This window comes from Agreia sp. Leaf244, assembly GCF_001422695.1.
Classification (GTDB): domain Bacteria; phylum Actinomycetota; class Actinomycetes; order Actinomycetales; family Microbacteriaceae; genus Agreia.
In genome coordinates this window covers 1-55,950 of record NZ_LMLX01000004.1, presented here as the reverse complement: position 1 = coordinate 55,950, position 55,950 = coordinate 1, and the positions used below count along the sequence as shown (strand labels likewise).

Genomic DNA, 55,950 nt, shown 5'->3' with positions numbered 1-55,950 from the left:
CCCTCGCGCAGATGTGGGACCTGACGGCGACCGAGCTGGCACGCAACGTGCACACGCACCCCACCCTGAGCGAGGCCCTGCAGGAGGCATTCCACGGGCTCAAGGGGCACATGATCAACCTGTAGGGCGCGAGAGCGGGATGGGCTAGATGCCCGTTCCGCTCTCCCACAGGTGCTCCGACGTGCCGCTGATCAGAGCGGCCACCCCCATTGCCTGGCTGTCGGTGAGCGAGGCGATGTAGTCGACGATGCCGCGCCCGCGGCCGCGGGCGATGAGGCTCTCGTCGTCGGTGCGACCGCGCAGCAGCTCGGGGGAGTCGGACCGCAGACGGAAGTATCCGGCCGTGGCGACCTGCACCAGTTCGACCAGGCGACGGGGCGCGCGAGCCGCGTCGTCGTCGTCGGACAGCCAGGCCCGGAAGCCCTCGACGAGAGTCTCGAGCACGCGACCCTGGCCGCGCTGATAGGTCGCGAGGTCGGGTCGCTCGAGCACGAAACGCGTGTGAACGAACTTGAGAACGACCACGTCGTGCCAGGCCTGCTGGCCGAGCCTCACATGCGCGCTCCTGACATGAGGGTCGCGGTCGACGACGATGGAGCGCTGCAGCCTGTTGATCCAGCTGCGCGTGAACGACGAGATCGCGCGCTCGGCTCCCATCGAGCCGTCGAACGGAACCGAGAGCAGCCCGTCTCCGAGGTCTTCGCTGACCTTCTGCACGGCGGCTCTGAAGGCGTCGTCGGACGCGTTCCACGCATCGCGTGCATGGATGCGCCGGCGCACCAGTTCGAGGGCATGGCCCGGTGTGCGGGCGCTCGCCTCGAGCGACTGCTCATCGAGTCGTGACAGCCGTGCCTGGTCGCGGAGCCAGCTGCGCAGCTCGGCGGAGACGGAGGCCTGCTGCAGGACGCCGGCCCGGTAGAAGTCGTCAAGATCGTGGATCGAGTAGGCGATGTCGTCGGCGATGTCCATGACCGAGCATTCGACGGTCTGACGCCACTCGCCGATGCGGGGGAAGGCGGAGCGGGCCTCGCGCAGCTCGTCGGCGTCGAGCGTGTAGGCCGAGAACTTGTCGGCCCCGCCGTTGCGCTGCGATCCGACGCCCCGGGGCATACCGTCGGGCATGTCGGTTCGCACCCGCGACTGCCATTCGGCCCGCAGCCAGGGGTACTTGAGGACGCCCGCGCGCACCGCGGCGGTGAGGTTGAGGCCCTGCTCGGTGGCATCGCACGCGTCGAGTTCTGTGAGGATACGGAAGGTCTGGGCGTTGCCTTCGAATCCCTCGGAGAGGTTCAGGCGCTCGCGCGCGAGCCGGTCGAGAACCTGTTCTCCGAGGTGGCCGAATGGCGGGTGCCCCAGATCGTGCGCGCTGGCCGCCGCCTGCACGACGACGGGATCGCATCCTCCGAGTTCGCGCACCAGGCGACCGGTGTCGCCCTGGTCTTGTTCGAGCATTACCGCGATAGACCGGGCGACGGCGGTGACCTTGACCGAATGGGTGAGTCGGTTGTGGATGACGGGACCGGCCCCGGCCTGCGAGATGACCTGGGTGACCGCCGACAGCCGAGAGAAATAGGGCGAGAATCTGATGCGCTCGAGATCGACGCGGAAGTCGGGCTGGGGCTCGATTCGCTCGATAGGGTCGAGCTGCTCGGGGATGCGCCGACGGATGCGCGCCTCGGAGGTGTTCTGCCCTGCGTCTGCGGTGCTCATCTGACCGAGATTACATCTGCAGGGCGAGAGCGAAGGGCAGCACGCTGCCGGCGCCGTGTCGACGCAGTTCGCGGCCCGCGACCGTGATGGTCCATCGGCTGTCGACGAGATCGTCGACGAGCAGCACCGGTCGGCCGTGGAAGGCGTGGAGCCGCTCGGACAGCTGCTCTCCCACGGCGAAACGCTGCCAGACCGACGAGAGGCGGTACACGCTGTTGCCGCCGGGCGCGCCGTCGGGGCCCCCGCCTGCCAGATCGAGTGATCCGAGGTGGGGGAGCCTGCCCAGCTGGGACAGTCCATCGGCGATCGAGCGCACGAGAACGGGCCGTCGCCTCGACGGTATGCTGACGATCGCCGCGGGGCGCTCGCTCCACGGCCACTCGCCCAGCACGCGAGCGCAGGCGTGAACGAGCGCGGGACTCGCCGCCTCGTCGGGCGAGCCCGCCGCGAAGAGCTGCCGCAGCGTTCCGCCCCAGCCGAGGTCGGTGAGCCGGGCCAGCGCTCGACCCGGTTCGACGCGCTCGTCGACGGCGATGCGCCCCTTCACGGAGACGCCACGCTCCGACGCGCCGGTGGGCCACTGCGTGCGTGGCTCGATGACCGCGCCGACCCGCTGCAGAGCGGCTTCGGCCGTGACCTGGTCGCCCGACGCGATCGAGCTGTCGTACCAGGCGCTCGTGCAGTTGTCGCAGCGTCCGCACGGCGCCGCGGTCGGGTCGTCGAGGGCGCGCTGCAGGAATTCCATTCGGCACCCGGTGGTCGTCTCGTAGTCGAGCATCGACTGCTGCTCGGCCACCCGTTCGGCGGCGATGCGCTGGTACCGTTCGGCGTCGTAGACCCAGGGCAGGCCCGTCGAGCGCCAGCCGCCCTGCACCTTCGACACCGCGCCATCGACGTCGAGCACTTTGAGCAGCAGCTCGAGAGGGGTTCTGCGCAGGTCGACGAGCGCCTCGAGCGCGGGGGTCGACAGTGGCCCGGACTCCGCGTCGAGCGCGTCGAGCACGGCGCGGGCGCGCCTGTCGTCGGGCATGGATGCCGTGGCGAAGTAGTGCCAGATCTCCGGGTCTTCTCTGCCGGGCAGCAGGAGCACGTCGGCATTCGCCGTGGCGCGGCCGGCGCGGCCGACCTGCTGGTAGTACGCCACGGGTGACGACGGAGCGCCGAGGTGGATGACGAAACCGAGGTCGGGCTTGTCGAACCCCATTCCGAGCGCGCTCGTCGCCACGAGCGCTTTGACCTCGTTGTTCTTCAACTTCGCCTCGGCGGCCTCGCGATCGGCAGGATCGGTGCGACCGGTGTAGGCCAGCACCTCATGGCCCGCCTCCCGGAGAAGCCGCGCCGTGTCTTCGGCGGCCGACACCGTGAGCGAGTAGATGATGCCACTGCCCTGCATCTGATCGAGATGCGTCAGCAGCCAGCCGAGCCTGGCCTTCGCGTCGGGCAGCCTCAGGGCGCCCAGCCGCAGCGACGCGCGGGCGAGCGGCCCCCGGATAGTGACGACCGCATTGGCGTCGGCTCCCTGCGCGTCGACGCTCAGCTGCTCGGCCACGTCGGCGACGACCCGGGAGTTCGCCGTCGCCGTCGTGGCGAGCACCGGCACGCCCGGGGGCAGCTCGGCGATCAGCGTGCGAAGCCTGCGGTAGTCGGGGCGGAAGTCGTGGCCCCAGTCGGAGATGCAGTGCGCCTCGTCGACGACGAGCAGGCCGGTGCGCCGCACGAGCTCGGGCAGCTGTTCGTCTCGGAAGCGGGGGTTGTTGAGCCGTTCGGGCGACACCAGCAGCACATCGATCTCGTTGCGGGCGAGCCGCTCCTTGATCGACTCCCACTCGTGGGTGTTCGCGGAGTTGAGGCTCGCGGCCGTGACTCCCGCCCGGGCGGCGGCGGCCACCTGGTCGCGCATGAGTGCGAGCAGGGGAGACACGAGGATGGTGGGACCGGCACCGCGCTGCCGCAGCAGCAGCGTGGCGATGAAGTAGACGGCCGACTTGCCCCACCCGGTGCGCTGCACGACGAGCGCTCGGCTGCGGTCGGTGACGAGGGCGTCGATCGCCTCGGCCTGACCCTCGTGGAACTCGGCATCGGGCCGACCGACCAGGGAGCGCAGGATGTCGGTCGCGGTCTGGGCGGGTTCGGATGTCGTCATGACTCGAGCCTGCCATCGACCGCCGACGCCCAGGAACCGTGCACGCATTCCGGGGTGAAAAGGGGTAACCTCCCCGTGTGCAGAACCGACCGCTGACCCACCTCGTCGCGGTATTCCTCGGGGGTGTGCTGGGCAGCGGTCTGCGACTCGGCCTCGATACGGCAGTCCCGCACTCCGACGCGCAGTTCCCCCTCAGCACGCTGCTCATCAACGTGGTCGGCTCCTTCGTTCTGGGCTGGCTCACGGGCGGCCTCTTCGCTCGGGGCGCGTCGTCGGTTCTGAAGGCGGCCCTCGGCCCTGGCCTGCTCGGGTCGTTCACGACGTTCTCGGCCGTGATTCTGGCGCTGGTGCTCCTGACGGTCTCCACACCGCCCCAGGTGGTTCTCGCCGTCGTGTATCTGGTGGTCACCCTGGTTCTGGGCCTCGGCGCCTCGGTCCTCGGCATTCGACTGGGAGAACGGTCACGCAAGCGGGTCGCCGGATGACGCCCTTCCTCGCCCTGATCGTGGTGCTCTCCGGCGGTCTCGCGGCGGTCGTGCGCTATGCCGTGAGCACCTGGGTCGCCTCGCGCCCGTCCTCGTCGCGCCTCCGTCGCTTTCCGTGGGCTGTGCTCGTCGTCAACGGCGTGGGGTCTGCGCTCGCGGGCTGTGCAGCCGGCCTCGCCTCGACCCTGGCGCTGTCGACTGATGTGCGCCTGGTGCTCATCACCGGGGTTGCCGGCGGCCTCACCACCTTCAGCACCTTCAGCGTCGAGACGGTGGCTCTGATTCGAGACGGGCGCAGCGGCGTGGCCGCCCTGTCGTGCCTGCTCAATCTCTCGGTCGGCGTGGCGCTCGCGGTCGGAGGCTACGCGCTGGGAGTGCTGCTCTCGTCGTGAGCGGGAGAACGCACGAATCTCACCCACAGCCAGACGGCGACGCAGACCGCGGCGAAGACCAGTGACAGCAGTGCGATCAGGATGATGCCCGCACCGCCGCCGAGTCCGCCGAGCGCCGAAGAGAGCACGCCCGCGAGCAACGTGAATCCGGCCAGCGCGAGGACGAGCCACACGAGCCGCCGCCAGCGCAGGATCTGCCGCCCGGGAAGGTTGGCGATCGGAAGAAGCAGGAAGGCGGCGCCGCCCAGGGAGGCGAGCGCAACAGTGTTCACGAACTCCGCGACGAAGGCGCCGACCGTTCCGGCACTCACAGAGAAGGAACCGGAGATGAGCAGGGCGGTGACGCCGATCACCAGGAGAGACCCGATCTGGAGAGCCGCCAGGCGCCCCTGTGCGCGTCGCGAGGCAGGCGCTGTCAGGGCGAGGCCGAAGACGATGCCGAATACCAGCGCGGGATCGAGGTCGAGGGTGCGCGAGAGCACGGTCGCACCCACCGAGACCAGAAGGTAGATCGGGCGAAGCCGGATGTCGACGGATACGTCGAAGACCCAGCGTGCGAGCAGCCGGGGAACCAGGACGGCGACCGCGTTCACCGCGACGATGCCGAGGGCGACGGCCACCAGCAGGCGCAGATAGGCCGGCTCGTCGGCCACCGGCGCGCTGAGAACGGTGATGGTCGCGGTCGCGACCAGGGCGAAGGCGCCCGTGACACGCGTGTTCCACGACAGCGCCGGGGCGGACTCGAACTCCTGGTGACGGGAGCGGTTGCGACCCGTGAGTCGCGCACCCTTCGAGGCGGCCGCGGACGGCGCCGAACGCAGCCCGCGCAGGGTTCCGGCGAGAAGCCGCGCGGGCACGGCGAGGAGCGCGACCATCGCCAGCCCGATGCCGAAGGCCAGGGTCCAGTCGATGGCCCCGGCGCTTCCGAATGCCGGCTTCATACCCGCGCTGAACCGTGTCGCGGCCGACCACCCGCCCGGCGTGACGGCTGTCGGAGCCTGGGCCGACGCATCCGGCTGGGCCTGCGGCTGCTCGGGGGTCGCCGCCGGAAGATCGCCGTCGGCGGGGGTCGGCGGTACCGTGGATGTCGGCGCGGGCTCGGGCGTGGACGAGTTCGGCTGAGGCGTCGGCGCGGGCGTCGCGGTCGCGGCGGTGCCGAAGGCCACCGAGACCCGGGCGCTCTCCGTGCTGATGTTGCCGGCCGCGTCCTGTTGGATGGCCGACACCTCATAGTTGCCGATGTCGATCGCGGCTGAGGTGCATGACCAGCGACCGGCCGTCACGACGGCCTGGCACAGGGAATGCGGGCCGGCGAACAGGGTCACCGTCGCCCCGTCCTCGCCGGTTCCGGAGAAGGTCGCGCCGGTCGCCGGCACGGGGCTCGCGGGAATGGTCACTGCCGGCGGGGCGGGTGCGTCGACATCGATGGTGAGCTCGGTCGGTGCGCTGGATGCCGACGAGCGGCCGCCGCTCCAGGGCGCGACCTGGCTGGCGGTCAGCTGATAGCTTCCGCTGGTGGTGCCGGCGGGCAGGGCGCAGAACCACGAGCCGGTGGAATCGACCGTCGCGGTGCACGACACTCCGCCGACCGCCGCTGTCACCGTCGCGCCCGGAAGGCCGGAGCCCATGACGGTTCCGCTCGACACCGTTCCGCCGCCGCCGGGCCCGGCCGTGGGCGCGTTCAGCACGGAGATCTGCACGCTCGTCTCCGACGTCTGACCGTCGACGGTCTGCACGGCGCGCACGGTGACCGACGAGGTGGACTCGAGGGTCACCTCGCACGTCCACACCCCCGAGGGGTTCGCGACGACGCTGCAGAGGGGCTGGCCACCCGCCTCCGAATACAGGTCGATGCCCGCCGACGGCTCGGCGGTGCCTCTGAACGTGATGGCGTCGCCCACGAGCTCGGATGCCGCGGGCCGCTCGATCACGGGCGTGGCGATCGCGACGGTGGAGTCGGGTGACGGGGTGGGCGTCGGGTCGGTCTCGGTCGCCGATGCGGAGAGACCCGGTGCGACGAGCACGCTCAGAACGATGCCCAGGATGGCGCCGGCGGTCGCCACGACGGCAGCACGGCGGCGCGTTGCTGCGGCGTGTGGTGTTGCCGGCACGAAGAGAGTCACGTACCTCCCATTTAGGGGCCTTTGCGACTCGAAGTCAAACATTTCACACGCCCGAAACAGTCTGCGGGCCATACTGGGCGGGAGTGGGACGATCGACCCACTCGGGAGGGCGAACCGCGATGACCAGGATGTCCGCACAGGACCGTCGAGTCGAGCTCGTCGCCGCAGCCTTCCGGGTCGTCGCCGCCCGGGGCGTGGCGTCGGCCAGCGTTCGAGCGATCTGCCAGGAGGCGGGAATGGCCCTCGCGAGCTTCCATTACGCGTTCGAGTCTCGAGACGCACTCATGGCCGAGCTGGTGAACGTGGTCGTCGAGGCCGAGCGAGGGGCCATGCTGCCGCCGTTCGCTCCGGGGGAGTCCTTTCGCGACACCGTCAGACTCGGGCTCGAGCGGTACCTCCAGTATCTGCGCTCCGACCCGCACAGAGAGAAGGCCATGCTCGAACTGACCCAGTACGCCTTGCGCACGCCCGCACTCGAAGCGGTCGCCTCCCGGCAGTACGAGCGCTACCACTCCCTGGCAGAAGACGCCCTCGCCACCGCGGCAGAGCTCTGGAATGTGACCTGGACGATGCCGATCGTCGATGTCGCCCGCATCCTCGTGGTGGTCTTGGACGGCGTCACCCTCTCGTGGCTCGTCACTCGGGACGACGAAGCGGCCGCACGGGCGCTCGACTTCGCGGCCGATTCCGTCGCGGGTCTGGCGGTCGCCGCATGAGCGTGTTCGCCGAACCCGTCCGTCGTGTCGGGGGCGGCTGGATCGCCCTCTTCGCGGCCGCCTGGCTCGGCGTCTGGATGGCCCAGCTCACGCCGGTGCAGCTGCTGCTGCCCGTGCAGATCGAGCAGCGCCTGGGGGCTGCGTCGTGGGTGGACAACGTGGTCGCATTCGGGGTGATCTCGGGAATCGCCGGAGTCGCGGCCTTCATCACCTTCCCCGTCACGGGACTCCTCTCCGACCGCACGACCTCGCGCTTCGGCAGGCGGCGCCCGTGGATCGCCGGCGGCGCACTGCTGTTCGCGGTCTCGCTGCTGCTTCTGGGCCTGCAGGAGGGCTTCGTCGGCATGGGCGTCTTCTGGACCCTCTCGATCATCGGCTTCTGCGTCCTCACCGCGGCGCTCACGGCCACGATCTCCGACCGGGTTCCCGTGGGCCAGCGCGGCTTCGTGTCGGGGTGGATCTCCGCTCCGCAGGCGATCGGCACGATCCTCGGCCTTGTCCTCGTGCTCACCCTGTTCACCGGTCAGTTCGGAGGATACGCCGCGATGGCGGTGCTGCTCGTCCTCCTGGTCGCGCCCTTCCTGATCTTCGGCGACGACGAGGTGCTGACCCGCGAGGCCGCACGCAGCGTACCGCGCGGGCGGTTGATCGACGAACTGTGGATCAGTCCCCGCCTGTACCCGGACTTCGGCTGGACCCTGCTCGGCCGCATCCTCGTCAACACGGGCAACGCGCTCGGCACGACGCTGCTGCTGTATTTCCTCATGTACGGCCTGAATGACGAGAACGCCGAAGACGACCTGATCGTGCTCACCCTGATCTACATGGTCTTCGTGGTGCTCTCCTCGCTCGGCGCCGGCGCCCTGAGCGACCGACTGGGCCGTCGGCGCATCTTCGTGTTCGTGTCGTCGACGCTGCAGGCGGTGGCCGCGCTGCTGCTCGCCTTCGTGCCGGAGCTGTCGGTCGCCATGATCGCCGCCGGGCTGCTGGGCGCCGGCTACGGATGCTTCCTCAGCGTCGACCAGGCGCTCGCGACGCAGGTGCTGCCCGACCCCGCGACCCGGGGAAAGGACCTCGGCATCATGAACATCGCGACGGCCGTGCCGCAGGCCATGGCGCCCCTGCTCGGAGCCGCCGTGGTCGCCTGGCTCGGCGGCTTCCAGGGACTCTTCATCCTGTCCGCGCTCTTCGCCTTCGGCGGCGCCCTCGCCGTCGCCCGAATCAGATCCGTGAGGTAAGTACCGTGATCCCTCCTCTCCTCCGCCCCGACACCGAGCCATGGCGCACGCCGTCGACCTGGTGGCCGCGCCTGGCCGCGGCCACGGCGCACCTCGAGACCCCGCTCGCCGCCGTCAGCCTCGAGGCGTTCTCGCACAATGCCTACGACATGCTCGACAGGGCCGCCGGAACGACCATCCGTGTCGCATCCAAATCGGTGCGCATCCGGTCTCTGGTCGATGCCGTGCTCGCGCTCGACGGATACGCGGGGGTGCTGGCGTACACGCTTCCCGAGGCGCTCTGGCTGGCCGAGACGATCGACGACGTCGTCGTGGGCTACCCGAGCGTCGACGTCACGGCGATCCGCGAGCTCGCCTCGAGCCCGGAGCTCGCCTCGCGGGTGACGCTGATGATCGACTCGCTCGACCACCTCGACTTCATCGACGAGGTCGCGCCACCCGGCACGCGCGAGGATCTTCGGCTCTGCCTCGAGATCGACATGTCATTCGTCACGCGGCCGCTCGGCCACGTCGGCGTGTGGAGATCCCCGGTGCGCGAGGTCGCCCAGGCCCGGCGCCTGGCAGAGGCCATCGAGCGACGCCCCGGCTTCACGCTCGTGGGCATCATGGGCTACGAGGCGCAGATCGCCGGCGTCGGCAACAGGCCGAGGGGCAATCCTGCGCGCGCCGTCGTGCTCGATTGGATGCAGACGCATTCTGTGGCGGAACTCACCGACAGGCGCGGCGCGATCGTCGAGGCGGTGGGGCGCATCTCGCCGCTGGAGTTCGTCAACGGCGGAGGCACAGGCTCGCTCGAGAGCACGTCGGCGGATGCGTCGGTGACGGAGATCGCGGCCGGCTCCGGCCTGCTGGGCGGTCACCTCTTCGACACGTACTCCCGATTCAAGCCCGCCCCCGCAGCGGCGTTCGCGCTGTCGGTGGTGCGCAAGCCGACGCCGAGAATGGCGACGCTCCTCGGGGGCGGCTGGATCGCATCCGGACCGCCGCAGAAGGACAGGACCCCCGAGATCGTCTGGCCGGAGGGGCTCGAGCTGCAGGCCCGCGAGATGGCCGGCGAGGTACAGTCGCCCCTGTCGGGCGCGGCCGCCGCCGAGCTGCGGATCGGCGACCGGGCGTGGCTGCGGCACACGAAGTCGGGTGAACTCGCGGAGCACGTGTCGGAGGTGGCGATCGTGTCGGGCGACGAGGTCGTCGCGATGGTTCCGAGCTACCGAGGAGAAGGGAAGGCGTTCCTATGAGTGCAAGCGGCGCCGTGTGGCGCAACTGGGGTCGCACCGAGGCTGTGCGCCCGAAGCGTGTCGAGCGGCCGACGAGCGCGGGCGCCGTGCAGCGGGCCGTCATCGCCGCGGCTCGCTCGGGGCTCACCATCAAGGCGGTCGGAGCGGGGCACAGCTTCACCGGCATCGCTGTCGCACCCGGGGTGCAGCTCGACCTGGATGCCCTCACCGGGCTGGTCGGCGTCGACACCGATCGCAAGCGGGTCACCCTGGCCGCCGGCACGCGTCTCTTCGACATCCCCCGCCTCCTCGAACCCCTCGGCCTCGCGATGCCCAACCTCGGCGACATAGACCGGCAGAGCATCAGCGGGGCGATCTCGACCGGAACGCACGGAACGGGCTCCGAGTTCACCGGCATCGCCGGCCAGGTTCGCGGCGCCGTGATCGTCACGGGCGACGGGGAGCTCCTTCGCGTCTCCGACACCGAGAACGCCGAGCTGCTGCCGGCCGTGGCGCTCGGACTCGGCGCCCTGGGCATCCTCGTCGAGGTCACCCTCCAGTGCGTCGACGCGTTCGCCCTGCACGCCCGCGAGGTGCCGCTGGCCCTCGGCGGTCTGCTCGACGTCGCACCGATGTCGCTCGGATCACTCGCCGAGCGGGTCGAGGCGAGCGATCACTTCGAGTTCTACTGGTTTCCGCACACCCGCACGGCGGTCACGAAGACGAACACGCGCCTTCCCGCCACGGGGGAGCTGAGGCCCCTGACACCCCTGGCCCGCTTCACCGAGGACGTGGCGCTGACGAATGGCGTCTACCGGGCTACCTGCGCTGCAGCCGTCGCCCTGCCCGGAATCATTCCCCGGGTCAACGGCATGGCGGAACGCCTGATGGGCAACCGCGAGTTCTCCGATCGCTCGCATCGCGTCTTCGCCACGCGGCGCACCGTGCGCTTCCGCGAGATGGAGTACGCGATCCCGGCCGAATCGGTTCCGGATGCGCTGCGCGACGTGATGCGGCTCATCGACGACCGCGGCTGGCGGATCTCGTTCCCCGTCGAGGTGCGCTTCGCCCGCTCCGACGAACTGTGGATGTCCACCGCCTACGGCAGGGAGAGCGGCTACATCGCCGTGCACCGCTACTACCGCGAGGATCCGACCGAGTACTTCTCAGCGGTCGAGGAGATCATGCTCGGCTACGGCGGACGCCCGCACTGGGGCAAGATGCATACGAGGGATTCGACAGCGCTCCGCGACATGTATCCGCGCTACGACGACTTCCTCGCCGTGCGCGATCGCCTCGATCCCCAGCGCGTCTTCGCGAACCCCTACCTGAATCGAGTACTCGGAGAATGACGTCGAAGGCCACACGCTTCCCGAGCGCGGAGACGCTCGCCGCCGAACTCCGTCGTGACTTCGTGCTGGGTGTGGCCACGAGCGCATTCCAGATCGAGGGGGCGACGAGGGAGGGCGGGCGCGGTGCGTCGACGTGGGATGCGTTCATGCACCAGCCCGGCCGTATCCGGGGCGGAGCGACCGCGGATGTCGCGACCGATCACATCCATCGCCTCGACGAGGACGTCGACCTCGTGCGCGACCTCGGTGTCGACTCCTATCGGTTCTCGATCTCGTGGCCCCGGGTGCAGCCCGGCGGCTCGGGCCGGTTGAACGACCAGGGCGTGGCCTTCTACGACCGTCTCATCGATCGGCTGCTGGCCGACGGGATCAGCCCGATGGCCACCCTCTTCCACTGGGACACGCCGATCGAGCTCGCCGGGGGCTGGCTGTCCCGAGACACCGCGCAGCGGTTCGGCGAGCTCGCCTTCCTGCTGGGAGAGCGCTTCGGTGACAGGGCCGACCACTGGGTCACCGTGAACGAGCCCGCGACCGTGATGCTCAACGGCTACGCCCTGGGCATCCACGCGCCGGGGGAGACGCTTCTGTTCGACGCGCTACCCGTGGCGCACACCCTGCTGCTCGGTCATGGCTACGCCGTCGAAGGCCTCCGAGGCGCGGATGTGAAGGGTCTCGTGGGTATCACCAACGTGCACACGCCCACCTCCGGCGCGACCGCGTCAGACGAGGACACCGCGTTCGCGGGGCTGTTCGACCTGCTGCACAACCGCATCTTCGCCGACCCCGTGCTCCTGGGTCGGTACCCGCAACCCCTCGACGAATTCGCGTCTCTCGTCAAGCCGCTCCTCGAGGTCGACTCCCGCGATCTCGACATCATCTCGCAGCCCCTCGATTTCTACGGGCTCAACTACTACTTCCCCACGCGCATCGCCGCGGGGGCGGGCCGCGCCGTGTCGCCCGACGGGGACGCGGCCGCGATGACCTCGCTGCCGTTCCACCTCGCACCCTGGCCGGAGTTCGCGACCACCGGATTCGGCTGGCCGATCGCTCCAGAGTTCCTCGAGACCACGCTCACGGAGATGGCAGAGAGGTACGGGTCGGCCCTGCCGCCGGTGTTCATCACCGAGGGGGGAGCCAGCTTCTCCGAGTCCGTCGTGTTCGACGAGCGCACGGGGGAACGCGTCGTCGCCGACCCGAGACGGATCGACTATCTGGCTCAACACCTGGAGTCCGCCCTGCGGGCCACCGCGCCCGGCGGACCGGCGGCATCCGTCGATCTGCGGGGCTACTTCGTCTGGAGCCTTCTCGACAACTTCGAGTGGGCGGCGGGCTACAGCCAGCGCTTCGGCCTGGTGCACGTCGACTTCGCCACCCAGGAGCGCACGCCGAAGGACTCGTACCGCTGGCTGCAGGCGCTGGCCGGAAACCGCAGACGGTAGACGCCTAGGCTTACGGGCATGTCGCCCCGCCTCCGCGCCCCCCGCCGCCTGCGCGACCGCGCCGGAGTCTGGATCGGCGACTACGCCTACGCGCTCGCGGCCGAACGCCGCAACGCGCAGGCGCGGCCCGACCCGGTGCCGTTCGAGACGGGATCGGGCAGACCCGTCCTCCTCGTGCCCGGCGTCTACGAGAAATGGGAGTACCTGCTCCCCGTCGCGGAGGCACTGCACGGGCAGGGGCATCCGTGCTTCGTCGTGCACGGACTGCAGCGCAACAGCATCCCGATTCCCCAGGCCGCCAGGATGGCCGGTTCCGTGCTGCGCGAGCGCGACCTCACCGACGTGGTGATCGTGGCGCACAGCAAGGGCGGGCTCATCGGCAAGCACGTGCTCGCCTTCGACGATCCGGATGGGCGGGTCGCGGGGGTGGTCGCGATCGCGTCGCCCTTCCAGGGCTCGACCCTCTCGCGGCTGCCGCTCACGAGGCCGCTGCGCGAGTTCGCGCCGGGGCAGGGGAGCATCGCCGCGCTCGCGGCGGAGAAGGCGATCAACGAGCACATCATCTCGATCTACCCGTACTACGACACCCACATCCCGAGCGGCAGCGAGCTCGCCGGTGCGACGAACATCGCCCTGCCTCTCAGCGGTCATTTCCGTGTGCTCGCCGAGCCCTCGGTCATAGCGGAGGTGCTGCGCGCCGTCGAATACCTGCCGCAGGCGGAGCGACGCCCCTGAAGAGGGATGATCTCTGGGAGCTTGCTCCACAGCGAACCGGGTCTGCTGGGGGTTGGCTTATAGTGATCGCATGGAATGGCTCATCCCGGTAATCGTCGTCGTCGTGCTCGTGGCCATCATCGGAATCTATCTGTGGGCCACCTACAACTCTCTCGTCACCCTGAAAGTGCGCGTCGACGAGGCGTGGAGCGACATCACGGTGCAGCTCAAGCGCCGCGCCGACCTCATCCCGAACCTCATCGAGAGCGTGAAGGGGTACGCGGCGCACGAGAAGGGCGTCTTCGAGTCGGTCACCGCGGCGCGCGCCGAGACCCTGCAGGCGCAGGGCCCGGTCGACGCGTCCGTCGCCGAGACCCACATGCAGTCTGCCCTCAAGAGCATCTTCGCCGTGGCCGAGGCCTACCCCCAGTTGCAGGCCAGCCAGAACTTCCTTCAGCTGCAGGCCGAACTCGTCGACACCGAAGACAAGGTGCAGGCGTCACGGCGCTTCTACAACGGTGGAGTCCGCGAGCTGAACACCAAGATCCGCGTGTTCCCGAACAACGTCTTCGCCAAGAGACTCGGCTTCACCGAGCGCGAGTTCTTCGAGGTGGCCGACCTGGCCGCCATCGCAGAGCCGCCGCGCGTGCAGTTCTAGCCTCCGAGCGGGGGCCGAATGTACCGGGCGATCGCCAGGAACAAACGCAACACCGTCTTCATCATCCTGGTTTTTTTGCTGATCATCGGCGGGCTGGGATGGCTGGCGAGCGCGATCTACCAGAACACCACGATCGTGATCATCACCGTCGCGGTGTCCATCGCGTACGCCGCGTTCCAGTACTTCTTCGCCAGTCGGCAGGCCATCATGTCGAGCGGCGCTGTGCAGATCCAGAAGGCAGACAATCCGCGGCTCTGGCGCATCGTCGAGAACCTGTCGATAACGACGGGCACGCCGATGCCCGCCGTCTACATCGTGAACGACCCCGCCCCCAACGCCTTCGCCACCGGCCGTGATCCGCAGCACGCCAGCGTCGCGGCTACCACGGGCCTGCTCGACATCATGACGGATGCCGAACTCGAGGGGGTCATGGCCCACGAACTCGGTCACGTGCGCAACTACGACATCCGCGTCTCGATGATCGTGTTCGGCCTCGTCGTGGCTGTCGGCTTCATCGCCGACATGTTCCTGCGCTTCGCCTTCTTCGGGGGCGGACGCAGCAACAACAACGGGGGCGGAGGCGGAGGCAACCCGGTCGTGCTCATCCTGGGGCTCGTCGCCATGCTGGTCGCTCCGCTGGTCGCCGGCCTCGTGCAGGCGGCGGTGTCGCGCCAGCGCGAGTACCTCGCCGATGCCACAGGGGCGCTCACCACACGGCATCCGGATGCCCTCGCCAGCGCCCTCGAGAAATTGCAGGCCTACGGGCGGCCGATGCAGAAGCAGTCGTCGTCGATGTCGCACATGTGGATCGCAGACCCGCTGAAGCCCGGCATGCTCACCCGCCTCTTCAGCACGCACCCGCCCATCGTCGACCGGGTCGCGCGCCTCGAGAAGATCGGCGGCGAGTTCTAGCTCGACAGCTCCGCGGCGAGTGACGCAGCCAGGTTGCCCTTCTGCGACACCTCGATGTCGGTGAGCCCCTGCCACTGCATGGTCTGGCGCAGCACCGGTGCGAGCCTGGCCGCCGTCTCGTCGGGCGCACCCGGCTCCGACCACGACGCCCGCACCCGCAGCACAGCCGCCTGCCGGTCGTTCTTGAGGTCGAGCCGGCCGACGACGCGGTCGTCGACGAGCACGGGCAGCACGTAGTAGCCGAACACTCGCTTGGGTTCGGGCGTGTAGATCTCGATGCGGTAGTGGAAGTCGAACAGCCGCAGCGCCCGGGCGCGGGCCCAGACGACGGGATCGAACGGCGAGAGCAGCGCCGTCGCATCCATTCGCCTCGGGAGCCGGGCGTCGCGATGCAGCCACGCGGCCTTGCCCCAGCCGTCGATGGTGACGGGAAGCAGCTCGCCGGACTCCTCGAGTTCGCGGATGGCCGGCACCGCGTCGACGGCCTTGAGCCTGAAGTAGTCGGCGAAGTCGTCTGCGGTGCCCACGCCGTGCGCGCGGGCGGAAATGGAGATCAGCCTGCGCATGGCCTCGTCGCGCGGAACCTGCAGCTCTCGCACCGATGCGGGCAGCACCTGTTCGGGAAGGGCGTAGACCCTCTCGAACCGGGTGCGGCCGGCGCTCACCACGTCGCCCCAGCGGAAGAGGGTCTCGAGCCCGCGCTTCACGTCTGACCAGCCCCACCACGAGCCGCTGCGCGTGTTCGACTCGTGCTCGATCTCACTCGCACGCATCGGCCCCTTCTCCGCCAGTTCTGCGAGAAGCCACTCGGTCATGGGCCTGTTCGCGTTGAACCACGACTCCGAGTCGGCCGCCCACTTCTCGCGATACTCCTGCTGTCGCCAGCGCAGAAGGGGAAGCGTGTCGACGGGAATGAACGACGCCTCGTGGGCCCAGTACTCGGTGATGCGTGGCGAGTAGGTGAGCCGGTCGAGCTGCGCCTTGTCATAACCGCCGAGGCGGGCGAAGACCGGCAGGTAGTGGCTTCGTTCGAAGACGTTGACCGAATCGATCTGCAGCAGGCCGAGCCTGTCGATCAGCGACGCGAACTGGCGGATGCCGGGAGGGGCGCCGGTGGACGGGCGGCCGAACCCTTGGGCGGCGAGGGCGACGCGGCGGGCCAGGGCGGGAGACAGCGATGAGGCCATGCCATGAGGGTACCCATGTGCCACCGACAGCGAGACACGCGCCGTTCACCTCGGCGATACCGGGCGGTCGCATCCAGGTCGTGCGGCACTCATAGCGTCGGCACGTCGGAACCACAGCCGAATCCGACACCCGCCCGATCCACCTGGAGGACTCTTGCTTTCCACCCGCACAGCCATCGCCGGCATCGCCGCTGCGATCGCCCTCACCCTCACGCTCAGCTCGTGCGCGAGCACCTCGGCCGACGCCTCCGCAGACGGCGGAGTCGACGCCGCGACCGCCACCAGCGTCTCGGCATTCGGCGACCTCGCCGGCCTCGAAGAGGCCGCCAAGGCCGAGGGCGCCCTCAACGTGATCGCGCTTCCTCGCGACTGGGCCAACTACGGCGCCGTGCTCGACGCGTTCTCTGCGAAGTACCCCGAGATCACCATCACCGAGGCCTCGCCCGATGCGTCCAGCGCCGAGGAGATCCAGGCGGCCGACAACCTGGCCGGACAGGACACCGCCCCCGACGTCTTCGACGTCGGCGCCGCGGTGGCCCTCGCCAACACCGACAAGTTCGCCCCGTACCAGGTCGAGACCTGGGCTGACATCCCGGATGCGCTCAAGGAGCAGAGCGGCCTGTGGGTCGGCGACTACGGCGGATACATGGCGATCGGCTACGACCCCGACGCCGTTCCGGCTCCGACGAGCCTCGACGACCTGCTCGGCGACGAGTACAAGGGCAAGGTCGCGATCAACGGCGACCCCACGCAGGCCGGGGCCGCCTTCGCGGCCGTGGGCATGGCATCCGTTCAGAACGGCGGATCGACCGCCGACTTCCAGCCGGGCATCGACTTCTTCTCCGAGCTGAACAAGGCCGGCAACTTCGTGAAGATCGACCCGACTCCTGCAACGATCGCCTCCGGTGAGACGCCCGTCGTCTTCGACTGGGACTACCTGAATGTCGGCTACGGCAAGGACCTCGACGGCCAGCGCAAGTGGGAGGTCGTCGTGCTCCCGGGCACCGGCTACGCCGGCTACTACAACCAGGCCATCAACGCCGACGCTCCGCACCCGGCCGCCGCGCGCCTGTGGCAGGAGTTCCTCTACAGCGACGAGGCCCAGAACCTGTGGCTCGCCGGTGGTGCACGTCCCGTTCGTGCCGACGCCATGGCCGAGGCCGGCACGATCGACGAGAAGCTCTTCGACGCACTGCCCGAGACGCCCGACGAGACCGTCGTGCCCTCGGCGAAGGAGTCCGAGGACGCCGCCGCGCTGCTCGGCAGCAACTGGGCCGCAGCGGTTCAGTAGCCAAGAAAGAGACAACACCTGATGGCTGACACCCTCGTGTCGGTCGTCGCTCCCCTCGAGGGCGTCGAGCCTGCAGCAGTGCAGGCTCGACGCCCCGAGTCGTCGCGACGGGCGGCCTTCACCGTGCCGAGTTTCCTCGGCCTCGTTCCGTTCGCGGCGTACATCCTCCTTTTCCTCGGTCTGCCCACCGCGATCGCCCTCTTCACCGGCTTCCTCGACGGCACCGGCTCGTTCTCGCTGACCAACATCGAGGCACTTGCCGACCCGCTGATCCTCACTACTTTCGGCAACTCGATCGGGCTCTCGGCCCTCACCGCGGTCATCGGTTCGGTTGTGGGTGCGGCCTGCTGCTACGCGCTGATCGGAACCAATCCCACGGGCCTGCTGCGTTCCGTCGTGGACTCCGCCAGCGGGGTTCTCGCCCAATTCGGTGGTGTGATGCTGGCGTTCGCGTTCGTGGCGACCATCGGCATCCAGGGCATGGTCACCGTGTACCTGAAAGACTCGTTCGGAATCGATATCTTCGCCGACGGCGTCTGGCTCTACGAACTGCCGGGTCTGATCCTCCCGTACATCTACTTTCAGGTTCCCCTGATGATCATCACGTTCCTTCCCGCTCTCGAGGGCCTCAAGCCCCAGTGGGCCGAAGCGAACGCCAGTCTCGGGGGCTCGCGCGCAACCTACTGGTGGCGCATCGGCATCCCGGTGCTCACGCCGTCGTTCCTCGGCTGCCTGCTGCTGCTCTTCGCCAACGCGTTCTCGTCGTTCGCCACGGCCGCCGCGCTCACCAGTCAGGGATCGCAGATCGTGCCGCTCCAGATCCGCGCGGCCCTCACGAGCGAGACCGTGCTCGGCCGAGAGAACCTCGCCGGTGCGCTCGCCCTCGGAATGATCGTCGTGATGGTTATCGTCATGACGCTCTACTCGCTGCTGATGAAACGGTCTGCGAAGTGGCAGCGATGAGTGGCCAGGCGAAGGCATTCCGGCCCGAGCCCAGCGCGCTCACGCGCTGGCTGATCCTCGGCATCGTTGGGCTCGTGTTCCTCGTGCCCATCATTGCGATGGTCGAGTTCACCCTGCGTCGCGGGCTCGAGGGCGGCTACGACTTCAGCCGCTGGATCGCCGTCTTCTCCGGAGGACTGACGGGGGAGTACAAGGGCATTCTGACCGCCCTCGGCAACTCGGTCGTGCTCGCCATCGTCACCGTCATCGTGATGCTCGTCATCCTCGTTCCGACCATGATCCTCGTGCAATTGCGCTTCCCCTATTTGCGCCGGGCGATGGAATTCCTCTGCCTGCTGCCCATCACCATCCCCGCGATCGTGCTCGTCGTCGGACTCGCCCCCGTGTACTCCGTCGTGGCGAAGATGTTCGGCAGCGGAGTATGGACCCTGTCGTTCGCCTACGGCATCATCGTGCTGCCCTTCGCCTATCGCGCCATCCAGGCCAACCTCCAGGCCATCGACGTGATCACCCTCAGCGAGGCCGCCCGCTCGCTCGGTGCCGGATGGCTGACGGTGCTGCTTCGAGTACTCCTGCCCAACCTGCGCCGCGGCATCCTCTCGGCCTCGTTCATCTCGGTCGCCGTGGTGCTCGGCGAGTACACCATCGCCGCGCTGCTGAATCGGGTCAACCTGCAGACCGCACTGGTCATCGTGTCGAAGTCCGATCCCTTCGTCGCCGTGATCTTCGCCCTGCTGGCTCTCGTCTTCGCCTTCCTGCTGCTGCTCGCCATAGGCAGGGTCGGCGCCCCCCGTAGAAAACGATCCTCGACCGGAGCATCCTCATGAGTCTCTCCACCCGATCCGCTCCACGCCACGACCGCGCTGCTCGCGGAGCCGGCGCCACCGTCGAATTCCGCTCCGTCGTCAAGGAGTTCCCGGGGCATCGGGCCCTCGACGGCGTCGACCTCACCCTGCAGCCCGGCGAGTTCGTCGCGCTCCTCGGCCCCAGCGGCTGCGGCAAGACCACGGCTCTGCGCGTGCTCGCCGGCCTCGAGGACGCGACAAGCGGCAGCATCACGATCGACGGCACCGACGTCTCTGACCTGCCCGCGAACAGGCGCGACATCGGCATGGTCTTCCAGTCGTACTCGCTCTTTCCGCACCTCACGGTGTTGTCGAACGTCGAATTCGGGCTCCGGATGCGCAAGGTTCCGAAAGACGAGCGTCGAACGCGTGCGCTGGCCGCTCTCGACATGGTCGGCCTCGGCGTGCACGCCGAGCGCTACGCTCACCAGCTCTCCGGCGGACAGCAGCAGCGCGTGGCGCTGGCCAGGGCGCTCGTGACGGAGCCGCGCGTGCTGCTGCTCGACGAGCCGCTGTCGGCGCTCGATGCCCGCGTGCGGGTGCAGCTCCGAGACGAGATCCGGCGCATCCAGATCGATCTGGGAATCACCACCCTGTTCGTGACGCACGACCAGGAGGAGGCCCTCGCGGTCGCCGACCGGGTCGCGGTGATGCGGGCGGGCACGATCGAGCAGATCGGTGCTCCCGAGGAGTTGTACACCCGGGCGAGAACGTCGTTCGTGGCCGAGTTCGTCGGGCTCAGCAACCGTCTCGACGGCGTGGTCGACGAGTCGGGAACCGTCGTGGTCGAGGGCGTGCGGCTGCCCCTCATCGACACGACAACGCCGCTCGGCCCGGTCTCCGCCTATGTGCGCCCGGAAGATGTCGTCTTCAGCCCCGAGGGAATCCCCGCGGAGGTCGTGTCGAGCAGCTTCCTCGGCAGCTTCCGCCGCACCACGGTGCGTCTCTCCTCGGGCGCGCTGGTGCGCATCCAGCATGGCGCGACGGCACCGGCGGCGGTCGGCGACAGCGTCTTCCTGGCACTGACCGGGGCGGCCGTGGCGGTGCAGCAGCGCGCCTAGAATAAGGACATGTCCGAGCCTGACGTGAATGATGCCGCGGTGCCTCCCGGGCTCCGCATCGCGGGGGCCTGGTCGTGGCGACTGCTTGCAATAGCCGGCGCACTGGCCGTGCTGTTCTTCCTGGTCTCGTACCTCAGGCTCCTCGTCATCCCGCTTCTCGTGGCGACCCTGCTCTCGGCACTCCTCGTTCCCCTGAAGAACTGGCTCGTCGCACATCGGTGGCCCAAGTGGCTCGCGATCGCTGTGGCGGAGCTGGGAACGCTGGTCATCGTGGCCGCCCTCATCTTCCTCGTCGTCGCCCAGGTTCGCGCCGGCTTCGGCGATCTGCGCGACCAGACCGTCGCGAGCGCCCACGACCTCAGGGACTGGCTGACGCAGCCGCCGTTCAACGTCTCGGACAGTGATCTCTCCGCCTACCTCTCCCAGGCGCTCTCGTTCCTCCAGGCCGACTCGTCGGCGCTGCTCTCCGGAGCCGTGTCGGTGGGATCGACGGTGACCGAGCTCTTCGCCGGCGTGCTCCTGACTCTCTTCTCGACGCTCTTCATCCTGATCGACGGCAAGGGAATCTGGGCGTGGATCGTGCGCGTCTTCCCGCGCCGCGCACGCGCGGCACTCGATGGCGCCGGCAAGGCCGGATGGCTGACGCTGCAGAACTTCATCAAGGTGCAGATCCTCGTGGCCACCATCGACGCCATCGGCATCGGCGCGGGAGCCGCGATCCTCCAACTGCCCCTGGCCATCCCCATCGCCGTCCTGGTCTTCCTGGGATCGTTCATTCCCGTGATCGGCGCCGTCGCCACCGGGGCACTCGCGGTCTTCATCGCGCTGGTCTACAACGGCTGGGTCGTCGCGCTCATCATGCTCGGCATCGTTCTGCTCGTTCAGCAGATCGAGGGCCACGTACTGCAGCCCCTCGTCATGGGCACCGCGGTGAAGGTGCACCCCCTCGCCGTTGTTCTCGCCGTGGCCGGAGGCTCGGTCGTCGCGGGAATCCCCGGAGCCCTGTTCGCCGTTCCGATCGTCGCCGTGCTCAACGTGATGATCGGCTACATCGCCCGGGGCGACTGGCGACCTCCCCTCTCGAAACCGAAAGACATCGTTCTCGAATGACTGACTCACTCACGCAGCCCGTGGTCACCGCGGTTCCGACGCTCGACGACATGATGGATGCCCGCGAGCGGGTCTCCCGCATCGTCGACCCCACTCCGATGGAGACGTCGCGCTTCCTCAGCACAGAGCTGGGTGCGCCCGTCTACCTCAAGTGCGAGCATCTGCAGCGCACGGGGTCGTACAAGATCCGCGGGGCCTACAACAGGCTCTCCCGTCTCTCGCCCGACGAGCAGGTGCGCGGAGTCGTTGCGGCGTCGGCCGGCAACCACGCCCAGGGTGTTGCCTTCGCGGCGCGCGAACTGGGCATCTCGGCGACCATCTTCATGCCGCTCGGCGTTCCGCTGCCCAAGCTGCAGGCCACCAAGCAGTACGGCGCCGATGTCGTGCTGCGCGGCCACAGCGTCGAGGAGGCCCTGCGGGCCGCGGCCGAGTTCGCCGAGAGCACGGGCGCCGTCTTCATCCCGCCGTTCGATCATCCCGACATCGTGCTCGGGCAGTCGACGCTCGGGCTCGAGATCCTCGATCAGGTTCCCGACGTCGAGACCGTGATCGTTCCCATCGGCGGGGGCGGTCTCATCTCGGGCGTCGCCTCGGCGCTCAAGCGACGAGCCGAGCTCGAGGGACGCACGATCCGGGTCATCGGCGTGCAGGCCGCCAACGCCGCGGCCTACCCGCCCTCCCTCGCCGCGGGCGAGCCCACGCAGATCACGACGTCGCCCACCATGGCCGACGGAATCCACGTCGCCAAGCCGGGCATCCTCAATTTCGCCATCGTGAAGGAGCTGGTCGACGAGGTCGTCACGGTTTCCGAGGCAGACATGGCGAAGGCGCTGCTGGTGCTCCTCGAGCGGGCCAAGCAGGTCGTCGAGCCCGCGGGCGCCGTCGGCGTTGCCGCAATCCTGTCGGGCCAGGTCACGGCGACGGGGCCGACCGTCGTCATCCTCTCGGGCGGCAACATCGACCCGCTGCTCATGCTGAGGCTCATCAACTACGGTCTCGCCGCATCAGACAGATACCTCAAGATGCGCATCATGCTTCCCGACCGCCCCGGCCAGCTGGCGCGCACCTCCGAGCTGCTCGCCGAGGCGAACGCCAACGTGCTCGAGGTGTTGCACACCCGGCACGGCAAGGGGCTGCAGATCAGCGAGGTGGAGCTCGAGCTGAGCGTCGAGACGCGCGGGCCCGAGCACCGGCAGCAGGTTCTCGACATGCTGCGCGAAGCGGGCTACGACCCGCGCATCAGCGATGACTGATCAGGCGCGGTAGGTCTCGACCTTGACGATCTCGACATCGATGTTGCGACCGGTCGGGCCGACGAACGAAGTCTTGTCGCCCACCTTCAGGCCCAGGATCGCCTGGCCCAGGGGGCTGGACTCGCTCCACACGTCGAGGTCGTTGTCGCCGGCGATCTCGCGGTTGCCGAGAAGAAAGACGGTCTCGTCTCCCGCGACGAGCGCGGTGATGACGGTGCCGCCCTCGACCACGCCGTGGCTCTCGGGAATCTCGCCGACCTCGGCAGTGCGCAGCAGCAGGGTCAGCTGGCGGATGCGAGCCTCCATCTTGCCCTGCTCTTCTTTGGCGGCGTGGTAGCCGCCGTTCTCCTTCAGGTCGCCCTCTTCGCGGGCCATCTCGATCTTCTTGGCGATGTCGGTGCGGCCGAACCCACTGAGCTCCTCGAGCTCATTCGTGAGGCGGTCGTAGGCCTCCTGGGTCAGCCATGTGACCTGGGCTGCTTCGTCTGCCATGGGAACTCCCTCTGTACGGATATTTGCCCGTAAATATGGCCCGGGAAATCTCCCGGGCATAGAAGACGAGCCTAGGTGAGCCAGCAGCGGTAAATCAAACCTGTGACCGACTGCTCTGTCGTGCGGATCGTCTCCGTGATGCCTCGTGTCGCCTTGTCGGATGCAGGGATGTCGACGATCTTCCACCCCACGATCGCGAACTTCGCGCTCTGCGCCTGCAGCGCGCAGCTCGCCGTGGAGCCCCGAGGAACGGTGAGCAGGAAGTCGATCGAGACCGAGTGCTCGTCGATCACCGTGTGCCCCGTGTCCTTCGCCTCGAGCTCCGCGCTGGAGTTGTCGAGCCCAGCCCACACCACCCAGCCGACGAGCACGACGGCGAACACGGCCGCCGTCACGAGTGCGACGAGGCGAGTGCGTCGTGAATTGACGCGCGTTCGCCCGTAGCGGATGGCAAGGTCGTCACGCGTCACGGAATGGGCGCCTCTCGAAGCAGCGATTAGTCTTAGGTGTTGGCTTAGATGTCTAGGCTAATCGGCAAAGCTGTGGAGATGAGACCGATGACGCTGCGCCTGATGGCCGTGCACGCCCACCCCGATGACGAATCGAGCAAGGGCGCGGCGACCTACGCCTATTACCTCGACCGCGGTGTCGAGGTCATGGTGGTGAGCTGCACCGGGGGAGAGCGCGGCAGCATCCTGAACGAGTCGCTGGCGGAGCGTCGTCACGCCGAAAGAGACATGGCCGGCCTGCGCCGCTATGAGATGCAGGCCGCCCAGAAGGCGGTCGGCTTCGAGCACCGCTGGCTGGGCTACGCCGACTCCGGGCTGCCCGATGAGGGCGAGCCGCTTCCGGCGAACGCGTTCGCGGCCATCCCCGTCGAGATCTCGGCCGAGCCCCTCGTGCACCTCATCCGCGAGTTCAAGCCGCAGGTGCTGATCACCTACGACGAGAACGGCGGCTATCCACACCCCGACCACATCCGGTGTCACGAGATCTCGGTGCGCGCCCTCGAGGCGGCGTCCGATGCCGCCGCCTACCCCGACGCGGGCGAACCGTGGGGAGTCTCCAAGCTCTACTACGACCGCATCTTCAGCTACCAGCGCATGCGTGCCGTCTACGACGAGATCGTCGCGACAGACCCCGAGAGCCCGCTCATCGCATCCATGACCGAGATGCGCTCGTGGATGACGGAGAGCCCGTTCCTCGCTACGACCCAGGTTCCCGCCGGCCCCTTCTTCGACGTGCGCGACAACGCTCTGCGGGCTCATGCCAGCCAGGTGTCGCCCGACAGCCCGTTCTTCTTCTGGCCCAACGAACTGCAGCAGAAGGCCTGGCCGTTCGAGGACTACCAGCTGGTGAGATCGACCGTCGAGACGACCATGCCCGAAGGCGACCTGTTCGCCGGAATCGAGGACGACGATGTACGGCTTTGATCACGTCGCTGCGACGGTCACGACCGCTCTGCTGAGCGCCGGCGACCAGCCTCAGTTCGACCCCGACACCGTGACTCCGGGATTCATCGGATTCATCGCCACCTTCGGCGTGGCCGCCATCGTGATCCTGCTGGTGATCGACATGGTGCGCCGCGTACGCCGCGTGAACTACCGCGAACAGGTGCGCCGGCAGCTCGAGCAGGAGGCTCTGGATGCCGACGACACGAGTCAGTTGCCGTAGGCGGGCTTCAGCACGATCAGCAGGATCGCCGTCCAGTGGCAGAGGAACGCCACCAGGGTGAGCGCGTGGAAGATCTCGTGGAAGCCGAATCGACCGGGGAACGGGTTGGGCCGTTTCAGCGCGTAGACCACGGCGCCGACGGTATAGCAGAGGCCTCCGATGAGCACGAGGAGCATCATGACGGCATTCGTGGCCAATAGGTCGCCCAGATACATGACCGCGGCCCAGCTGAGCACGAGGTAGAGCATCACGTAGAGCCAGCGCGGTGCGTCGATCCAGAACACTCGGAATCCGATGCCGAACAGTGCGCCCGCCCACACGAGACACAGGAGCAGGATGCCCTTGTCGGGCGGCAGGGCCAGCACGGCGATCGGGGTGTAGGTTCCGGCGATCAGCAGGAAGATGTTGGCGTGGTCGATGCGCTTGAGCAGCCGCTTCATGCGCGGCTTCCAGTTGAAGCGGTGGTAGAGCGCGGAGTTTCCGAACAGCAGCAGTGACGTGGCCATGAACACGGCGCTGGCCGCCTTCGCCGCCGCGCCGTCCGCGAGCACGATGAGCACGATGCCGCCCACGATGGCGAGCGGGAACGTACCGGCGTGGATCCAGCCGCGCCACGTGGGCTTGACTTCGACGGGGTGTTCGAGGGCGTCGTCGAGAAGGGGGATCCTCGGAAGGTCGGGCTCGGGCATGGCACCAGCGTACGCGCCGGAAGACGGGTAGCGTATCCGTGTGTCCATCGAAGAGAATCCCCGGGGCAGCGGCTTTCTCTACGGCCTCTACCAGAAGAGACTGCGGCGCGAACTCGCCGTCGAGGCTCTGCCGCACCACGTCGCGATGATCATCGACGGCAACCGCCGCTGGGCCAAACAGCGCCTGCTCGGCACTGCCGCGCACGGGCATCGAGCGGGCGCCGCCAAGATGCGCGAGTTCCTCGTCTGGTGCGACGACCTCGGAATCAAGGTCGTCACGCTCTACCTGCTTTCGACAGACAACCTCACCAGCCGTAAGAAAGACGAGCTCGACGAGCTCGTCGACATCATCGCCGAGCTGGCCGGCGCACTGTCGCACTTCAGAGACTGGCGGATCAAGCACGTCGGCAGCGACCTGGGCCTTCCTCCGGCACTCGTCTCCGCGCTCGACGAGGCCGAGGAGCGCACGGCGGGCCACACCGGTCTGCACGTGAACCTCGCCGTCGGCTACGGGGGGCGCACCGAGATCGCCGATGCGGTGCGCAGCATCATCCGGGCCCACCAGGAGCAGGGCCACACGCTCGAAGACCTGGCCGAGAGCATCGACCAGGAGCTCATTGCCGAACATCTCTACACCGGTGGCCAGCGCGATCCCGACCTGGTCATCCGAACCTCCGGCGAGCAGCGGCTCAGCGATTTCATGCTCTGGCAGAGCGCGCACAGCGAGTTCTACTTCATGGAGGCGCTCGGACCCGACATCCGCGAGGTCGACTTCCTCCGTGCCTTGCGCGACTACTCACGCAGGCACCGCCGTTTCGGCGGCTGAGCCCACGGCATCCCGACCCCGCTCGTTTACATGAACGTAACCGGACTCGGGGCGTGTCGTCACCGCTGGAAACATATCGGCACGTAGCGTCAACATTTATCAGGTATGGCACCTGGTCGAGTCGGCCACATAAGTACGACTCGAGGAAAACCTGAGACTTGAGAAAGGCTTAGGGGCCGACTCGCCACAGTGATCCGAGTGCATCGCGCTCGGGGTTGGAGTAGTCGTGGCCGATCGCAATTCCCACCAGTCAGCCGACACCGGAGTCCGCACGCGGACGACGGATTCGGCGCCGGCAGCCGTGAACCAGAAGGAACGCACCTACGTTCTGGACACCTCGGTTCTGCTGTCCGATCCGAAGGCGATCTTCCGTTTCGCGGAACATCCGGTCGTGCTACCGGTCATCGTCATCACCGAGCTCGAATCCAAGAGGAACGACCCGGAGATCGGATACTTCGCCCGCCAGGCGCTGCGCAACCTCGATGAACTCCGCGTCCTGCACGAGCGGCTCGACTTTCCGATCGCCGTGGGCGACGGAGGCAGCCTCCGCGTCGAGCTGAACCACTCCAACATGTCGGTGCTCCCGTCGGGGCTCCAGCTGAACGACAACGACTCGCGCATCCTCGCCGTCGCCCTCAACCTGGCGAACGACGGACTCGCCGTGACGGTCGTGTCGAAGGACCTGCCCCTGCGCGTGAAGGCCGCCTCCATCGGCCTCGCAGCCGAGGAGTACAGGGCCGAGCTCGCCGTCGACTCGGGCTGGACGGGGCTCGCGGACATCACCCTCGGATCGGACCAGATGTCGTCGCTCTACGACGCGGAGTCCATGGAGACCGACCTCGTCGACGGCATTCCCGTGAACACGGGTCTCGTCATCCACTCGGATCGCGGTTCGGCGCTCGGACGTGTCACCGGCAAGAGGAGCTTCCGTCTCGTGCGCGGAGATCGCGACGTGTTCGGGCTCCACGGTCGTTCCGCCGAGCAGCGGGTGGCCATCGACATGCTGCTCGACCCGGAGGTCGGAATCATCTCGCTGGGAGGTCGGGCCGGAACGGGAAAGTCGGCTCTGGCCCTCTGCGCGGGACTCGAGGCCGTTCTCGAGAAGCAGCAGCACCGCAAGATCATGGTGTTCAGGCCTCTCTACGCCGTCGGCGGGCAGGAGCTCGGCTTCCTGCCGGGAGACGCGTCCGAGAAGATGAACCCGTGGGCGCAGGCGGTCTTCGACACCCTCGGCTCGATCGTGTCGCAGAACGTGATCGACGAGGTGATCGAGCGCAACATCCTCGAGGTGCTTCCGCTCACCCACATCCGCGGTCGGTCGCTGCATGACGCCTTCGTGATCGTCGACGAGGCGCAGTCGCTCGAACGCAACGTGCTGCTCACTGTTCTGAGCCGCATCGGCCAGAACTCGCGAGTCGTGCTCACCCACGATGTGGCGCAGCGCGACAACCTGCGCGTCGGGCGGCACGACGGTGTCGCGTCGGTGATCGAGACGCTGAAGGGGCATCCTCTGTTCGGGCACATGACCCTGACGCGCTCGGAGCGCTCGGCGATCGCGGCGCTCGTGACCGAGATGCTGGAGTCGAACGAACTGGCCTGACGGCCCTGACGCGGGGCGGTGCTGATGCGGAGAGGTCCCCTGTGGACAACTCCGGTCGGCCCGCCCCGCACCTCGCTACCGTGGGGCCATGACATGGACCCCCGCCCACGCGCTGGTCGTCGGCGTTCTGGGTGCCCTCGCGTGGGTGGCCCTCGGCGGTGCTCCGGGATCGATCACCGCACTGTGGCTCGCCCTTGTCTCTCCGAGCCTCGTCGTCATCGACGTGCGACTGAGACGGCTGCCGAACGCGCTCGTCGTGCCGGGCCTGGGGGCCGCACTCGTCGATGTCGTCTGGTACTCCGTGGCATCCGGGCGGTTCCCCACTGCGGCCGTTGTTGCGACGGTGATTCTCGTCGCGGCGATGCTCGCCCTGAACCTCCTCGGCGGGCTCGGCATGGGCGACGTCAAGCTCACGGCGGTGATCGCCGGATGCCTGTCGCTCGACTCACCATGGACGGCCGTCGCGGCCGTGATGCTCGCTTTCGTACTGGGTGGCGTCTACTCGGCCGCGATCCTAATTCGCCGCCGCCGAGACCGGGCGAGGCGCATCGCCTTCGGGCCCGTGCTTCTGCTCTCGTTCTGGGCGGTGATCGTCGCGCTTGCCGCGCAGGCTGCTTCGGTAGTGTCTGTGTCGTGACAGACCAATCGAAGCCGACGCGTCGCCAGACCGTTCATCGCAACCCGTGGTTCGAGGTCGAGCACAGCGAGGTCGGTCCGCAGGACTGGTTCGAGGTCAGCCGTGCAGACAGCGCGATGGCGATCGCCGTCACCGACGCCGGCTCGCTCGTGATCGTGCGAGGTCCACGGCACACGACCGGAACCGGCGAATACATGGAGCTGCCGTCGGGCGCCCTCGAGCCGTCGGAGAAGGCCGAGGCCGCCGCACGCCGGGAGCTGCTCGAGGAGACCGGCTACTCTGTCGGCGAGCTGAGGTCGCTCGGCTGGTTCTTCGAATGCCCGGGCATCACCGCGTCGAAGTGCTTCGTCTTCGCCGGCCCGGTCACGGGGTGGAGCACGGCGACCCTCGAGCCCGCAGAGCATTGGACGAGCGGCTTGGCGTCACCCGACGAACTGCGTGCCGCGATGGCCTCGGGAGCAATCCGCGACGGCGGAACGCTTGCCGCGTTGGCCCTCTACTGGAACTAGGCCGTGGGCGGCGTCGTCATCGAGAGCACGTCGAGCGCGGAATCGAGCTGGTCGAGCGTGACCTCGCCCCGCTCCACGAATCCGAGCTCGATGACGGCCTCGCGAACCGTGACCTTGTTTGCGACGGAGTGCTTGGCGATCTTCGCTGCGGCCTCGTAGCCGATGATGCGGTTGAGCGGGGTGACGATCGACGGCGACGACTCGGCGAGCGCGCGGGCATGCTCGAGGTTGGCCTCGAGGCCGGCTACGGCCTTGTCTGCCAGAAGCACGGAGGAGCTCGACAGCAGGCGGATCGACTCGAGGAGCGCGGTTCCCATGATCGGGATCGCGACGTTGAGCTCGAATGCGCCGGACGCACCCGACCACGCGATGCTGGCATCGTTGCCGATGACCCGGGAGCAGACCATCAGCACGGCTTCGGGGATGACGGGGTTGACCTTGCCGGGCATGATCGACGATCCCGGCTGCAGGTCGGGGATATGCAGCTCGCCCAGACCCGCGTTCGGGCCGGAACCCATCCAGCGCAGGTCGTTGCAGATCTTGGTGAGGCTCACGGCGAGCACGCGCAGCGCACCGGATGCCTCGACGAGCGAATCCCGCGCGCCCTGGGCCTCGAAATGGTCGCGCGCCTCGGTGATCGGCAAGCCGGTCTCTTCTGCGAGCAGGCGGATGACCAGCTGGGGGAATCCGGCCGGCGTGTTGATGCCCGTTCCGACCGCCGTGCCTCCGAGGGGAACCTCGGCGACGCGGGGGAGCGCCGACTGCACACGCTCGATGCCGAGCCGTACCTGCCGCGCGTAGCCGCCGAACTCCTGACCGAGGGTCACGGGAGTGGCGTCCATCAGGTGGGTGCGCCCGGCCTTTACCGCGGACTTCCACAGCTCGGCCTTCGCCTCGAGCGCGACGGCGAGGTGCTCGAGGGAGGGGATGAGCTGCGTGATGAGCGCACCCGTGACGGCGATGTGCACGGAGGTGGGGAAGACGTCGTTCGACGACTGCGACGCGTTGACGTGATCGTTCGGGTGCACAGGGCTTCCCAGGCGGGCCGAGGCGAGGGTGCTGAGGACCTCGTTCATGTTCATGTTCGACGAGGTGCCGCTGCCGGTCTGGTAGACATCGATCGGGAACTCGTCGTCGAGCGATCCCGTGATGACCTCGTCGGCCGCAGAGGCGATCGACTGCGCGATGGCCTGGTCGAGCACGCCGAGCTGGGCGTTCGCCAGGGCTGCGGCCTTCTTGATACGGGCGAGAGCAGAGATCTGAGCCGACTCGAGCCGGTCTCCGGAGATCGGGAAGTTCTCGACGGCACGCTGTGTTTGAGCGCCGTATTTGGCGTCGACGGGCACGCGAACCTCTCCCATCGTGTCGTGCTCGATGCGGAACTCGTCGGTTCCGTTCGTTCCGGTTGCTGTGTCCACCACTGTGTGGCCTGCCTTCCTGTGGGTTTCGCCCGGGTGGGCGGTGATTCGGAGTATGGCGCCGAGGGTCAGACAGAGCCGATGACGAGATCGGCGACAGCCCTGCCCTCAGCAAGTCGATAGTTGGCACCGACGATGGCGAGCCTGCCGTCTGCGACGGCCTCGCTGATCATCTCGGAACTCTCGAGAAGTTCTCGCACGGTGTCGCGCAGGTGCAGGCGGCCGACCTCGTACGGGTCGACATCGATCGCGCCATCGCCGTGGTGTTCGGCGGCGTGCACGGCGGGCGTGATCTTCTCGATGATGCCGCGGATGTGCACGGGCAGCGGCGGCGCATCCGGACCGACCGACTCGATGGCGGCGGCGACGGCACCGCACTCGTCATGGCCCAGGACGACGATCAGGGGGACCCCGAGCACGGCCACGGCGTATTCGAGGCTGCCGAGCACGGAGTCGGAGATGACCTGGCCTGCATTTCGCACGACGAAGAGGTCGCCGAGGCCCTTGTCGAAGATGATCTCGGCCGCGAGGCGGGAATCGCTGCAGCCGAAGAGTGCGGCTCTGGGAGCCTGCCCGGAGGCGATCTGGTGCCTGCGCTCGACATCTTGCCGAGGGTGACGCGGAGTGCCGTTGATGAATCGCTCGTTGCCGCGAACCATCTCGCCCCAGATCTTGGCCGGTGTCTTTGCTGAATCGCTCATGGTGTCGCCCCTGTGGTCTGTTGTTCGATCGCGTCGGTGATGGTCGACGCCAGTGCCTCGGCTTCTTCGGGCGTGGCCGTGCCGGCGACGATGAAGGTGCTGCGGCCCGACTCGGTGGTGAGAGCGTATTTCACATTTCCCACGTCGCGATCGGAATCGCGGTTGTCGTACACGGTCCAGTCGATGCCGTCGATCGTGGTGGTGCCCGTTGGCGACGTCTGCTTCAGTTCGGTGACGAGCCAGCTCGGATTCGCGTCGATGCCCTGCGTGATCGACAGGAACTGCCTCGACGGCGTGATGAGCCCGACGAACCACGAGGTGACCCCGTCGAGGCTCGCCGTTCGGATCTCCGCGACGTTCGAGGTCCACGTGTCGGGAAGCTCCGGCACCGCGAGGGGCACGGGGAGCGTGCGCTGCGCGCTGACCGCCACCGCACGGTAATCGACGGCCTGGAGTCGGGAGGAATCGTCTCTTGGAACGAGGAGAACGATGAGGGCGACGATGCCGACCGTGACGCCGACGGCCACCCAGAGGTTTCGGATCGTCTTGCTGTCTCGATAGTTCTTGGAGTTCTGCGCCTTTCGGGCTGCCTCCTCCTCGGGCGTCTCGGGTCGCCCGAGTTCCGCCACAATGGGGCGGGGCTTCGGGTCGCGGCGGGCCACCTCGCGTTACTCGGAGACCGACTGGCGGGCGGCGTCGAGCCGAGCCTTGGCGCCGATCAGCCAGTGCTCGCATCGCCTGGCGAGCGCCTCGCCGCGTTCCCAGAGGGCGAGGGACTGCTCGAGGGTCGACGAGCCCTGTTCGAGTTCGGTGACGACCCGCACGAGTTCGTCGCGAGCCTGCTCGTAGCTGAGAGCATCGATGTCTTCTGTCGACGGAGTTGTCGCGGTGGAGGGCATGGTTCCAATCTTATTCTGCGGTTGAGGCCGTGGCGGCGGCGAGTGGGCTTCGCGAACCCGTGGAGGTGGCGCCGATCGCTCCGTCGGAGACCGTGATCGTGAGACCGGCACCGCTCGGCGCATCGTCTCGGCCGCGCACGATCGACCCGCCGTCGCGCTGCACGATGGCGTATCCACGATCGAGGGTGCGTTGCGGCGAGAGCGCCCTCAGATGGGCGACCAGTTGCCGGGTGCGGTCGTCTGCCCGTTCGACGATGCGGGAGGCGAGCTCGCTGCCCCGCGCCACGTAGCGGGTGAGTTCTTCGCTTCGCACGTCGATCAACCAGCTCGAGTCTGCAAGCACGGGTCTGCTGCGCAGCTGACCGAGCCTGTCGATCTCGTTCTTGATCACATGGTTGATGCGCACGCCCAGTCTCGCCCTGGCTTGGAGGACGCGGGAGAGTTCTTCTGCCACGTCGGGCACGACGCGTTTGGCCGCGTCGGTGGGTGTGGAGGCACGGAGGTCGGCCACCTCGTCGAGCAGGGGGCGGTCGGCCTCGTGGCCGATGGCACTGACGATCGGGGTCGTCGCGGCAGCGGCGGCACGGACGACGCCCTCGTCGCTGAACCCGAGGAGGTTCTGGAAGTCACCGCCGCCCCGCGCGATGATGATGACGTCGACCTCGGGATCGGCGTCGAGCTGTTGGATGGCCGCCGTGATCTCGCGAGGAGTGCGGTCACCCTGAACGGCAGCGTGCACCACGCGGAATTCGACCGACGGCCACCGAAGCTGCGCGTTGCGCAGCACGTCTTTCTCGGCGTCGCTGTCTTTGCCGGTGATCAACCCCACGCAATGCGGCAGAAACGGCAGGCTCTTCTTTCGCGAGGCATCGAACAGGCCCTCGGATGCGAGTTGTCGCCGCAGCCGTTCGAGTCGCTCGAGCAGGTCGCCGAGCCCCACATGCCGCATCTCGAACACCTGCATCGTGAGCGTTCCGCCCTTGAGCCAGTAGTTCGGCTTGACGAGGGCCACGACCCGGTCGCCCTGCTTGAGGTCGTCGGGAATGCGGCCGCGCACGCTCGACCAGATGGTGAAGCCGATCGTGACATCGTCGGTGACATCGCGCAGTTTGCCGTAGATATTCGCGCCCGACACACCCCACTGCGTGATCTGCCCTTCGACCCACGCCGTGCCGAGCCTGTCGATATACCCCTTGATCTTGCTGGAGAGCAGGGCGACCGGCCACGGGTTCTCGAGAGTCGCCGGCGCACCGGCCTGCGGGGCGTCTGTCATGCGGGTGCTCCCTGCGCGTGGATCTGTCGACGGCCGACCTCCCGGTTTTCACGGTTACCATGGAGGAGTGAGCCAAGCCACTATAAGTCTGCCGATGCCGAGGATTCCCGGCGTACGAAACAGGCTAAAGGATACCCCCGTCACCGGGGAGAAGAAGGTGCTGCTCGCAGCGCCCCGAGGCTACTGTGCAGGAGTGGACCGCGCGGTCGTCGCGGTCGAGAAAGCGCTCGAGCACTACGGCGCCCCTGTGTACGTGCGCAAGCAGATCGTGCACAACATCCACGTCGTGCAGACCCTCGAGAAGCGCGGAGCGATCTTCGTCGAGGAGGTCGACGAGGTTCCACCGGGAGCTCACGTGGTGTTCAGCGCCCACGGTGTCTCGCCGGCCGTCGTGCAGGGAGCCGCCGACCGCGGCCTCCAGGCGATCGACGCCACCTGCCCCCTCGTCACCAAGGTGCACCGTGAAGCCGTGCGCTTCGCCCGCGACGACTTCGAGATCCTGCTCATCGGGCACGAGGGTCACGAAGAGGTCGAGGGCACGGCTGGAGAGGCGCCCGAGCACACGACGCTCGTCGGCAGCCCTGCCGAGGCCGACACCGTCGTGGTCCGCGACCCCGACAAGGTCGTCTGGCTGTCTCAGACCACCCTGTCGGTCGACGAGACCATGGAGACGGTGAACCGCCTGCGTGCGCGGTTCCCGAATCTTCAAGACCCGCCCAGCGACGACATCTGCTACGCGACCCAGAACCGCCAGGTGGCCATCAAGAAGGTCGCTGTGAATGCCGACCTCGTCATCGTGGTGGGCTCGGCGAATTCGTCCAACTCCGTGCGCCTCGTCGAGGTCGCACTCGAGTACGGCGCCAAGGCCGCTTACCGCGTCGACTACGCGCACGAGGTCAAGCAGGAGTGGCTCGACGGCGTCAACACCGTTGGAGTCACGAGCGGCGCGTCCGTGCCCGAGGTTCTGGTGCAGGATCTTCTCGACGAGCTGGCCGGCGCCGGATACGGCGACATCGAGACGGTCATCACGGCTGAGGAAGACCTGATCTTCTCCCTGCCGAAGGAGCTCCGCAAAGACATGACCGGCAAGAACGACGCCCGGGCCCTCGGCGGTCGGATCAGCTCGAACTGATCGACGCCAGCAGGCCGGGGTCGGCGACCAGGGCCAGCACGAGGCATCCGAATGTCACGATGAGGGTGAGCGCGCCCATCAGCAGCGGCACGGGCCACGACCTGCGACGCTGACCGATCAGCCGCACCGTGAGCCAGATCGTGGCCGCGAGAAGCACGAGCTGAGCGATTGCCGCCACGGCACCCGCGATGTCGACCGCCGATCCGCCGCCGTATTCGCCCAAGCCGCGATCCGCATAGAACATGTCGATCGTGCTGCGCAGGCCGAAGAGCGACGGAACGCTCGACGAGCTGAACATCACTGCGGTCACAAGCAGGAACACCGAGATCGACGCGTCCACGACGCGGTAGGGCTTCGGCGCTGAAGGCTCTTCGGTCTGCGGTTCAGGGTCTTCCGGTTGAGGAGCGTCGGACCAGACCCACCCCTCGGGCGCGAGTTCGCCGTAGCGAGGAGTGGGCCGGTCGTCTGCCATCTTCTGTGGGTCTACTTTCCCGAGTTGCCGGCGGAGCCGAGCTGGTGGGTCGACTCGATGACACGGGCGGCCATGGCCGTCTCGGCCAGCTTGCCCCACGAGCGAGGGTCGTAGACCTTCTTGTTTCCGACCTCTCCGTCGACCTTGAGGAAGCCGTCGTAGTTCTTGAGAACGGTGTCGGCCACCGAACGGCTGAACGCGTACTGCGTGTCGGTGTCGATGTTCATCTTGATGACGCCGTTCGCCACAGCCTCGGAGATCTCGGCATCCGTCGATCCCGAACCGCCGTGGAAGACGAGGTCGAAGGGCAGCGGGCCGGTGCCGTACTTGGCCTGCACGCCGTCCTGGATCTCCTTCAGGAGTTCCGGACGGAGCTTCACGTTGCCGGGCTTGTAGACGCCGTGCACGTTGCCGAAGGTGAGGGCGGCCATGTAGCGACCCTTGTCGCCGAGACCGAGGGCCTCGACCGTGGCGATCGCATCATCGACCGTCGTGTAGAGGTGCTCGTTGATGTCATGGCTGACACCGTCCTCCTCGCCGCCGACGACGCCGATCTCGACTTCGAGAATGGCGTTGATGGCGCGGGTGCGCGCGATGATGTCCTGGGCGATCTCGAGGTTCTCCGCAAGGGGAACGGCCGATCCGTCCCACATGTGCGACTGGAAGATCGGGTTGCGGCCGGCCTTGACCTCGGCCTCGGATGCGGCGATCAGCGGAAGCACGAAGCTCTCGAGCGCGTTCTTCGGGCAGTGATCGGTGTGCAGCGCAACGGTCACCGGGTAGTTCTTGGCGACCTCGTGGGCGAACGCCGCGAAGGCCAGTGCTCCCGTGGCGCGAGCTCCGGTGCGCGTGTGGCCGGCGAAGTAGTCCGCGCCGCCTGTCGTGACCTGGATGATGCCGTCGGATTCGGCCTCGGTCAGTCCCTGGAGGACGGCGTTGAGGGTCTGTGACGACGACACGTTGAACGCGGGATACGCGAACCCCTTCGCTTTCGCGGTGTCGAGCATCTGGGCGTACTGGTCAGGCGTTGCGATGGGCATGGTTTCTCCTTGTGTCTACGCGACTTCATCCTAGGGGAGACACCCACCGGTACTCTGGAGAAGCCAGGCGATGACGCGCGACAGGAGCCGTCACATGGCACCGAATTCTGTGAGGTCTGCAATGACGAATACCGAAAACGACGCCCTCTACCTGCACCCCGATCGCAACCTGGCAATGGAGCTGGTGCGCGCGACGGAGGCCGCCTCCATTCGGGCGTACCCCTTCATCGGTCGTGGTGACAAGCTCGCCGCCGACGGCGCGGCCGTCGACGCCATGCGCGCCTTCCTCACCACGGTGAACTTCGATGGCGTCGTCGTGATCGGTGAGGGCGAGAAGGACGAGGCCCCGATGCTCTTCAACGGAGAGCACGTCGGCAACGGTCGCGGCCCGGCATGCGATATCGCGGTCGACCCGATCGACGGAACCAGCCTCACGGCCGCGGGGCGCCAGAACGCTCTCTCCGTCATCGCCGTCTCCGACCGGGGCACGATGCTCGACGCGTCGAGCGTCTTCTACATGGACAAGATCGTCACCGGACCCGAGGGCATCGGAGTGATCGACATCGACCGTCCGATCGGCGACAACATCCGCGCGCTGGCGAAGGCCAAGGGCAAGGATGTCTCCGACATCAAGGTCGCCGTGCTCGACCGACCGAGGCACGTCGGTCTGATCGAGGAGATCCGCGCCGCCGGTGCCGGCACCCGTCTGCTTCTCGACGGCGATGTGGCCGGCGGCATCAACGCGGCCCGCTACGAGACGCGAACAGACATGTGCGTCGGTGTCGGCGGAAGCCCGGAGGGCATCGTCACGGCGTGCGCCATCAAGGCGCTCGGCGGCCTCATTCAGGGGCGGCTGCTGCCGAAGACCGACGAGGAGCGGCAGCGCGCCATCGACGCGGGCCTCGACGTGGACCGCGTCTACGAGGCCGACGACCTGGTCAGGGGCAACAACACGATGTTCGTCGCGACGGGTGTGACGGATGGCGGCCTGGTCGCCGGGGTACGAAAGAAGGGCCCCATCATCCGCACGGAGAGCCTGGTTCTGCGCAGCCGCTCGGGCACGATCCGACGCATCGTCGCCGACCACATCGCCGACAAGTGGTTCTAGGGTTTCGACGGTCTCAGGCCCTCGCCTCTGACCTCTCCAGCTCGGCCACCAGCTCGAAACTCGACAGCTGGCGGCGCTGCTCCTCGATCGTGGGGAGCACGCCGAGCACGGTCGACTCGTCGAGCGCGTTGAGCTTGCGCGCTGTCGGGAAGACCTGCCGTTCGAGCGAGCCGACGAACGAGTTGTAGTCACGCACGCTGCGCTCGATCGAACGACCGAGCTTCTCGGCGTGGGTGGCGGTGGTGGCCAGGCGTGTGTACAGCTCCCGGCTCAGATCGAAGAGCACCTTGGCGTCGTGCGTGAGCACGTCTTGCTGCCAGCTGTAGGCCACGGTCTTCAGCACTGACCACAGTGTCACGGGAGAAGCGAGGGCGACCTTGCGGGAGAAGGCGAACTCCATGATGCTCGGATCGGCCTCGAGCGCGCTCGACACCAGGGATTCGCTCGGAATGAAGGCGATGACGAGCTCGGGGGAGGCGTCGAGGCCCGACCAGTAGCTCTTGTTGCTCAGGGTGATGATGTGGTCGCGAACCGCCTTGACGTGGCGTTTCAGGAGGCGGTCGCGTTCTGCGCCGTCGGCCCCGGTCGCCGTCGCCGGAATGAGGCTGGCCTCGAGGTAGGCGTCGAACGGAACCTTCGCGTCGACGGCGATGTTCTTGCCGCCGGGCAGGTGCACCACCATGTCGGGCCGGCCCGCGCCGCTCGCCGAGACGATGCTGGTCTGCACGTCGAAGTCGACGCGCTCGATCAGGCCGGCCGCTTCGACCACGCGCCGCAGCTGAGTCTCTCCCCAGACGCCCCGGGTGCTGTTGGAGCGAAGCGCTGAGGCGAGCGACTCCGCGGTGCTGCGCAGGCGCTCTTCGGATTCGGTGGCATGGCGCAGCTGCTCGCTCAATTCGCCGTGCTGCTTCTGGCGCTGCTCCTCGAGCTCCGACACCTTGCGCTGAACCAGCCGCAGGCTCTCGGCGACCGGGCTGAGGGCGACCAGCACACGCCCGTCTGAACTGACCCTCTCGGCCTCCGCCTCGCTCAGCTCTCGGATTCGCTGCTGGAATTCGGTGATGCGCCCCAGCTGCAGCTCGAGCTGCTCGCGCAGTCCGACGTTCGTTGCCTCGGCTGCAGCCGATCGCGCCTGCAGCTCGGCCAGCGGCCTCGGGTCGGCGGCCGGAATCCTGCTCGCGCGGAACATCCAGCCCATGGCGCCGCCGAGCGCCACGCCGATGAGCAGACCGAGCACAAGAGCGAGTATGGGATCCATGCCGGAAGTCTTGCACCGGCCCCCGACATCGCCCGAAGGATCGGCCGCGCGTCAGATAACGACCGCTGTGACCACCGGTCGCAGCTGCGAGATCTTCACGCCCGCGGCCCCGGCGAGCGTCTCGATCGAGTTCACCCCGTGACGGTCTGCCGCATGGATGATGATCGCCGCGCACGCCTCGGCATCCGCCAGCGCGTCGTGGTGCCGGAAGTCTTCGAAGCCCGCCGCCATGGCTGCCACCGGCAGACGATACGAGTCGAGCGAGTAGGTCTTGCGGGCGATCTGCAGGCTGCATGCGTAGGCGTTCGGCGGGCACTCCACGCGGGCCGCCGCGCTCGCCGCGCGGATGACCGCCATGTCGAATGCCGCATTGTGCGCCACGAAATGATCGTCTCCGACGAAGTCGACGAGTTCGTCGAGCTGCTCCTCCCAACCGCGGGCGTCTTCGACGTCTTCGCGGTAGATGCCGTGGATCTTCGTGTTCCACGGCAGGAACTCGTCGAACCCGATCTCGGGCTTGATGAACCACGAGGCCTCGTCGACGACGACGCCGTCGCGCACCTTGACCAGACCCACCGAGCACGCGGACTCGCGGTAGGAGTTGGCGGTCTCGAAGTCGATGGCAGTGAAATTCAGGGGCACGCATCGATGCTCTCACGGGGCACCGACCTCGGTTCCGAAGAGAGCCCGCGCGCCGGGCAAGTACGATGGATGCTCGTGGCTCTCACTATTGCAATCGTCGGTCTGCCCAATGTCGGCAAGTCCACCCTGTTCAACGCCCTGACCAAGAACCAGGTGCTCGCAGCGAACTACCCGTTCGCCACGATCGAGCCGAACGTGGGTGTCGTCAACCTTCCCGACGCGCGCCTCGCCGCTCTGGCCGAGATCTTCGGAAGCGAGCGCATCTTGCCTGCCCCCGTGTCGTTCGTCGATATCGCCGGCATCGTCAAGGGCGCGAGCGAGGGCGAGGGCCTCGGCAACAAGTTCCTCGCGAACATCCGTGAAGCGGATGCGATCGCGCAGGTCGTGCGCGGATTCACCGACGAAGACGTGGTGCACGTCGACGGCAAGGTCGACGCAGCCAGCGACCTCGAGACCATCAACACCGAGCTGATCCTCGCCGACCTGCAGACCCTCGAGAAGGCGGAAGCCCGCTTCGAGAAGGAGGTCAAGGGCAAGAAGGCCGACCCTTCGACTCTGGTGGCCGTCAAGGCTGCACGGGAGTGGCTCGACACGGGCAAGCCGTTGTCTGCGTCGACGATCGACCTCGAGCCGATCCGCGAGCTCGGACTGCTGACCGCCAAGCCCTTCATCTACGTCTTCAACATCGACGAGGGCGTGCTGAACGACAAGGCGAAGCTCGACGAGCTCGCGGCCCTCGTCGCCCCCGCGCACGCCATCTTTCTCGACGCCAAGCTGGAGTCGGAGCTCATCGACCTCGACCCCGCCGACGCGGCAGAGCTGCTCGAGTCGACCGGCCAAGAGGAGAGCGGGCTCGACCAGCTCGCCCGCATCGGCTTCGACACGCTCGGCCTGCAGACCTACCTCACTGCGGGCCCCAAAGAGACGCGTGCCTGGACGATCCCGAAGGGTGCGAAGGCTCCTCAGGCCGCCGGCGTGATCCACACGGACTTCGAGAAGGGCTTCATCAAGGCTGAGATCATCGGCTTCGAAGACCTCGTGGAGACCGGCTCGATCGCCGAGGCGCGCGCCAAGGGCAAGGCACGCATCGAGGGCAAGGACTACACGATGCAGGACGGCGACGTCGTGGAGTTCCGCTTCAACGTCTGACCCCGTCGCACGAAAGGACACATCCGTATGACCGACACCCAGATCTTCGAGCCCGACGCGCGTGCGATCTCGTACGCCGTCGAGGGAAACGGCCCCACGGTCGTGCTGGTCGCCGACAAGGGTCTTCCCATCGACTACCTCGGCACGCTCGCCCACATTCTCGTCGAAGAGGACTTCCGCGTTCTGCGCATCGCTGCAGGCAGCTCGTCGGCGCACGAGCTGGCTCAGGCCGTCGTCGACATCATGGATGCCGTCGAGGTCAAGGACGCCTGGCTGGGCGGCCACGGGTTCGGCGGCTCCGTCGCCCGCGCCGTAGCTCTGGATTTCCACGACCGCGTGAACGGCGTTCTTCTGCTGGGCGTCGAGGCGGGAGACCTCACTCTTGCCGAGGGTCTGCCCGTTCTGGTCATCCAGGGATCTGCCGACGAGACGACCCCGCCCGCGAATGGCGAGGCGCTGCTGGCGGCCGCTCCCGATCGGGTGAGCATCGTGTCGATCGATGGCGGTGGCCACATGTTCCCTTCGGAGAACGTGGGCGCGACCTCGTGGGCCATCGAGGACTACCTCGACTGGGACTGAGCGTCAGGCGAGCGCCCGCTCGCTGTGAGGGGTCGGGCGGCACACCAGAACCGGGCACGGAGCGGAGTGCTGCACACGCGCGGCCGTACTGCCGAGCAGAATGGTGCGGCTGAGGCCACGGCTGCCGGCGGCCATCGAGATCAAGTCGGCCTCGAGATCCTCGGCGGCCCTGATGATCTCCTGCGCGGGGGAACCGCTGCGCACCTGCTTGTGCACCCTCGGGCCCCAGTCGTCGAACTCGGCGGCGACGATGTCGACGGCGGTCGCGGCATCCTGCCGAAAGCTCAGTTCGGTCTGGGCGGGTGGATGCTGTGGGCCCAGTTCATTGGCGAAGGGCGCGGCCGCGTAGGGACTCACGACGGCGAGAACGGTCACATCGGTGATCGTTCTGCTGTCGGCGATCCACTTGAACTGGCGGGCGCCGACGAGGCTCGCTTGGGATCCGTCGGTTGTGACGATGACATGCATTGGCTCAGACCGCCTTTTTCTTGCCGAAGAAGTTCTGCACGAGGTAGAGAATCAGCCCGACGGCCAGCAATCCGGCGACCCAGAAGAGCGCATCCGGGTCGTCGATGAGTGTGTAGACCAGCACCGCGAGGTTGCCGACGATGCCGATGATCAGCAGCGGGGTGTTCGCCCGATAGGTGTCGTCGGTCTCATCCTTGCCGCGCAGTTTCAGGCACGCCACGATCACCAGGGCGTAGATGAACAGCAGGAACACGACCGTGATCGTGGCCAGCCTGTCGACGATGTCGAGCTGCTCTTCGGCAGGAATGCCCGCCTGGCTCGACCTGATGATGGCACCGGCGACGAGCAGGGCGCCCACCACAACGGAGCCGAAGAGGAGGGCCACGTACGGACTGCGCCGAGTGGGATGCACCTTCGCGAAGACGGCGGGCACGACCTTCTCTCGAGCCATACCGAAGAGGATGCGCGACTGGGCGACGACCGTGACCAGTGCGGTATTGCTGATGGCGACCATCGCTATGAGGCCGAAGACGACCAGCATGATCGCGGCGGGAACGAAGAAGAGGTCGGCCTCGATGACCACGAGCAGCGTCTTGTCGGCCAGGTCCTTGATCGGAACGGCCAGGGCCGCGGAGATCGAGACGAGTACGTAGACGACGCCCGCGGTGGCCATGCCCCCGACGAGGGCGCGAGGGAAGGCGCGGGACGGGTTGATCGTCTCTTCGGCCACATTCGCCGCGTTCTCGAAGCCGGTCATGGCGAAGAACGCCAGCGAGACTCCGGCGAGAATGGCCAAGACGGCCGAACCGGCTCCTCCTTCGGTATTGAACTGCAGGAGCACCGACGGGTCGTTCACTCCCTCGACCAGGGCGATCACACCGATGATCACGACGATGACGAGCCCGCTGATCTCGACGAACGTCATCACGACGTTGGCGACGACGGACTCGGTGATGCCGATGAGATTGATCACGGTGATGAGGGCGACGAAGGCCAATGCGATCCCGGTGCTCGCCCAGATGGCGTCTTCGGGCAGGCCCACGAGGCCGCTGAAGTACCGCACGAAACCCGCGGCGAGAGATCCGACCGCCGCCATGTTGGCCGACAACATGCAGATCGTGATGAAGAACGTCAGCACCGGGCTGCGGAATGCCTTGTTGATGTAGAGCGACGCTCCGGCGGCCTGCGGATACTTGGTCACCAGTTCCGCATAAGCGAGCCCGGTGATGAGCGCGATGGAGACACCCGCGAGGAATGCCATCCAGAAGGCACCCCCGACGGCTGCTGCTACCAGACCGACGAGAACGTAGATGCCGGAGCCGAGCACGTCGCCGACGACGTAGAAATAGAGCTGTCTGGCCGTGATCGAGCGCTTCAGCTCGCTGCGGCTGCCAACGGGTTCTTCTGTAGTCGTCCCCATTTCGACACAGTACGGCAATCGCGTCGCGTTTCCACGAAAAACTTCGATCCGAGGCGCCGGGTAACCTTGAGGGTCGCTGGGCCGCTCGAGGCGCATCGCCTTCGAGAGGAATCCATGAGCCTGATCCGCCTGAACGACGTGAGCGTGAAGTTCAAGAACACGCAGATTCTGCGCGAGGCGTTCTTCCGCCTCGAGCCGAAGGACCGGGTGGGGCTCATCGGTCGCAACGGGTCGGGCAAGACCACGCTGCTCAAGCTCGTGCTCGACCAGGTACAGCCCGATCAGGGAACGGTGACGGTCGAAGCCGGAGTCAAGATCGGCTACTTCTCGCAGTTCTCCGAGCTGAACGGAGAGCAGACCATCACCGAGGTGCTCGACGCGCTGTTCGTCGAGGTGCACGCCGTCGAAGACGAGCTCGCGGCCATCGACGCATCGATCGCCGCCGACCCCTCAGGGGGAGCAGCGCTCGACGCGCTCATCGAGCGCCAGTCCGAGCTCTTCGGCGAGATGGAACGACTCGACGGCTGGGACTACACCCGCAAGATCGACCAGGCGCTCACCACGCTCGGCTTCGATGAGCCGCATCGCACGTGCCCGATCGACGCGCTGTCGGGTGGATGGCGCAACCGCGCCGCGCTCGCCAAGATCCTGCTCGAAGACCCCGATGTGCTGCTGCTCGACGAGCCCACGAACTTCCTCGACGTGGCCGGCGTCGAGTGGCTCGAGTCCTGGTTCCGCGACTTCAAGGGTGCCGCCATCATCGTCTCGCACGATCGCGCGTTCCTCGACGTCGTCGTGACGCGCATCATCGAGCTCGAGAACTTCCACCTGCACGAGTACCCCGGCAACTTCGGCGAGTACATCGTGCAGAAGCAGTTCCGCCTGAAGACGCTCGAGGCCCAGTTCGTTCACGAGAACGAGTTGCTTGCATTCGAGGCGGAGGGCATCGCGGATCGACGCGAGGCGGCCAAGGCCTCGAGCAAGAAGCTCGACAAGCAGCTGTCGGGAATCAAGAAGTCGCGGGCGCCCCGCCCCGTCGACCAGATCATCACCGAGATCTACGGCGGCCTGCACATCAAAGACGTGCTGTGCCGCGTCGAGGGACTCGAGAAGTCCTACGGCGACAAGATGCTGTTCGCCGGTCTCGGCTTCGAGATCCGTCGCGGCAATCGCATCGTGGTGCTCGGCGCGAACGGCAGCGGCAAGAGCACCCTGCTGCGCGTGCTCACCGGTGACGAGAAACAGGATCACGGCCACGTGGACTGGGCGTCGGGCGCGAAGGTCGTCTCGTACAACCGGATGCTCGACGAGCTCGACCTCGACGACACGGTCACACATGCGGTCAACGCCCTGCCCGACAGTCTCGCCCTCACAGCGACGCGCAAGTCGGTGGCACGATTCCTGGCCATGTTCCAGTTCTCGGAGGCCGACCTCAAGAAGCGCATCCGCGAGCTCTCGGGAGGGCAGCGCGCCCGCGTCGCCATGGCCCAGTGCCTGTTGTCCGGCGCATCCGTTCTTCTGCTCGACGAGCCGACCAACCATCTCGACCTCGCCAGCACCCAGGTCATGGAGCGCGCCCTCGTGCACTTTCCCGGCGCCGTCGTCGTGGTGAGCCACGACCGGTTCTTCACCGACAAGATCGCTACGAGGATGCTCGTGTTCGGTGCGGCGGGCGCAGAGCCCGGCGAGATCGACGTGACGGCTGCGTAACCCCCGGTGGCGCTGCGCAACGGTCGTCTCAGAGAGGCGGCTCGTCTCAGAAAGGCGGCTCGTCGGCACCCGTGACAGGTGAGCCGGGTACTCCGTCGTCGACCGTGCCGCGGTACCAATTGCGCGCCGGCGGGTCGGCATTGTCGGGTGCGTCGGGGAAGCTGATGCGTCTGGGCACGGGCTTCGCCAAGGGTGAAGGTTCGTGCTGCCTCGTGTGGCCCGACGGCGATATGGAGATCATGGTGCCGTCGGCTCGGGTGATGAACTGCCACGCCGTCTTGTGTTTGACCTTGTGGTGGGGCCCGCACTGCGGAACGAGGTTCGTGATCGACGTTTCACCCTGGGGAAACGGCACGTTGTGATCTGCGTCGCAGTCGCGGGCGACTCGAGTGCATCCCGGGAATCTGCAGGTGACGTGGATGAGGTCGACCAGTTCGCGCATTCTCGGGTCGGGTCGGTAGCGGGTGATGCCGGCGGTGATGACGGCCCCGGTGGTGGGATCGGTCAACACCCGCGAGAAATAGGGGGCGTTGACGGTCAACCGGGTCGCTGTCAGCGCGTCGATGGGACCGTATCCCTCGAGAGCCGCGCTCTCGTCGCTGAATCCCAGCAGCGACAGCGCCGGAACGGTGACATAGACGTGTGCGCGCACCGCGTGTGCCGGAGCGCCCGGCATGCTGAGGTGACCGTTCAAGAGCAGATCTGCCGCCACATCCGCGTGAAGCTGCGTGATCGTGCGGGGATCACCGGCGGCCTTGAGGGCGAGAGTGAACCGGTGCACGCGATCGCGGATCGCCTCGTTCTCGACAGCGGGCTGCCGGATTCCGAAGACCGACATCCCGTCGTCGTCTGTGCTGTCGACGAACGTGTTGCGGGTCTCGGCAGCATGCAGATGACGCTCGACCGCGTCCTCCATGGTGGCGGCTTTGGCTTCTCGACCGGCTCTCGTGCGCAGGATGTGCACGGGCTGCTTTTTGGCGAGCTCGAGCATGCGCAGTTCGAAATCGAGCTGCTTCTCGTCGGGGAGGCAACTGCCGTATTGCACGATGATCTCGGCATGGCGGAGAGAGATGTCGCCGGAATAAAGCGCGCGGTGCGTGTGCACGAAGGTCTCGGCGAGCTCGCCACTGGTCTCTATGAGGGCGTAGGCCGCCCGCTCGCTGAGGTTCTCTGAGGAGGCGAGTTCTGTCGTGAACTCGCGCCTCGCGACGGCCTCTGCCGACCATTGCGGGCCCTCGCCCGACCGGTCGACCGGGTTGAGCGCCTGACCCGCGGCCCGTGCAACGGTGACCAACCGCGCCCGCTCGGCGTGCAGCGAGGCGATCTGCCGGGAAACCTCGTGTACGTCGTCGATAGCCGCGCGAAACGAGCTGACTAGATGAGAGTCGGGCTCGGTGATCACAGCGTACCTTTCGCGTGGAGTGCGATCTATCTACCACTCAAGCATAGCATCGTCGGGCGAAGATTCGAACGTATGTTCGATAAATTAAGTGACAACTTCACCCCGCCTCGCCACGGCCGACTCACTACGCTGTGTAGCACAACGCGCGACTCGACAGTGCTGCTCGAAAGGCTGACCATGAAAGCGTCTCGACCCCGCCCACTCCACCGTGTTCGCGTCGCCGTCCTCCTCTGTGCTGCGGCCCTCGCGATGTCGGCGTGCTCCAGCGCAGCCGACACCTCATCCGCGACGGAATCGGCGGCGCCATCCGCGACCGCCACCGAATCCAGCGTCGAGACGCACGCACCTGTGCAGGCCGTCGATCTCGCGGCCGGCGAGCAGGATGCCCCGGTCGAGGTCTCCGTGTCGGGTGACGACGGCGTCGGGGTCACCTTCAGAGAGATCACGCTGGAGCCCGGTGCGACCACGGGTGTGCACTGCCACTACGGGCAGCTCGTCGCCGTGGTCGCCGAAGGGTCGCTCACCCACTACGCCGACATTTATCCGAGTGGCGCGCACGTCTACGAGACGGGAGACAGCATCATCGAAGGGGCGGGATACCGCCACGAGGGCCGAAACGAAGGCGATGAGAACGTCGTTCTCTGGGTGACGTACATCATTCCCGAAGGCAAGCCGCTCGCCGAGACCGACCTGTCGCACTGCGACGCCTAGCGCATCCGGGGGAGACCGCACCATGACGCATCATCCACACAGAAAGCTCATGCCCGACGTCAGGCTCTGGACGGGAATCGCGGCCATCGCCGTCGCGATCCTCACCGCTACCGAGTTCTCGGTGCAGGTGTTCGTCGTGGGCGCCAGACCCAGCCTCGACGATGAAGTCGCCCTCGTCGACTTCATGACGCGCACGAGTGACGGAACGATGTTCACGATCCTCATCGACACGCTGCTGATGGCCGCCCTCATCGTGTTCCTCGCCGGGTTCCGACAACTCATCACCCACTCCGAGCCGGCATTGCAGTGGGTCGCCGACCTCGCATACGGGGCCGGGCTCGTCTTCGTGGCGGTGACACTCGTTGGCGATGCGATGGAGGCAGGGACCGCCCTCGACGTCACGGGCATGACGGGTGACTACTCCGTGCTTCGAGCCCTCACCGTCGGACACACGATTCTCTTCGGCTCGATCGGATGCGTGCTGACGGCCCTGGTGGCCGCCGCCAGCGCCTACGTGACGCTGGGCTCCGAGGCCTTGCCGCGGTGGACGGGCTGGCTCGCCTACGGCGTCGCGATCCTCAACCTCGCGGCCGTGCCGACCATGTTCGGTGGCACAGACCCCGCGTCCTTCGTCGCAGCCGGCGGAGCGGGCACCGCTCTCTTCGCGACCTTCCCATGGCTCGTCTGGGTGACGGCGATCGGCATCGTCACGGTGCGCGATCGGCGGCGACCCTTCGATGTGCCCACGGAGCGTGCGGTCGCGGCGGCCTGACTCACGGCAACGGCGGCGTGCGGTCGGCTATCGTGAGGCGGGTGACTCGACGCCTTCTCGCCCTGCCCTCCGCGCTCGCCGCGACCGCTCTTCTCGGCGCGGCACTCGTGCTTGCCGGCGCATCCAGTGCCTCGGCGCACGATGCGCTCGAGTCGTCGACCCCCGCGGCCGGCGAGGTCGTGACCGTCGATCCGACCGTCGTCACGTTGACCTACAGCGACGAGCTCCTCACGCTGGGCGGCGACACGAGCGCCTTCGCGATCCAGGTGACGGATGCGTCGGGCGCGTTCCATGAGAACGGGTGCGTCGTCGTCGACGGCCTCGTCGCATCCACCGGTGTCGCCCTGGGCGACCCCGGAACGTACACCGCGACGTGGCAGGTGGTGTCGAGCGACGGGCATCCGACCTCGGGCAGCTATACCTTCGAGTACCAGCCGGTCGACACCGCGAATTCCCTGCCCGGGATGCCGGCGGCGCCCGTATGCGGAGACCAGTGGGCGGGCTCGCCGCGCGAGAATTCGGCCCCTGTCGCCACGCCAGAGCCCACGATGACGGCGCTGGCAGAGGCGCCGGTGCAGACCCTGTCGGCGACCGCTGACCCTGTGGTGAATGGCGACACGAGCGACGACGGCGGCCGCATCGGCGTTGCGATCGCTGTCTCGATCGGAGGTCTGGCGCTGATCGTCACGGTCATCGTGCTCACCCTTCGGCGAACCCGGCGCGACCCGTTCGAGAAGCCCGAGGGGCCATCGAAGGAGGAGTAGCGCTTCGACAGGCTCAGCGGCTCTGTCTACGCTTTCCGACCCGCGGCGCTCCTTTGACCGCGGGGGCGCGTCCCTTGCCCTTCGACGCCTTCGCCTTGCCTCCGGCCTGCGGAGCGGTGACGGTCGAATTGCCGGTGGACTTGGCGAGGTCGGCAGCCGCTTTCTCTGCGAAGGCGACGCCCTCCGGCGTCAGCACGGTCGTCTCGGCGTCGTAGTCGAACAGGGGGTAGCCGAGATTCTGCTCGAGCTGCTTGACGGCCGCGATCATGCTCGAACGCGGAATGCCCTCGAGCTTCGCCGCCCTGGCGAAGTGCAACTCCTTCGCAGCGGTGATGAAGAGCCTGTTCAAACGATGGTCCACGGGATCCGTTCTGACTGCGCGGTGCGCCCGGTCACTTCCGAGGTTACGCGGTCGCGCGGCACGCGTGCTCGCGGGGTTGTTGCTAGGCTGGCCGCACAATCGAATATCGGGCCGACATCACGCGATGCGGGAGAGCCCGCCGGTCACACCGGCAGGCACCGAAGGAGCAATTCTCCCCACCAATCTCTCAGGTACGTGTACCGCATCGAACAGGCCACTCTGAAAAGAGATCGCGAACACTCGTTCGTTCGATCCGCCCACGGTGAAAGCCGCTGCCGATGCGCAGCGTCGAAGCTCTCAGGTACAGATGACAGAGGGGGAGTTCTTGACCGCGCGGCTTCGTACGCGCGCTTCGCAATACACACTGCGCACTGGAGAACTCGTGACCGATAGACATTCCCCGCTCAACGCCATCCATGTGGCGGCAGGAGCGAGCTTCACCGACTTCGCCGGCTGGCAGATGCCCGTGCGCTATTCGAGCGATCTTGCCGAGCACCACGCCGTGCGCACCGCAGCCGGCATCTTCGACCTGTCTCACATGGGCGAGATCTTCATTGTCGGCCCCGAGGCGGCCGACGCCCTCGACTACGCACTGGCGGGCAAGCTCTCGGCCACCACGATCGGTCAGGCCAAATACAGCCTGCTGCTCGACCGGTCGGGTGGAATCATCGACGACGTCGTCGTGTACCGCACGGGAGACGACCGGTTCATGGTCGTGGCCAACGCCTCGAACAGGGAGGTCGTGGCCGCAGAGCTGACAGACCGCACGGCTCCGTTCGAGTGCGAGGTCTTCGACGAGAGCGACGAGCTCTCCCTCATCGCCGTGCAGGGTCCGCGCTCACGCGAGATCCTCATCGCGACCGACGGTTTCGCCATCGAAGGCGGTCATCCCGACGGACGAGACGTGGGCGAGAAGCTCTCAGAGCTCAAGTACTACCGCGCACTGTCGGGCTCGTTCCGCACGCAGCCCCTGCTCATCGCCCGCACGGGCTACACCGGCGAAGACGGATTCGAGCTCTATCTGAGCCCGGATCACGCCGCGGAGCTCTGGAACGCGCTGACCGAGGCGGGCGCCCCGCTCGGACTCGTTCCCGCCGGACTGGCGAGCCGCGACACCCTCCGCCTCGAGGCGGGCATGCCGCTCTACGGGCACGAGCTCGGCATCGAGACCTTCCCCGTTCAGGCGGGCCTGGGTCGCGTCGTCGCCACAGCGACGAAGGGCGACTTCGTCGGTCGCGAGGCCGTCGAGGCCGGTCCGGCTCCGGATGCGCGCACGCTGGTCGGCCTGGTCGCCGACGGCAAGCGGGCCGCGCGGGCGGACTACGAGGTCTATGCCTCCGACGACTCGAGCGAGGTGATCGGCGTCGTGACGAGCGGCGCCCTGTCGCCGACCCTCGGCATCCCGATCGCCATGGCCTACGTCGACGCCGCATTCGCAGCCCCCGACACGACCCTCAGCATCGACATCCGCGGCAAGCGCCTCAGCTACCGCGTCACCCCCCTCCCGTTCTACCGCGCGAAGAAGGACTGACCCATGGCCACCGAAAGCGAACTGCAGTACACGAGCGAGCACGAATGGGTGCTCGTCGATGGCAACACCGCCACCGTGGGCATCACCGCGTATGCGGCAGAGAAGCTCGGAGACGTCGTCTTCGTCGACCTGCCCGACGTGGGCACGACTCTGGCGAGTGGCTCGATCGTCGGAGAGATCGAGTCGACCAAGTCGGTGGGCGAGCTCTTCGCCCCCGTCGACGGAACGGTGCTCGAGAAGAACTCCGCCGTCGAGGACACGCCCGAACTCGTCAACAGCGACCCGCTGGGCGAAGGCTGGCTCATCAAGATCGAGTTCACCGAGCTGCCGCCGCTGCTGTCGTTCGACGAGTACACCGCACTGCTGGGGGAGTAGCACACCGATGTCGCTTCCCTTCACCGCGCGCCACATCGGCATCGATGACAGCGCGCAGGCCGTTATGCTCGCACGCCTCGGCTACGACTCGGTCGACGCGCTCGTGCGCGCCGCCATCCCCGGGTCGATCCAGCTGAGCGAGACCCACCGCGCCGAGGCCATCCCGGCCGCCGCCACCGAGCGCGAGACCATCGCAGAACTGCGGGCGCTCGCCTCGCACAACACCGTGAACCGGTCGATGATCGGTCTGGGCTACTACGACACCATCACGCCCGCCGTGATCCGCCGCAACGTGCTCGAGAACCCCAGCTGGTACACGGCCTACACGCCGTACCAGCCCGAGATCTCGCAGGGCCGCCTCGAGGCGCTCATCAACTTCCAGACCATGGTGGCCGACCTCACGGGCCTCTCAACGGCGAACGCATCCATGCTCGATGAGGCCACGGCCGTCGTCGAGGGCATGCTGCTCGCCCGTCGCGCCTCGAAGTCGACCTCGAACGTCTTCCTGGTCGACGCCGACGCGCTGCCGCAGACGAAGGCGCTGCTGCGCTCGCGCGCCGACGCGGTCGGCATCGAGATCGTCGAGCTCACCCTCGACAGGGTCGACCACCCGGCATCGCACGACCACCCCCTCGCCACCGGATTCGGCGCGTTCATCCAGTACCCCGGCGCATCCGGCCGTGTCTGGGACCCGCGCGACGTGATCGAGGCGGTGCACGCATCCGGCGGTCTCGCCGTGGTCGCCGCCGACCTGCTCGCCCTCACGCTCATCACCTCTCCGGGCGAGCTCGGGGCCGACGTCGCCGTCGGAACGAGCCAGCGATTCGGCGTTCCCATGGGCTTCGGCGGGCCGCACGCCGGCTACATGGCCGTGCGCGCCGGGCTCGAGCGTCAGCTTCCGGGTCGCCTCGTGGGCGTGAGCCAGGATGCCTCGGGTCACCCCGCCTACCGGCTCAGCCTGCAGGCGCGCGAGCAGCACATCCGCCGAGAGAAGGCCACGTCGAACATCTGCACCGCCCAGGTGCTGCTCGCCGTGATGGCCGGAATGTACGCCGTCTACCACGGTCCAGAGGGCCTGCAGAGCATCGCTCTCGACGTCAACTCGATCGCGCGCCGCCTCGCCAGCGCACTCGAGGCCGCCGGAGCGGAGCTCGTCCACGAGGACTTCTTCGACACGATCCAGGTGCGCGTTCCCGGCCGGGCGGCCGAGATCGCGGCCAAGGCCCACGCGGGCGGCTACCTGCTGAACGTCGCCGACGACGACACGATCGGCGTCTCGGTCGACGAGACGACCACGGTCGCCGACATCGACACGGTGCTCTCGCTGTTCGACGTGGCGCCCACCAGCGATGCCGAGCAGCTCGCCGAGAGCCTGCCCGAGCACATCCTGCGCACGAGCGACTACCTCACCCACGAGGTCTTCAACACGCACCGCTCCGAGACGTCCATGATGCGCTACCTCAAGCGTCTCGCCGACTACGACTACGCGCTCGACCGGGGCATGATCCCGCTCGGCTCGTGCACCATGAAGCTCAACGCGGCCACCGAGATGGAGGCTGTGACATGGCCCGAGTTCGGTGCGCTGCACCCGTTCGCTCCGCGAGCGGACGTCGAGGGCTACCTCACGCTCATCTCGCAGCTCGAGACCTGGCTGGCCGAGGTCACGGGCTACGACTCCGTGTCCCTGCAGCCGAACGCCGGGAGCCAGGGCGAGCTCGCCGGACTTCTCGCGATCCGCGGGTACCACCACGCGAACGGCTCGGTCGACCGCACGGTCTGCCTGATCCCGTCGAGCGCCCACGGCACGAACGCAGCGTCTGCCGTGCTCGCCGGCATGAAGGTCGTTGTCGTCGCATGCGACGAGAACGGCAACGTCGACGTCGACGACCTGCGGGCGAAGATCGAGCTGCACGCCGAGTCGCTGGCCGCCCTCATGATCACCTACCCGTCGACCCACGGGGTGTACGAGCACGAGGTCGCAGAGATCTGCCGACTGGTGCACGCCGCCGGGGGACAGGTCTACGTCGACGGAGCCAACCTCAACGCGCTGCTGGGCTTCGCGCGCTTCGGCGACTTCGGCGGCGACGTGTCGCACCTCAACCTGCACAAGACCTTCTGCATCCCGCACGGCGGAGGCGGCCCCGGTGTCGGCCCCGTCGCGGCGAAGGCCCACCTGGCCCCCTTCCTGCCGGGCCATGCCCAGGCGCAGGACTCGTCGCATCCGCTCGCCGGAGGCGGCACCGTCGTGCACGCCGGCGGGCCGATCTCGGCCGCGCCGTACGGCAGCCCGAGCATCCTGCCCATCAGCTGGTCGTACGTGCGCATGATGGGCTCGCAGGGCCTCGCGGATGCGACGGGTGCGGCGGTCCTGTCGGCCAACTACGTCGCGGCCCGGCTCTCCGAGCACTTCCCTGTCTTGTACTCGGGCGACAACGGACTGGTGGCGCACGAGTGCATCATCGACATCCGCCTGCTCACGGCATCGACGGGAGTCTCGGTCGACGACGTCGCCAAGCGCCTCATCGACTACGGATTCCACGCGCCCACGATGAGCTTCCCCGTGGCGGGGACCCTGATGGTCGAACCGACCGAGAGCGAGGATCTCGCCGAGATCGATCGCTTCATCGACGCGATGATCTCCATCAAGGGCGAGGCCATGCAGGTCGCCGAGGGCGTCTGGCCCGCCGACGACAACCCGCTGCGGAACGCGCCGCACACCGCGCAGTCCGTCGTCGAGGGCGAATGGAGCCACCCGTACGACCGCGAGACGGCCGTGTATCCGGTGCGATCGCTGATCCGTCACAAGTACTGGCCCCCGGTCAGGCGTATCGACCAGGCGTGGGGAGATCGCAACCTCGTCTGCTCGTGCCCGCCGCCGGAGGCGTTCGAGTAGACAGCAACCGGTTCCTCGCGTGAGGTACCCTCTCAGCATGGCGAGACGAATTGCGATACAGCGCGGCCGAATGTCCCTGATTCTCGCCGTGGTGGGTGTTGTCGGGCTCGTTGCCGGGCCTGCTGCGGCCGCAAGTGCCGAGGTCTTCTACGACGAGGGCGGATGCGTCGTGCAGCAGGTCACAGACGGCGCGCCCGCGGGCGGCAGCCAGTGCGCGGGCGTCGACTTCGGCGCAACGAGCATGGGCCAGGCGGCCTTCATGGGGGCCAATCTGGCCGGCGCGAACCTCTCCGGGTCGAAGCTGCAGGCGGCGAATTTCACCGGCGCGAACCTCGAGGGCGCGAACTTCACCGACGCACAGGTCGAAGGCGCCGACTTCACCGATTCGGGAATCCTGCCGGGCACGATCACGGCCGAGGCCGCCGACGCGAACGGCGCACCGATCGAGTTCGCCCCCGTGGTACCGCTCGGTCTCACTGCGGGCGACTGCATGATCGTCGACGTTCCCGTCGTCTCGGGCACCGTCTTCCCCATCGGGGATTCGGGCATGGTGTGCAAGTTCTCCTCGTCGAACGGCACGGCCATCGCCGTCGTCAAGATCCAGGTCACCCCGCACCCGGAGGCGACCGAGGCGCCGACGCCCCTGTTCACGGACGAGCCGACGACCTCTGGCACCACCGGCACCGCGGCCTCGACGAGGCAGCCGACCGACTGGGGACTCATCGCGCTCGTCGGCGGAGGTGCCGTGGTCGTTCTGGCACTCGGAGTCGTGGCCATGGTGATCTCCCGCCGTCGGCCCGCGATCGTCAGCGGCGACGACTCGAGCGACGACAGCGCGAAGTCAGACGACTAGGGCAGCCGGAAGAGCCCGGGGAACGTCGCCACGGCCCAGGCGTAGCCGACGAACGACGCGATGTCGATGATCCAGTGGGCGATCACGAGCGGCATCGTGCGTCCCCAGCGCGTGTAGCACCAGCCGAAGACGATTCCCATGACGACGTTTCCGATGAACGGCCCTATGCCCTGGTAGAGGTGATAGCTGCCGCGCAGCACGGCCGCTGACAGGATGATCTGCCACCGCCCCCATCCGAGCTGTCTGAGTCGAGTGAAGAGGTAACCCACGACGATCAGCTCTTCGGTGAGTGCCGCCCTGAGGGCGGAGGCGATGAGCATCGGCACCGTCCACCAATACGCGTCGATGGGTGCGGGCACGACGTTCACGGTGATTCCGGCCGCGCGTCCGGCGAAATAGAGAGCGATTCCCGGCACACCGATCACGAGCACGAGTAGCAGGCCTCGGCCGATGTCTCGCGCGGGACTGTGCAGGTCGAAGCCGAGTCGTCGGAACGGATTGCCGCCGGAGATCGCCAGGAGGTAGAAGACGAGGAACACGGGCACGAGATCGAAGAAGATCGCCAGCGACTGGTAGGTGAAGTCGAGCCACTCCCGGGTGCTCTGGGCGGCGTTGAGGCTGGTGGATTGGCTTGCGAGCGAGGTGTCCGCCGTGAGCTTGGCCACGATGCTCACGATCGAGTAGACCGCAGAGGCTCCGAGAGACAGTCCGAGCACGATCGCGATCTCCCAGCCGAGGCGCCTTCGCCGGAGCGCGGGCCAGTCTGTCGGGGGAGCCTGAACCATGACTGCACTTTCTTGCGTCGGAAGGCGCATTCATAGGGAATTGTGTGCGTTTGGCACAACGAATGCAGATTCTACGTTTCTAGTCTGTAACTTTTCGCCGGTGAATTTGGTCAGAGTCCAGCCCCCTTTTAGGGTACTGGGTAGTCAGCCACGCGACTGATCACCTTTCGGGTGCCCCGTGCAGCAGTTTCAACGGGGTCTCCGGCAGCCCAGGAAAGTCCTCAGGAGGAAAATTGAAAATCAGACGCATTGGCATTGGGGCTCTCGCCCTTGCCGCGGCCAGCGCTCTTGTGCTGACCGGTTGCTCAACGGGCGGAGACACGCCCAGCACGAGCGGCAGCGGCAGCTCGATCATCACGGCCAACGGCTCCGAGCCGCAGAACCCGCTGATCCCCACCAACACCAATGAGGTCGGTGGCGGCAAGATCCTCGACGAGATCTTCGCGGGCCTGGTCTACTACGACGCAAAGGGTGCGCCGGTCAACGACGTCGCCGAGTCCATCGAGACCGACGACGCCCAGAACTACACGATCAAGATCAAGCCCGGCCTGAAGTTCACCAACGGTGACCCGGTCGACGCGAANGTCGCCGAGTCCATCGAGACCGACGACGCCCAGAACTACACGATCAAGATCAAGCCCGGCCTGAAGTTCACCAACGGTGACCCGGTCGACGCGAACTCGTTCGTCGACGCATGGCAGTACGGCGCTCTCCTGTCGAACGCCCAGCTCTCCAGCTACTTCTTCGAAGACATCGAGGGCTTCAGCTACGACGCCGACAGCCCCCTGACCGGCCTGAAGGTCGTCGACGACACCACGTTCACCGTCGCCCTGACCAGCCCGAAGTCCGACTTCCCGCTGCGCCTCGGCTACTCGGCGTTCTACCCGCTGCCCAAGACGGCCTTCGAAGACATGGCTGCCTTCGGTGAGAACCCGATCGGCAACGGCCCGTACATGCTCGCCGGTGAAGGCGCCTGGAAGCAGGGCGGCGAAGGTGTC

At 67.4% G+C, this 55,950-nt stretch carries 57 protein-coding genes and 1 riboswitch (1 of these 58 only partly in view); of the genes, 36 read left to right on the top strand and 21 right to left on the bottom strand.

Features of this window, described 5'->3' with window-relative positions; all coding sequences use genetic code 11:
• Positions 1-125: the 3' portion of a dihydrolipoyl dehydrogenase gene (gene lpdA / locus ASF06_RS12305; protein ID WP_055930110.1), read on the top strand. It extends 1,276 nt beyond the left edge of the window; 125 of the gene's 1,401 nt are visible here — the last part of the coding sequence; the start codon falls outside the window, past its left edge; it ends in the stop codon at positions 123-125.
• 19 nt (positions 126-144) lie between these two features.
• Here lpdA and ASF06_RS12300 read toward each other — a convergent pair whose 3' ends face one another.
• The gene (locus ASF06_RS12300; RefSeq protein ID WP_055947441.1) at positions 145-1,710 is read right to left on the bottom strand and encodes a deoxyguanosinetriphosphate triphosphohydrolase family protein; all 1,566 of its coding nucleotides are present in this window, start codon (positions 1,708-1,710) and stop codon (positions 145-147) included.
• Positions 1,711-1,720: 10 nt separating this feature from the next.
• Positions 1,721-3,853: a RecQ family ATP-dependent DNA helicase gene (locus ASF06_RS12295; protein ID WP_055947438.1), complete on the bottom strand. Its 2,133-nt coding sequence runs from the start codon at positions 3,851-3,853 to the stop codon at positions 1,721-1,723.
• Between the two features lie 77 nt (positions 3,854-3,930).
• On the opposite strand from ASF06_RS12295, the gene ASF06_RS12290 reads away from it, so the two are divergent.
• Together ASF06_RS12290 and ASF06_RS12285 are read left to right on the top strand one after the other, a co-directional pair.
• A complete protein-coding gene (locus tag ASF06_RS12290) occupies positions 3,931-4,338 on the top strand; it encodes a FluC/FEX family fluoride channel (RefSeq protein ID WP_055947436.1) in 408 nt (135 codons plus the stop codon).
• Complete coding sequence (locus tag ASF06_RS12285) at positions 4,335-4,730, top strand: fluoride efflux transporter FluC (protein ID WP_055947433.1); 396 nt, start codon at positions 4,335-4,337, stop codon at positions 4,728-4,730. Before ASF06_RS12290 ends, ASF06_RS12285 begins: the two co-directional genes overlap by 4 nt.
• On the opposite strand, the gene ASF06_RS12280 is transcribed toward ASF06_RS12285, so the two are convergent.
• On the bottom strand, positions 4,700-6,841 hold the full coding sequence (locus tag ASF06_RS12280; protein WP_162237703.1) for an Ig-like domain-containing protein: 2,142 nt from the start codon (positions 6,839-6,841) through the stop codon (positions 4,700-4,702). The two genes, ASF06_RS12285 and ASF06_RS12280, sit on opposite strands and share 31 nt — an antisense overlap.
• Positions 6,842-6,972: 131 nt before the next feature.
• Between ASF06_RS12280 and ASF06_RS19715 the strand changes: the two genes are divergently transcribed.
• The 8 genes from ASF06_RS19715 to ASF06_RS12240 all read left to right on the top strand — a co-directional run bounded on the left by ASF06_RS19715 (position 6,973) and on the right by ASF06_RS12240 (position 15,099).
• A complete protein-coding gene (locus ASF06_RS19715) occupies positions 6,973-7,569 on the top strand; it encodes a TetR/AcrR family transcriptional regulator (protein WP_162237702.1) in 597 nt (198 codons plus the stop codon).
• Positions 7,566-8,807, top strand: coding sequence for an MFS transporter (locus ASF06_RS12270; protein WP_055947424.1), 1,242 nt, complete (start codon positions 7,566-7,568; stop codon positions 8,805-8,807). The genes ASF06_RS19715 and ASF06_RS12270 overlap by 4 nt, the downstream gene beginning before the upstream one ends.
• 5 nt (positions 8,808-8,812) lie before the next feature.
• On the top strand, positions 8,813-10,045 hold the full coding sequence (locus ASF06_RS12265; protein WP_055947421.1) for an alanine racemase: 1,233 nt from the start codon (positions 8,813-8,815) through the stop codon (positions 10,043-10,045).
• Complete coding sequence (locus tag ASF06_RS12260; protein WP_055947418.1) at positions 10,042-11,376, top strand: D-arabinono-1,4-lactone oxidase; 1,335 nt, start codon at positions 10,042-10,044, stop codon at positions 11,374-11,376. The genes ASF06_RS12265 and ASF06_RS12260 overlap by 4 nt, the downstream gene beginning before the upstream one ends.
• Positions 11,373-12,815, top strand: coding sequence for a GH1 family beta-glucosidase (locus ASF06_RS12255; protein WP_055947416.1), 1,443 nt, complete (start codon positions 11,373-11,375; stop codon positions 12,813-12,815). Before ASF06_RS12260 ends, ASF06_RS12255 begins: the two co-directional genes overlap by 4 nt.
• Positions 12,816-12,833: 18 nt before the next feature.
• Complete coding sequence (locus tag ASF06_RS12250) at positions 12,834-13,550, top strand: esterase/lipase family protein (RefSeq protein ID WP_055947412.1); 717 nt, start codon at positions 12,834-12,836, stop codon at positions 13,548-13,550.
• Between the two features lie 70 nt (positions 13,551-13,620).
• A complete protein-coding gene (locus tag ASF06_RS12245) occupies positions 13,621-14,187 on the top strand; it encodes a LemA family protein (RefSeq protein ID WP_055947409.1) in 567 nt (188 codons plus the stop codon).
• Positions 14,188-14,205: 18 nt separating this feature from the next.
• Positions 14,206-15,099, top strand: a complete 894-nt coding sequence (locus tag ASF06_RS12240; protein WP_055947407.1) for a M48 family metalloprotease — start codon at positions 14,206-14,208, stop codon at positions 15,097-15,099.
• Here the strand turns inward: ASF06_RS12240 and ASF06_RS12235 are convergent.
• Positions 15,096-16,286: a winged helix-turn-helix domain-containing protein gene (locus ASF06_RS12235; RefSeq protein ID WP_055947404.1), complete on the bottom strand. Its 1,191-nt coding sequence runs from the start codon at positions 16,284-16,286 to the stop codon at positions 15,096-15,098. The two genes, ASF06_RS12240 and ASF06_RS12235, sit on opposite strands and share 4 nt — an antisense overlap.
• 154 nt (positions 16,287-16,440) lie before the next feature.
• Here ASF06_RS12235 and ASF06_RS12230 point away from each other — a divergent pair, with 154 nt between their 5' ends.
• Genes ASF06_RS12230 through ilvA form a run of 6 tightly spaced genes read left to right on the top strand, consistent with a single transcriptional unit; the run spans position 16,441 to position 22,809 of the window.
• The gene (locus ASF06_RS12230; protein WP_055930059.1) at positions 16,441-17,577 is read left to right on the top strand and encodes an ABC transporter substrate-binding protein; all 1,137 of its coding nucleotides are present in this window, start codon (positions 16,441-16,443) and stop codon (positions 17,575-17,577) included.
• 21 nt (positions 17,578-17,598) lie between these two features.
• Entirely contained in the window at positions 17,599-18,540 is a 942-nt protein-coding gene (locus tag ASF06_RS12225; RefSeq protein WP_157439196.1) for an ABC transporter permease, read from the top strand.
• Positions 18,537-19,367 carry an ABC transporter permease gene (locus tag ASF06_RS12220; protein ID WP_055947401.1) on the top strand — a complete coding sequence of 277 codons (831 nt, stop codon included), beginning with the start codon at positions 18,537-18,539 and terminating at the stop codon, positions 19,365-19,367. Before ASF06_RS12225 ends, ASF06_RS12220 begins: the two co-directional genes overlap by 4 nt.
• Positions 19,364-20,446, top strand: a complete 1,083-nt coding sequence (locus ASF06_RS12215) for an ABC transporter ATP-binding protein (protein WP_055947398.1) — start codon at positions 19,364-19,366, stop codon at positions 20,444-20,446. Before ASF06_RS12220 ends, ASF06_RS12215 begins: the two co-directional genes overlap by 4 nt.
• Before the next feature lie 9 nt (positions 20,447-20,455).
• Positions 20,456-21,556 (top strand): AI-2E family transporter, encoded by a 1,101-nt coding sequence (locus tag ASF06_RS12210; RefSeq protein WP_082500910.1) that lies wholly within the window; start codon positions 20,456-20,458, stop codon positions 21,554-21,556.
• Positions 21,553-22,809: a threonine ammonia-lyase gene (ilvA, locus tag ASF06_RS12205; RefSeq protein ID WP_055947396.1), complete on the top strand. Its 1,257-nt coding sequence runs from the start codon at positions 21,553-21,555 to the stop codon at positions 22,807-22,809. Before ASF06_RS12210 ends, ilvA begins: the two co-directional genes overlap by 4 nt.
• Here ilvA and greA read toward each other — a convergent pair whose 3' ends face one another.
• Positions 22,810-23,301 carry a transcription elongation factor GreA gene (gene greA, locus ASF06_RS12200; protein ID WP_055930046.1) on the bottom strand — a complete coding sequence of 164 codons (492 nt, stop codon included), beginning with the start codon at positions 23,299-23,301 and terminating at the stop codon, positions 22,810-22,812.
• Between the two features lie 71 nt (positions 23,302-23,372).
• The gene (locus tag ASF06_RS12195; RefSeq protein WP_055947384.1) at positions 23,373-23,771 is read right to left on the bottom strand and encodes a DUF4307 domain-containing protein; all 399 of its coding nucleotides are present in this window, start codon (positions 23,769-23,771) and stop codon (positions 23,373-23,375) included.
• A gap of 87 nt (positions 23,772-23,858) precedes the next feature.
• Here ASF06_RS12195 and mca point away from each other — a divergent pair, with 87 nt between their 5' ends.
• Both mca and ASF06_RS12185 read left to right on the top strand, forming a co-directional pair.
• Positions 23,859-24,734, top strand: coding sequence for a mycothiol conjugate amidase Mca (mca, locus tag ASF06_RS12190; protein ID WP_200920368.1), 876 nt, complete (start codon positions 23,859-23,861; stop codon positions 24,732-24,734).
• Complete coding sequence (locus ASF06_RS12185; protein ID WP_082479817.1) at positions 24,721-24,975, top strand: hypothetical protein; 255 nt, start codon at positions 24,721-24,723, stop codon at positions 24,973-24,975. Before mca ends, ASF06_RS12185 begins: the two co-directional genes overlap by 14 nt.
• Here the strand turns inward: ASF06_RS12185 and trhA are convergent.
• Positions 24,963-25,664, bottom strand: coding sequence for a PAQR family membrane homeostasis protein TrhA (trhA, locus tag ASF06_RS12180; protein ID WP_055947380.1), 702 nt, complete (start codon positions 25,662-25,664; stop codon positions 24,963-24,965). The genes ASF06_RS12185 and trhA overlap by 13 nt on opposite strands.
• A gap of 40 nt (positions 25,665-25,704) precedes the next feature.
• Between trhA and ASF06_RS12175 the strand changes: the two genes are divergently transcribed.
• The 4 genes from ASF06_RS12175 to ASF06_RS12160 all read left to right on the top strand — a co-directional run bounded on the left by ASF06_RS12175 (position 25,705) and on the right by ASF06_RS12160 (position 29,236).
• Positions 25,705-26,490 carry an isoprenyl transferase gene (locus tag ASF06_RS12175; protein WP_055947377.1) on the top strand — a complete coding sequence of 262 codons (786 nt, stop codon included), beginning with the start codon at positions 25,705-25,707 and terminating at the stop codon, positions 26,488-26,490.
• Between the two features lie 301 nt (positions 26,491-26,791).
• Positions 26,792-28,090 carry a PhoH family protein gene (locus ASF06_RS12170; RefSeq protein WP_055948429.1) on the top strand — a complete coding sequence of 433 codons (1,299 nt, stop codon included), beginning with the start codon at positions 26,792-26,794 and terminating at the stop codon, positions 28,088-28,090.
• 88 nt (positions 28,091-28,178) lie between these two features.
• A complete protein-coding gene (locus tag ASF06_RS12165) occupies positions 28,179-28,727 on the top strand; it encodes a prepilin peptidase (protein ID WP_055947374.1) in 549 nt (182 codons plus the stop codon).
• Entirely contained in the window at positions 28,724-29,236 is a 513-nt protein-coding gene (locus ASF06_RS12160; RefSeq protein WP_055947372.1) for an NUDIX hydrolase, read from the top strand. The genes ASF06_RS12165 and ASF06_RS12160 overlap by 4 nt, the downstream gene beginning before the upstream one ends.
• On the opposite strand, the gene ASF06_RS12155 is transcribed toward ASF06_RS12160, so the two are convergent.
• From ASF06_RS12155 to xseA, 5 genes are all read right to left on the bottom strand, one after another.
• Complete coding sequence (locus ASF06_RS12155; RefSeq protein WP_082500906.1) at positions 29,233-30,657, bottom strand: class II fumarate hydratase; 1,425 nt, start codon at positions 30,655-30,657, stop codon at positions 29,233-29,235. The two genes, ASF06_RS12160 and ASF06_RS12155, sit on opposite strands and share 4 nt — an antisense overlap.
• 65 nt (positions 30,658-30,722) lie before the next feature.
• On the bottom strand, positions 30,723-31,355 hold the full coding sequence (locus ASF06_RS12150) for a carbonic anhydrase (protein WP_055947369.1): 633 nt from the start codon (positions 31,353-31,355) through the stop codon (positions 30,723-30,725).
• Entirely contained in the window at positions 31,352-32,017 is a 666-nt protein-coding gene (locus tag ASF06_RS12145) for a DUF4245 domain-containing protein (RefSeq protein ID WP_055947366.1), read from the bottom strand. The genes ASF06_RS12150 and ASF06_RS12145 overlap by 4 nt, the downstream gene beginning before the upstream one ends.
• 6 nt (positions 32,018-32,023) lie before the next feature.
• Entirely contained in the window at positions 32,024-32,254 is a 231-nt protein-coding gene (locus ASF06_RS12140; protein WP_055947363.1) for an exodeoxyribonuclease VII small subunit, read from the bottom strand.
• Positions 32,255-32,264: 10 nt separating this feature from the next.
• A complete protein-coding gene (xseA, locus tag ASF06_RS12135; RefSeq protein WP_055947360.1) occupies positions 32,265-33,527 on the bottom strand; it encodes an exodeoxyribonuclease VII large subunit in 1,263 nt (420 codons plus the stop codon).
• Between the two features lie 94 nt (positions 33,528-33,621).
• Between xseA and ASF06_RS12130 the strand changes: the two genes are divergently transcribed.
• Positions 33,622-34,659 carry a 4-hydroxy-3-methylbut-2-enyl diphosphate reductase gene (locus tag ASF06_RS12130; RefSeq protein ID WP_055947356.1) on the top strand — a complete coding sequence of 346 codons (1,038 nt, stop codon included), beginning with the start codon at positions 33,622-33,624 and terminating at the stop codon, positions 34,657-34,659.
• Here ASF06_RS12130 and ASF06_RS12125 read toward each other — a convergent pair.
• Both ASF06_RS12125 and fbaA read right to left on the bottom strand, forming a co-directional pair.
• Positions 34,646-35,131, bottom strand: coding sequence for a DUF6264 family protein (locus tag ASF06_RS12125; protein ID WP_157439194.1), 486 nt, complete (start codon positions 35,129-35,131; stop codon positions 34,646-34,648). The two genes, ASF06_RS12130 and ASF06_RS12125, sit on opposite strands and share 14 nt — an antisense overlap.
• 11 nt (positions 35,132-35,142) lie before the next feature.
• Positions 35,143-36,171 (bottom strand): class II fructose-bisphosphate aldolase, encoded by a 1,029-nt coding sequence (fbaA, locus tag ASF06_RS12120; protein WP_055930005.1) that lies wholly within the window; start codon positions 36,169-36,171, stop codon positions 35,143-35,145.
• A gap of 121 nt (positions 36,172-36,292) precedes the next feature.
• Between fbaA and glpX the strand changes: the two genes are divergently transcribed.
• The gene (gene glpX / locus ASF06_RS12115) at positions 36,293-37,279 is read left to right on the top strand and encodes a class II fructose-bisphosphatase (protein ID WP_055947350.1); all 987 of its coding nucleotides are present in this window, start codon (positions 36,293-36,295) and stop codon (positions 37,277-37,279) included.
• Positions 37,280-37,292: 13 nt separating this feature from the next.
• On the opposite strand, the gene ASF06_RS12110 is transcribed toward glpX, so the two are convergent.
• Both ASF06_RS12110 and ASF06_RS12105 read right to left on the bottom strand, forming a co-directional pair.
• On the bottom strand, positions 37,293-38,537 hold the full coding sequence (locus ASF06_RS12110; RefSeq protein ID WP_055947346.1) for a DNA recombination protein RmuC: 1,245 nt from the start codon (positions 38,535-38,537) through the stop codon (positions 37,293-37,295).
• A gap of 51 nt (positions 38,538-38,588) precedes the next feature.
• The gene (locus ASF06_RS12105) at positions 38,589-39,179 is read right to left on the bottom strand and encodes an exonuclease domain-containing protein (RefSeq protein WP_055947342.1); all 591 of its coding nucleotides are present in this window, start codon (positions 39,177-39,179) and stop codon (positions 38,589-38,591) included.
• A 75-nt stretch (positions 39,180-39,254) separates the two neighbouring features.
• On the opposite strand from ASF06_RS12105, the gene ychF reads away from it, so the two are divergent.
• Both ychF and ASF06_RS12095 read left to right on the top strand, forming a co-directional pair.
• Positions 39,255-40,328 (top strand): redox-regulated ATPase YchF, encoded by a 1,074-nt coding sequence (ychF, locus tag ASF06_RS12100; protein WP_055930859.1) that lies wholly within the window; start codon positions 39,255-39,257, stop codon positions 40,326-40,328.
• A 27-nt stretch (positions 40,329-40,355) separates the two neighbouring features.
• The gene (locus ASF06_RS12095; protein WP_055947338.1) at positions 40,356-40,907 is read left to right on the top strand and encodes an alpha/beta fold hydrolase; all 552 of its coding nucleotides are present in this window, start codon (positions 40,356-40,358) and stop codon (positions 40,905-40,907) included.
• 3 nt (positions 40,908-40,910) lie between these two features.
• Here the strand turns inward: ASF06_RS12095 and ASF06_RS12090 are convergent, their stop codons facing one another.
• Together ASF06_RS12090 and ASF06_RS12085 are read right to left on the bottom strand one after the other, a co-directional pair.
• Positions 40,911-41,375 (bottom strand): universal stress protein, encoded by a 465-nt coding sequence (locus tag ASF06_RS12090; protein ID WP_055947334.1) that lies wholly within the window; start codon positions 41,373-41,375, stop codon positions 40,911-40,913.
• A 4-nt stretch (positions 41,376-41,379) separates the two neighbouring features.
• Positions 41,380-42,795, bottom strand: a complete 1,416-nt coding sequence (locus ASF06_RS12085) for an APC family permease (protein WP_055947332.1) — start codon at positions 42,793-42,795, stop codon at positions 41,380-41,382.
• 114 nt (positions 42,796-42,909) lie between these two features.
• On the opposite strand from ASF06_RS12085, the gene ASF06_RS12080 reads away from it, so the two are divergent.
• Positions 42,910-44,505 (top strand): ABC-F family ATP-binding cassette domain-containing protein, encoded by a 1,596-nt coding sequence (locus ASF06_RS12080; protein WP_055947329.1) that lies wholly within the window; start codon positions 42,910-42,912, stop codon positions 44,503-44,505.
• A gap of 46 nt (positions 44,506-44,551) precedes the next feature.
• On the opposite strand, the gene ASF06_RS12075 is transcribed toward ASF06_RS12080, so the two are convergent.
• Positions 44,552-45,907, bottom strand: a complete 1,356-nt coding sequence (locus ASF06_RS12075) for an HNH endonuclease signature motif containing protein (RefSeq protein ID WP_055947326.1) — start codon at positions 45,905-45,907, stop codon at positions 44,552-44,554.
• A 249-nt stretch (positions 45,908-46,156) separates the two neighbouring features.
• Between ASF06_RS12075 and ASF06_RS12070 the strand changes: the two genes are divergently transcribed.
• From ASF06_RS12070 to ASF06_RS12060, 3 genes are read left to right on the top strand one after another with little or no spacing between them, the layout of a single operon-like run.
• Entirely contained in the window at positions 46,157-46,618 is a 462-nt protein-coding gene (locus ASF06_RS12070) for a cupin domain-containing protein (protein ID WP_200920367.1), read from the top strand.
• Between the two features lie 49 nt (positions 46,619-46,667).
• The gene (locus ASF06_RS19710; protein WP_055947321.1) at positions 46,668-47,390 is read left to right on the top strand and encodes a hypothetical protein; all 723 of its coding nucleotides are present in this window, start codon (positions 46,668-46,670) and stop codon (positions 47,388-47,390) included.
• Positions 47,391-47,431: 41 nt separating this feature from the next.
• Entirely contained in the window at positions 47,432-48,154 is a 723-nt protein-coding gene (locus tag ASF06_RS12060) for a copper resistance CopC family protein (RefSeq protein ID WP_055947319.1), read from the top strand.
• Between the two features lie 13 nt (positions 48,155-48,167).
• On the opposite strand, the gene ASF06_RS12055 is transcribed toward ASF06_RS12060, so the two are convergent.
• Positions 48,168-48,503 (bottom strand): LysR family transcriptional regulator, encoded by a 336-nt coding sequence (locus tag ASF06_RS12055; protein ID WP_235500994.1) that lies wholly within the window; start codon positions 48,501-48,503, stop codon positions 48,168-48,170.
• Positions 48,504-48,632: 129 nt separating this feature from the next.
• Positions 48,633-48,728, top strand: a riboswitch (glycine riboswitch).
• A 169-nt stretch (positions 48,729-48,897) separates the two neighbouring features.
• Here ASF06_RS12055 and gcvT point away from each other — a divergent pair.
• From gcvT to ASF06_RS12035, 4 genes are read left to right on the top strand one after another with little or no spacing between them, the layout of a single operon-like run.
• Positions 48,898-50,046, top strand: coding sequence for a glycine cleavage system aminomethyltransferase GcvT (gcvT, locus tag ASF06_RS12050; protein WP_235500993.1), 1,149 nt, complete (start codon positions 48,898-48,900; stop codon positions 50,044-50,046).
• 3 nt (positions 50,047-50,049) lie between these two features.
• Positions 50,050-50,421: a glycine cleavage system protein GcvH gene (gcvH, locus tag ASF06_RS12045; protein ID WP_055947311.1), complete on the top strand. Its 372-nt coding sequence runs from the start codon at positions 50,050-50,052 to the stop codon at positions 50,419-50,421.
• 7 nt (positions 50,422-50,428) lie between these two features.
• Positions 50,429-53,314: an aminomethyl-transferring glycine dehydrogenase gene (gene gcvP, locus ASF06_RS12040; protein ID WP_055947309.1), complete on the top strand. Its 2,886-nt coding sequence runs from the start codon at positions 50,429-50,431 to the stop codon at positions 53,312-53,314.
• A gap of 37 nt (positions 53,315-53,351) precedes the next feature.
• A complete protein-coding gene (locus ASF06_RS12035; RefSeq protein WP_157439193.1) occupies positions 53,352-54,167 on the top strand; it encodes a pentapeptide repeat-containing protein in 816 nt (271 codons plus the stop codon).
• Here the strand turns inward: ASF06_RS12035 and ASF06_RS12030 are convergent.
• On the bottom strand, positions 54,164-54,952 hold the full coding sequence (locus tag ASF06_RS12030) for a CPBP family intramembrane glutamic endopeptidase (protein WP_055947301.1): 789 nt from the start codon (positions 54,950-54,952) through the stop codon (positions 54,164-54,166). The genes ASF06_RS12035 and ASF06_RS12030 overlap by 4 nt on opposite strands.
• A 584-nt stretch (positions 54,953-55,536) precedes the next feature.
• Here ASF06_RS12030 and ASF06_RS20040 point away from each other — a divergent pair.
• A partial coding sequence (locus ASF06_RS20040) for an ABC transporter substrate-binding protein (RefSeq protein ID WP_235500992.1) occupies positions 55,537-55,950 on the top strand: 414 nt, incomplete at both ends.

Excerpts from the sequence above, each read along its gene's own strand:
- ASF06_RS12235 (WP_055947404.1), bottom strand. The coding sequence starts at position 16,286 with ATGGCCTCATCGCTGTCTCCCGCCCTGGCCCGCCGCGTCGCCCTCGCC.
- gcvH (WP_055947311.1), top strand. The coding sequence starts at position 50,050 with ATGGCCACCGAAAGCGAACTGCAGTACACGAGCGAGCACGAATGGGTG.
- ASF06_RS12220 (WP_055947401.1), top strand. The coding sequence starts at position 18,537 with ATGAGTGGCCAGGCGAAGGCATTCCGGCCCGAGCCCAGCGCGCTCACG.
- ASF06_RS12240 (WP_055947407.1), top strand. The coding sequence starts at position 14,206 with ATGTACCGGGCGATCGCCAGGAACAAACGCAACACCGTCTTCATCATC.
- ASF06_RS12085 (WP_055947332.1), bottom strand. The coding sequence starts at position 42,795 with ATGGGGACGACTACAGAAGAACCCGTTGGCAGCCGCAGCGAGCTGAAG.
- ASF06_RS12070 (WP_200920367.1), top strand. The coding sequence starts at position 46,157 with ATGTCGGCGTGCTCCAGCGCAGCCGACACCTCATCCGCGACGGAATCG.
- ASF06_RS12095 (WP_055947338.1), top strand. The coding sequence starts at position 40,356 with ATGACCGACACCCAGATCTTCGAGCCCGACGCGCGTGCGATCTCGTAC.
- ASF06_RS12245 (WP_055947409.1), top strand. The coding sequence starts at position 13,621 with ATGGAATGGCTCATCCCGGTAATCGTCGTCGTCGTGCTCGTGGCCATC.
- mca (WP_200920368.1), top strand. The coding sequence starts at position 23,859 with ATGACGCTGCGCCTGATGGCCGTGCACGCCCACCCCGATGACGAATCG.
- ASF06_RS12150 (WP_055947369.1), bottom strand. The coding sequence starts at position 31,355 with ATGAGCGATTCAGCAAAGACACCGGCCAAGATCTGGGGCGAGATGGTT.
- ASF06_RS12125 (WP_157439194.1), bottom strand. The coding sequence starts at position 35,131 with ATGGCAGACGACCGGCCCACTCCTCGCTACGGCGAACTCGCGCCCGAG.
- xseA (WP_055947360.1), bottom strand. The coding sequence starts at position 33,527 with ATGACAGACGCCCCGCAGGCCGGTGCGCCGGCGACTCTCGAGAACCCG.
- ASF06_RS12260 (WP_055947418.1), top strand. The coding sequence starts at position 10,042 with ATGAGTGCAAGCGGCGCCGTGTGGCGCAACTGGGGTCGCACCGAGGCT.
- ASF06_RS12215 (WP_055947398.1), top strand. The coding sequence starts at position 19,364 with ATGAGTCTCTCCACCCGATCCGCTCCACGCCACGACCGCGCTGCTCGC.
- ASF06_RS12110 (WP_055947346.1), bottom strand. The coding sequence starts at position 38,537 with ATGGATCCCATACTCGCTCTTGTGCTCGGTCTGCTCATCGGCGTGGCG.
- ASF06_RS12140 (WP_055947363.1), bottom strand. The coding sequence starts at position 32,254 with ATGCCCTCCACCGCGACAACTCCGTCGACAGAAGACATCGATGCTCTC.
- ASF06_RS19710 (WP_055947321.1), top strand. The coding sequence starts at position 46,668 with ATGCCCGACGTCAGGCTCTGGACGGGAATCGCGGCCATCGCCGTCGCG.
- ASF06_RS12165 (WP_055947374.1), top strand. The coding sequence starts at position 28,179 with ATGACATGGACCCCCGCCCACGCGCTGGTCGTCGGCGTTCTGGGTGCC.
- ASF06_RS12225 (WP_157439196.1), top strand. The coding sequence starts at position 17,599 with ATGGCTGACACCCTCGTGTCGGTCGTCGCTCCCCTCGAGGGCGTCGAG.
- fbaA (WP_055930005.1), bottom strand. The coding sequence starts at position 36,171 with ATGCCCATCGCAACGCCTGACCAGTACGCCCAGATGCTCGACACCGCG.
- ASF06_RS12300 (WP_055947441.1), bottom strand. The coding sequence starts at position 1,710 with ATGAGCACCGCAGACGCAGGGCAGAACACCTCCGAGGCGCGCATCCGT.
- ASF06_RS12270 (WP_055947424.1), top strand. The coding sequence starts at position 7,566 with ATGAGCGTGTTCGCCGAACCCGTCCGTCGTGTCGGGGGCGGCTGGATC.
- ASF06_RS12185 (WP_082479817.1), top strand. The coding sequence starts at position 24,721 with ATGTACGGCTTTGATCACGTCGCTGCGACGGTCACGACCGCTCTGCTG.
- gcvP (WP_055947309.1), top strand. The coding sequence starts at position 50,429 with ATGTCGCTTCCCTTCACCGCGCGCCACATCGGCATCGATGACAGCGCG.
- ilvA (WP_055947396.1), top strand. The coding sequence starts at position 21,553 with ATGACTGACTCACTCACGCAGCCCGTGGTCACCGCGGTTCCGACGCTC.
- ASF06_RS12090 (WP_055947334.1), bottom strand. The coding sequence starts at position 41,375 with ATGCATGTCATCGTCACAACCGACGGATCCCAAGCGAGCCTCGTCGGC.
- ASF06_RS12130 (WP_055947356.1), top strand. The coding sequence starts at position 33,622 with ATGCCGAGGATTCCCGGCGTACGAAACAGGCTAAAGGATACCCCCGTC.
- ASF06_RS12295 (WP_055947438.1), bottom strand. The coding sequence starts at position 3,853 with ATGACGACATCCGAACCCGCCCAGACCGCGACCGACATCCTGCGCTCC.
- ASF06_RS12030 (WP_055947301.1), bottom strand. The coding sequence starts at position 54,952 with ATGGTTCAGGCTCCCCCGACAGACTGGCCCGCGCTCCGGCGAAGGCGC.
- ASF06_RS12250 (WP_055947412.1), top strand. The coding sequence starts at position 12,834 with ATGTCGCCCCGCCTCCGCGCCCCCCGCCGCCTGCGCGACCGCGCCGGA.
- ASF06_RS12285 (WP_055947433.1), top strand. The coding sequence starts at position 4,335 with ATGACGCCCTTCCTCGCCCTGATCGTGGTGCTCTCCGGCGGTCTCGCG.
- ASF06_RS19715 (WP_162237702.1), top strand. The coding sequence starts at position 6,973 with ATGACCAGGATGTCCGCACAGGACCGTCGAGTCGAGCTCGTCGCCGCA.
- ASF06_RS12210 (WP_082500910.1), top strand. The coding sequence starts at position 20,456 with ATGTCCGAGCCTGACGTGAATGATGCCGCGGTGCCTCCCGGGCTCCGC.
- ASF06_RS12035 (WP_157439193.1), top strand. The coding sequence starts at position 53,352 with ATGGCGAGACGAATTGCGATACAGCGCGGCCGAATGTCCCTGATTCTC.
- glpX (WP_055947350.1), top strand. The coding sequence starts at position 36,293 with ATGACGAATACCGAAAACGACGCCCTCTACCTGCACCCCGATCGCAAC.
- ASF06_RS12080 (WP_055947329.1), top strand. The coding sequence starts at position 42,910 with ATGAGCCTGATCCGCCTGAACGACGTGAGCGTGAAGTTCAAGAACACG.
- trhA (WP_055947380.1), bottom strand. The coding sequence starts at position 25,664 with ATGCCCGAGCCCGACCTTCCGAGGATCCCCCTTCTCGACGACGCCCTC.
- greA (WP_055930046.1), bottom strand. The coding sequence starts at position 23,301 with ATGGCAGACGAAGCAGCCCAGGTCACATGGCTGACCCAGGAGGCCTAC.
- ASF06_RS12255 (WP_055947416.1), top strand. The coding sequence starts at position 11,373 with ATGACGTCGAAGGCCACACGCTTCCCGAGCGCGGAGACGCTCGCCGCC.